Annotated in this window: 46 protein-coding genes (1 of these 46 running past the window's edge); 11 read left to right on the forward strand and 35 right to left on the reverse strand. The window is 45.7% G+C overall.

Going from position 1 to position 57,671, the window contains the following annotated elements:
* Positions 1 to 145 precede the first annotated feature (145 nt).
* From B3K91_RS05215 to B3K91_RS05225, 3 genes are all read right to left on the reverse strand, one after another.
* Positions 146 to 1,078, reverse strand: a complete 933-nt coding sequence (locus B3K91_RS05215) for an HAAS signaling domain-containing protein (RefSeq protein WP_292590757.1) — start codon at positions 1,076 to 1,078, stop codon at positions 146 to 148.
* 2 nt (positions 1,079 to 1,080) lie between these two features.
* The gene (locus tag B3K91_RS05220) at positions 1,081 to 1,404 is read right to left on the reverse strand and encodes a PadR family transcriptional regulator (RefSeq protein WP_102818751.1); all 324 of its coding nucleotides are present in this window, start codon (positions 1,402 to 1,404) and stop codon (positions 1,081 to 1,083) included.
* A gap of 873 nt (positions 1,405 to 2,277) precedes the next feature.
* Positions 2,278 to 3,330, reverse strand: coding sequence for a sialidase family protein (locus tag B3K91_RS05225; protein WP_292594203.1), 1,053 nt, complete (start codon positions 3,328 to 3,330; stop codon positions 2,278 to 2,280).
* A gap of 295 nt (positions 3,331 to 3,625) precedes the next feature.
* On the opposite strand from B3K91_RS05225, the gene B3K91_RS05230 reads away from it, so the two are divergent.
* Entirely contained in the window at positions 3,626 to 4,024 is a 399-nt protein-coding gene (locus B3K91_RS05230) for a hypothetical protein (protein WP_292594205.1), read from the forward strand.
* Between the two features lie 67 nt (positions 4,025 to 4,091).
* Here the strand turns inward: B3K91_RS05230 and B3K91_RS05235 are convergent, their stop codons facing one another.
* From B3K91_RS05235 to B3K91_RS05310, 16 genes are all read right to left on the reverse strand, one after another.
* On the reverse strand, positions 4,092 to 5,252 hold the full coding sequence (locus tag B3K91_RS05235; protein ID WP_292592826.1) for an MFS transporter: 1,161 nt from the start codon (positions 5,250 to 5,252) through the stop codon (positions 4,092 to 4,094).
* A complete protein-coding gene (locus B3K91_RS05240) occupies positions 5,245 to 6,225 on the reverse strand; it encodes an ADP-ribosylglycohydrolase family protein (RefSeq protein WP_214078321.1) in 981 nt (326 codons plus the stop codon). The genes B3K91_RS05235 and B3K91_RS05240 overlap by 8 nt, the downstream gene beginning before the upstream one ends.
* Complete coding sequence (locus tag B3K91_RS05245) at positions 6,222 to 7,193, reverse strand: diacylglycerol kinase family protein (RefSeq protein WP_292594207.1); 972 nt, start codon at positions 7,191 to 7,193, stop codon at positions 6,222 to 6,224. Before B3K91_RS05245 ends, B3K91_RS05240 begins: the two co-directional genes overlap by 4 nt.
* Position 7,194: 1 nt before the next feature.
* Positions 7,195 to 8,142, reverse strand: coding sequence for a sugar-binding transcriptional regulator (locus tag B3K91_RS05250; RefSeq protein ID WP_214060311.1), 948 nt, complete (start codon positions 8,140 to 8,142; stop codon positions 7,195 to 7,197).
* Positions 8,139 to 8,972: a PfkB family carbohydrate kinase gene (locus B3K91_RS05255; protein WP_214060310.1), complete on the reverse strand. Its 834-nt coding sequence runs from the start codon at positions 8,970 to 8,972 to the stop codon at positions 8,139 to 8,141. The genes B3K91_RS05250 and B3K91_RS05255 overlap by 4 nt, the downstream gene beginning before the upstream one ends.
* Positions 8,969 to 9,796 (reverse strand): carbohydrate ABC transporter permease, encoded by an 828-nt coding sequence (locus B3K91_RS05260; protein WP_099828459.1) that lies wholly within the window; start codon positions 9,794 to 9,796, stop codon positions 8,969 to 8,971. The genes B3K91_RS05255 and B3K91_RS05260 overlap by 4 nt, the downstream gene beginning before the upstream one ends.
* Positions 9,786 to 10,604 carry a carbohydrate ABC transporter permease gene (locus B3K91_RS05265; protein WP_112109463.1) on the reverse strand — a complete coding sequence of 273 codons (819 nt, stop codon included), beginning with the start codon at positions 10,602 to 10,604 and terminating at the stop codon, positions 9,786 to 9,788. Before B3K91_RS05265 ends, B3K91_RS05260 begins: the two co-directional genes overlap by 11 nt.
* Before the next feature lie 237 nt (positions 10,605 to 10,841).
* Complete coding sequence (locus tag B3K91_RS05270; RefSeq protein ID WP_292592818.1) at positions 10,842 to 12,095, reverse strand: ABC transporter substrate-binding protein; 1,254 nt, start codon at positions 12,093 to 12,095, stop codon at positions 10,842 to 10,844.
* Between the two features lie 11 nt (positions 12,096 to 12,106).
* Complete coding sequence (locus tag B3K91_RS05275; RefSeq protein WP_214059883.1) at positions 12,107 to 13,117, reverse strand: alcohol dehydrogenase catalytic domain-containing protein; 1,011 nt, start codon at positions 13,115 to 13,117, stop codon at positions 12,107 to 12,109.
* 55 nt (positions 13,118 to 13,172) lie between these two features.
* Positions 13,173 to 13,670, reverse strand: coding sequence for a molybdopterin-dependent oxidoreductase (locus B3K91_RS05280; protein WP_214059882.1), 498 nt, complete (start codon positions 13,668 to 13,670; stop codon positions 13,173 to 13,175).
* Between the two features lie 15 nt (positions 13,671 to 13,685).
* Positions 13,686 to 15,290: a metallophosphoesterase family protein gene (locus B3K91_RS05285; protein WP_214059881.1), complete on the reverse strand. Its 1,605-nt coding sequence runs from the start codon at positions 15,288 to 15,290 to the stop codon at positions 13,686 to 13,688.
* A 20-nt stretch (positions 15,291 to 15,310) separates the two neighbouring features.
* Positions 15,311 to 16,048 (reverse strand): class I fructose-bisphosphate aldolase, encoded by a 738-nt coding sequence (locus tag B3K91_RS05290; RefSeq protein ID WP_214059880.1) that lies wholly within the window; start codon positions 16,046 to 16,048, stop codon positions 15,311 to 15,313.
* Between the two features lie 279 nt (positions 16,049 to 16,327).
* The gene (locus tag B3K91_RS05295) at positions 16,328 to 17,146 is read right to left on the reverse strand and encodes a formylglycine-generating enzyme family protein (RefSeq protein ID WP_292594211.1); all 819 of its coding nucleotides are present in this window, start codon (positions 17,144 to 17,146) and stop codon (positions 16,328 to 16,330) included.
* 356 nt (positions 17,147 to 17,502) lie between these two features.
* Entirely contained in the window at positions 17,503 to 17,928 is a 426-nt protein-coding gene (locus B3K91_RS05300; protein WP_214059879.1) for a flavodoxin family protein, read from the reverse strand.
* A gap of 32 nt (positions 17,929 to 17,960) precedes the next feature.
* The gene (locus B3K91_RS05305) at positions 17,961 to 18,644 is read right to left on the reverse strand and encodes a histidine phosphatase family protein (protein WP_214059878.1); all 684 of its coding nucleotides are present in this window, start codon (positions 18,642 to 18,644) and stop codon (positions 17,961 to 17,963) included.
* A gap of 214 nt (positions 18,645 to 18,858) precedes the next feature.
* Positions 18,859 to 19,230, reverse strand: a complete 372-nt coding sequence (locus B3K91_RS05310; RefSeq protein ID WP_214059877.1) for a hypothetical protein — start codon at positions 19,228 to 19,230, stop codon at positions 18,859 to 18,861.
* 573 nt (positions 19,231 to 19,803) lie between these two features.
* Between B3K91_RS05310 and B3K91_RS05315 the strand changes: the two genes are divergently transcribed.
* From B3K91_RS05315 to B3K91_RS05325, 3 genes are read left to right on the forward strand one after another with little or no spacing between them, the layout of a single operon-like run.
* A complete protein-coding gene (locus tag B3K91_RS05315; protein WP_292594213.1) occupies positions 19,804 to 20,613 on the forward strand; it encodes an acetoacetate decarboxylase family protein in 810 nt (269 codons plus the stop codon).
* Positions 20,614 to 20,635: 22 nt separating this feature from the next.
* Positions 20,636 to 21,442 (forward strand): SDR family NAD(P)-dependent oxidoreductase, encoded by an 807-nt coding sequence (locus B3K91_RS05320; protein ID WP_102818731.1) that lies wholly within the window; start codon positions 20,636 to 20,638, stop codon positions 21,440 to 21,442.
* Between the two features lie 15 nt (positions 21,443 to 21,457).
* Positions 21,458 to 22,666, forward strand: coding sequence for a hypothetical protein (locus B3K91_RS05325; RefSeq protein ID WP_214059874.1), 1,209 nt, complete (start codon positions 21,458 to 21,460; stop codon positions 22,664 to 22,666).
* A 175-nt stretch (positions 22,667 to 22,841) separates the two neighbouring features.
* On the opposite strand, the gene B3K91_RS05330 is transcribed toward B3K91_RS05325, so the two are convergent.
* A complete protein-coding gene (locus B3K91_RS05330; RefSeq protein WP_292590743.1) occupies positions 22,842 to 27,059 on the reverse strand; it encodes an acyl-CoA dehydratase activase in 4,218 nt (1,405 codons plus the stop codon).
* Between the two features lie 156 nt (positions 27,060 to 27,215).
* Entirely contained in the window at positions 27,216 to 28,643 is a 1,428-nt protein-coding gene (locus B3K91_RS05335; RefSeq protein ID WP_292590742.1) for a DUF1254 domain-containing protein, read from the reverse strand.
* Between the two features lie 401 nt (positions 28,644 to 29,044).
* Here B3K91_RS05335 and B3K91_RS05340 point away from each other — a divergent pair, with 401 nt between their 5' ends.
* Together B3K91_RS05340 and pheA are read left to right on the forward strand one after the other, a co-directional pair.
* Positions 29,045 to 29,743, forward strand: a complete 699-nt coding sequence (locus B3K91_RS05340) for a MerR family transcriptional regulator (RefSeq protein WP_292590741.1) — start codon at positions 29,045 to 29,047, stop codon at positions 29,741 to 29,743.
* Between the two features lie 476 nt (positions 29,744 to 30,219).
* Complete coding sequence (gene pheA, locus B3K91_RS05345; protein ID WP_292593425.1) at positions 30,220 to 31,050, forward strand: prephenate dehydratase; 831 nt, start codon at positions 30,220 to 30,222, stop codon at positions 31,048 to 31,050.
* Positions 31,051 to 31,336: 286 nt separating this feature from the next.
* On the opposite strand, the gene B3K91_RS05350 is transcribed toward pheA, so the two are convergent.
* From B3K91_RS05350 to B3K91_RS05415, 14 genes are all read right to left on the reverse strand, one after another.
* Positions 31,337 to 32,455 (reverse strand): formylglycine-generating enzyme family protein, encoded by a 1,119-nt coding sequence (locus B3K91_RS05350; protein ID WP_292593424.1) that lies wholly within the window; start codon positions 32,453 to 32,455, stop codon positions 31,337 to 31,339.
* Positions 32,456 to 32,561: 106 nt separating this feature from the next.
* Entirely contained in the window at positions 32,562 to 33,695 is a 1,134-nt protein-coding gene (locus tag B3K91_RS05355; protein ID WP_292593423.1) for a formylglycine-generating enzyme family protein, read from the reverse strand.
* A 359-nt stretch (positions 33,696 to 34,054) separates the two neighbouring features.
* Entirely contained in the window at positions 34,055 to 37,156 is a 3,102-nt protein-coding gene (locus B3K91_RS05360) for an amylo-alpha-1,6-glucosidase (protein ID WP_292593422.1), read from the reverse strand.
* The gene (locus tag B3K91_RS05365) at positions 37,137 to 38,168 is read right to left on the reverse strand and encodes a glycoside hydrolase family 172 protein (RefSeq protein WP_214059724.1); all 1,032 of its coding nucleotides are present in this window, start codon (positions 38,166 to 38,168) and stop codon (positions 37,137 to 37,139) included. The genes B3K91_RS05360 and B3K91_RS05365 overlap by 20 nt, the downstream gene beginning before the upstream one ends.
* Positions 38,169 to 38,205: 37 nt before the next feature.
* Positions 38,206 to 39,042 carry a carbohydrate ABC transporter permease gene (locus B3K91_RS05370; protein ID WP_102818726.1) on the reverse strand — a complete coding sequence of 279 codons (837 nt, stop codon included), beginning with the start codon at positions 39,040 to 39,042 and terminating at the stop codon, positions 38,206 to 38,208.
* A 15-nt stretch (positions 39,043 to 39,057) separates the two neighbouring features.
* Positions 39,058 to 41,328, reverse strand: a complete 2,271-nt coding sequence (locus B3K91_RS05375) for a carbohydrate ABC transporter permease (RefSeq protein ID WP_214059723.1) — start codon at positions 41,326 to 41,328, stop codon at positions 39,058 to 39,060.
* A gap of 55 nt (positions 41,329 to 41,383) precedes the next feature.
* Positions 41,384 to 42,685 carry an ABC transporter substrate-binding protein gene (locus B3K91_RS05380; RefSeq protein WP_214059722.1) on the reverse strand — a complete coding sequence of 434 codons (1,302 nt, stop codon included), beginning with the start codon at positions 42,683 to 42,685 and terminating at the stop codon, positions 41,384 to 41,386.
* Between the two features lie 45 nt (positions 42,686 to 42,730).
* Positions 42,731 to 44,920: an MGH1-like glycoside hydrolase domain-containing protein gene (locus B3K91_RS05385; protein ID WP_214059721.1), complete on the reverse strand. Its 2,190-nt coding sequence runs from the start codon at positions 44,918 to 44,920 to the stop codon at positions 42,731 to 42,733.
* A complete protein-coding gene (locus B3K91_RS05390; RefSeq protein ID WP_181815882.1) occupies positions 44,910 to 45,647 on the reverse strand; it encodes a FadR/GntR family transcriptional regulator in 738 nt (245 codons plus the stop codon). Before B3K91_RS05390 ends, B3K91_RS05385 begins: the two co-directional genes overlap by 11 nt.
* A 721-nt stretch (positions 45,648 to 46,368) precedes the next feature.
* The gene (locus tag B3K91_RS05395; RefSeq protein ID WP_214059720.1) at positions 46,369 to 47,088 is read right to left on the reverse strand and encodes a hypothetical protein; all 720 of its coding nucleotides are present in this window, start codon (positions 47,086 to 47,088) and stop codon (positions 46,369 to 46,371) included.
* Positions 47,089 to 47,721: 633 nt separating this feature from the next.
* On the reverse strand, positions 47,722 to 49,116 hold the full coding sequence (locus B3K91_RS05400) for a DUF1254 domain-containing protein (RefSeq protein WP_292594216.1): 1,395 nt from the start codon (positions 49,114 to 49,116) through the stop codon (positions 47,722 to 47,724).
* Positions 49,117 to 49,253: 137 nt separating this feature from the next.
* Entirely contained in the window at positions 49,254 to 51,500 is a 2,247-nt protein-coding gene (locus B3K91_RS05405) for a hypothetical protein (protein ID WP_214059719.1), read from the reverse strand.
* Positions 51,501 to 51,510: 10 nt separating this feature from the next.
* Positions 51,511 to 51,819, reverse strand: a complete 309-nt coding sequence (locus B3K91_RS05410) for a hypothetical protein (RefSeq protein ID WP_214059718.1) — start codon at positions 51,817 to 51,819, stop codon at positions 51,511 to 51,513.
* Positions 51,816 to 51,944 (reverse strand): hypothetical protein, encoded by a 129-nt coding sequence (locus B3K91_RS05415; protein WP_292594218.1) that lies wholly within the window; start codon positions 51,942 to 51,944, stop codon positions 51,816 to 51,818. Before B3K91_RS05415 ends, B3K91_RS05410 begins: the two co-directional genes overlap by 4 nt.
* Before the next feature lie 453 nt (positions 51,945 to 52,397).
* Here B3K91_RS05415 and gnd point away from each other — a divergent pair, with 453 nt between their 5' ends.
* The 5 genes from gnd to B3K91_RS05440 form a co-directional block, all read left to right on the forward strand.
* Positions 52,398 to 53,333 carry a phosphogluconate dehydrogenase (NAD(+)-dependent, decarboxylating) gene (gene gnd, locus B3K91_RS05420; protein ID WP_102819415.1) on the forward strand — a complete coding sequence of 312 codons (936 nt, stop codon included), beginning with the start codon at positions 52,398 to 52,400 and terminating at the stop codon, positions 53,331 to 53,333.
* Positions 53,320 to 54,816, forward strand: a complete 1,497-nt coding sequence (gene zwf, locus B3K91_RS05425) for a glucose-6-phosphate dehydrogenase (protein WP_292593417.1) — start codon at positions 53,320 to 53,322, stop codon at positions 54,814 to 54,816. Before gnd ends, zwf begins: the two co-directional genes overlap by 14 nt.
* On the forward strand, positions 54,800 to 55,573 hold the full coding sequence (gene pgl, locus B3K91_RS05430) for a 6-phosphogluconolactonase (protein ID WP_292593416.1): 774 nt from the start codon (positions 54,800 to 54,802) through the stop codon (positions 55,571 to 55,573). Before zwf ends, pgl begins: the two co-directional genes overlap by 17 nt.
* Before the next feature lie 387 nt (positions 55,574 to 55,960).
* A complete protein-coding gene (dapA, locus tag B3K91_RS05435; RefSeq protein WP_214078350.1) occupies positions 55,961 to 56,878 on the forward strand; it encodes a 4-hydroxy-tetrahydrodipicolinate synthase in 918 nt (305 codons plus the stop codon).
* A 36-nt stretch (positions 56,879 to 56,914) separates the two neighbouring features.
* Positions 56,915 to 57,671, forward strand: the 5' portion of a protein-coding gene (locus tag B3K91_RS05440; RefSeq protein ID WP_102819412.1) for a DctP family TRAP transporter solute-binding subunit. The gene runs 245 nt beyond the window's last position; 757 of the gene's 1,002 nt are visible here — the first part of the coding sequence; the start codon lies at positions 56,915 to 56,917; its stop codon lies off the right edge, out of view.

Genomic DNA, 57,671 nt, shown 5'->3' on the forward strand with positions numbered 1-57,671 from the left:
ACGGAGCAAGCTAGTTACTGCAACAAACAGTTATTAAAAGAAAACCCAATTAATCTGAAGTTCTCAACTTTACTGTTTTGTTGAAGGTCTTCTCTGCAAAAAAGAAAAAAGGGGCAACGCCCCTCCGGATTTCCATCGGACAGTCTCAATTAGTTCTTACAATCCTGTTAGCCCAGAACTTTATGGTTTCGAACACCAGATCCACGATTAATACTATAGCCATTAAGAATAGTATTGCGACAAGCATGGGATGATCGACACTTGAAGGGTTCAGACTTAGGTAGGATGAGATATCTGATTTGTAATCGGGCGAGACTGCAAGAAAGAGAAAGACAAGGCCTAGAGTATTTGAGACGATTTTGCTGAACCTCGAGTAATTGAAAATGTTGATCAGATTTGATACTGAATCTATTATCAGCAATCCAAAAGCCAGGAAGAGACCGAATTTGAAGGAGTCAAGTGCAACAATCGCGATCTCTGTCAACTCACCGTTTCCAAGATAGAACGGTCCATATGTGAAGGCAAGGAAGGTAATCACGGCGCCAGCAGAGGTTCCTATAAGAGATCCGATCCTCTTGCCAATTGAAGGTGTCTTTTCTTCTCTGATGAAATATGTGAAATGGGGGAGCTTTGCAGTACCCTTTGCCTGCGTCACGAAGTAAAGAATCAAGCTCACAAGCCCGAAATCAAAGATAAAAGTTACCGGCAGCTGTGAGACAAGACTTATCAGATCTGTACCTCTGAAGTTAAAGATCGCTCCATTTTCACCAAAGACAAAGGCAATTAGATGCAGTCCGAGGTGAATCGCGAATAGGATTCCCGTGTACATGAAGAGATAGTTCTTAAGATGAGGGGCAATTATAGGACCGCCCTCGTAATACCTCGCCGCAACCTCTTCGGGTGAACCGTATTCCTTTATGGACATAGCGACCGTGGTGTCGTTGATTTCGCCGTGTTCCCGCTCTGCCCTTTCTAGAAGGTGGCTTTCGATTTCTCTTAGAATCTCATCTACCTTATCTGGATCAGTTCCAGGCAGAAAGGTTCTTACATCATCGAGATACTTCTTCAGTCTTACCATTTTCATACCTCCCCAACAAAGCTCTTTAGAAGTAGTTCCTGTTCCTTCCAGATTCTCAGTAATTCCTTTCTCACCTGTCTCCCAGTCTCCGATACGAAATAGTATTTCCTTGGTTTGTTCTGTTCGACCCTCCACTCGCTCGAAAGAATCTCTCTTTCTTCAAGTCTTCTCAAAAGAGGGTACAAAGTGTTTTCATCAATTGAGAAACTCTTCTCTCCCAGCGTCTTAACGATATCGTACCCGTACATAGGTTCATCCAGCATCACCATTATCAATAGTTGAATGAAGCCTCTGTTCATTTCCGTTGCCAGTTTCCCTATATCCATAACATCACCTCGGTACTATGTTGATATTATTGTACTGTATGATACCCAGTATTAGTATAACGATATAGTATGGTGTCGGTTAAGACTTCATGAATGCGGGCTTGTTCTTCAAGAAAATAAGAGAAGCCAGTCTGCTTACGCAGGCCAGTCGCACTTCGTGCGGCCAGTCTCGCTTTCGGCGAGGCCGGTTCCGCTTCGCGGGCTAAGAGCCACTAATCTCTGAACGCTGCTGAGTAGAACGTTGACCGGCACCGCTCCGCCGTCCTCCGGGACCGACAGAGACCCGTTCACCGATAGGATATGAAAGCTGCTCTGGCCAGAAGCACGCCAGATGACACGAATCAAGAAAAGACTGTCATCCCGATATGAAACTGATCGGGATCTAGTTCTTTGAAAAACGTTTCCGAAAACATGCTGAGCGCTGTGAAGAACCACTTCCGCTTTAAAGAGGCGTCCTTCGTTGGAATCAAACTCGAGAACTGCCTTCCTAGCTTATGCTCTAACAACATACAAATCGCAACTTGTCACTTGCAGCTGAGCTTTTACAAGCGATCAGCGAATTCCAAGAACGAAGAACAGATCCTCGCTCTGGAACGAAGAACAGGTTTTTTCGGAGAACGGAGAACCATTCAACGGCGAAATAGTCTCTTTTGCTCTCCAAGAGTTTTCATCCCCGCGAAGCGGGCCTTGCGTCCCCGTATGCTTCTCCGGGCATTGGACCTGGCGTGGTCTTCGCCAGCCTTGCGTCCACTGATGCTTTTCAGTGCAATGCGTCCCACCGAAGGTGGCATCACTTCCGCCGATGCATTCCGGCGCCTTGCGTCTTATTCTGCTCTTTCCAAACCCCAATCTACACAATCCCCGACCCCGGTTTCACATACTCTTCTCAGCTATCGAAACATGACTGAGGGTAACCGGACATTCCTCTGCACTAAGGACTACTTCCCAATTATTCCCTCCGTCTGTTGTGCGCAAGATTTTACCGAATTGCGGGTATCCGGCCGAAGAACCGATAACTAATGCGTTATTTCTGTCGAGCGCATCTATCCCTAACAAAAAGGAGTTGCTTGTTCCTGCTGACGGTTGCTCCTCCCAGCTTATTCCACTGTTCTCAGTAAGGATTATCGTATCAAAATCGCAGGCTGCCCAGTAAGTTGAACCGTCCATCATTACCAGAGAGTTCAGGTCTTTTGGAAAGAGCGGGCCTCCTGTAACCCATTGTTTCCCACCATTGGCAGTCACGGCATAGTGGCCTTGGCCACCGTAGATGACTATATGATTTTCATCCGTAGCCTTAACGCCAATCCACCCATTATCGTTGTAGTTGTTGGGGAGATTAATCTCGTCCCAGTTTTGGCCACCATTTTCACTTTTCAGTACTATTCCGGCTCTGGGTGTTGATTTGTTTCCAACCGCATAGATCACATTCTGGTTTATTGCGTGGATTCCCTGAATCAAGTAATCTGCTCCGTTTTCAGGAAGGTCGCAAACCGTCCAGCTATCGCCATTGTCCTCAGAGAAGATGACAAGTCCGCTGTCGCCGCTGACCCAAATTCTGTCTTCAAAAATCGAAAGGAAAGCAAAAAAGGAATCAGTGGCAACTTCCGAAACTTCAACTATTTTCCAGTCGGAGCCACCATTGTCCGTTCTCATTAAGAGCCCGTCTGAACCGCAAGCCCAGACTCTATTCTGATCTACGGAAAGAACATCCTCCAAACTCTTACCTTCAGGCAGGATGTCCATGGCCTGGCGCGTCCAGGTTTCACCGGAATCGTCCGAGAAGTAAAGCATTGCGATTCCGTTTGTGTCTGTCTGCCCCACTACCCATGCGCGGTAGGTTTTCACTTTCGGAAAGGGTATACAGCTGGTGATGGCAAACACGACTAAAAGAAGACTTGTAGTCCAAATCAGACTTCTCTTCATCATTTTTTCCTCCTTTATACTAGGTTTATGAGAACTTCGTTCCATTCTTTGAAGATAATCATCGGCACTTTTCTGGCCTTAGCCCTTTGCGGTCTCTGGGACTAAATCAAGGCCCGCCTGTTCATAATGTTTGGCAAGACTAAGTGGGGAAAGCCCTTCAACAGTGAAATAATAGCACTTGCGTTCTTCATAATGTATGGTTGGTTAGTCTACGAGAAGTGGATCGTTCACTCAGACGTCTATTGATTCGATGTGCATTTGAGAATCTGTAGTCAAGGTTCTTGGAGGAGCGAAGTAGATGTCAGAAAGATTCAAAGTCCGAATTGAGTATCTCCAGCTAAGCCAGCTATATATATCAAAGGACAAACTCAGAGCGATTCGGAATAAGGAGGCTCTCAAGAGCGTTCCGGTTCCGGTAATCGATTTTGACGGTAAGCTCGTAATGGCCGATGGGCATACACGAGCCGTAGCAGCGATTATCGAAGATCGTGATTCGATCTTCATCGAGATAACAGACGAGAAGCTAGACCTAGAGGCGTATGAGGAATGTGTGAAGTGGTGTGTAGAGGAAGGAGTTTTCACTCCGTATGACCTTGTTGGCAGAATAATCAACCACGAAGATTACAGAGTACTCTGGTACGAAAGATGCGAACGTCTTCACGAAGAGCTCAAATCTAAACGAAGATGCCTTGATTGAATGTCTTCCTTTTCATTCGATTTGTTTTTCAGTTGATATGCACTTTCTATGTTTTGCTCGTCTCATGTTATGAGACGGTTTTTCGACAACATAGCGTACTCATGACGAAAAACACGATTGCTACCGCGAACCCTGCTGCGACGAAAACGAAGGCAAGGTTGTAACCACTCAACGATATCAGAGAGCCGATAAGACTCAGAGCGAGCGATTGAGATAGGACCATAACTATGTTATTGAGACCGAAGATTTTCCCCTGATTTGCAAGGGAGACTGTATCTGAAACGATCGTCACGTTGAGGGCGAGAACTATTCCTAAAGCAAAGCTAAAGAGAATCAACACGATAAGCATCAGAAATGGGTCAAGACCCAGGAATCCAGAGTAGAAGATACTAACTGACAAGAAAACGCCGGCCAGGATAGAAAGCGCTGTAATGTGCAGCCTTTTCTGCCCAAGCGTTTTGCTCAGAGTACCAGTCATGAGAGAAGTCACGCCACTCACTAGAGTTGAAACTCCCATTATCGATGATGCAGTGCCAAGAGACACACCAATATCACTGCTTATGAAAGATGTCAGGTAGGGAAGTATCCCGCCCATTGAAAACCACAGGCCAAACTGTGAGATCATCACAAATACTATCTTCCTGTCAACTCTGAACCTCAAATCTTCTTCTTTGATGCCCACAGCAGAATCAACTATGTGGGACTCTGACCGATAGAAGAAAAGCGGAACAACGAGAACTGCAGCGGCTATTGAGAAAACCACAAATGCTGTCTCACCGCTTCTTGAAAGGGTGACTCCTATAAAGAGAGAGGAGAGAAAGGTGGCGATGTTCATAACACCCATCATGAATCCATAGTTTCTATCCTTTCTGCCGGGCTTACTTACGTTGCTGACTAGGGCAGAGTAAGGTGTAAGCAAACTGAAAATCGACATGGTGAAAACTACAGCCGCAATACCCAACAGGATCTCGTTGTTAGTGCTGAGTATGAACATACTGATAATCGCAATGATGAAGAGTCCTTTAATGAAGGCAAGATACTTTTTGCTTCGGTCACCAAGATAGCCGATAAGCATCCCTGTGAAGATCGTTATGATCATTCCGGCCGAAACGAGATTACCAGCCAGAGCGGTTGAGTGAAACTTGCCGTTGAGATAGGGTATGAGAACGAAATTGAAGATTCCGTAGATAATTCCAACGGAGGCGCTTCCGGAGAGGAGTTTAATCATCTATATCACTCATCTTTTCGATGTATCTCGCATGCTTCTCAAGATCAAGATCTTCATTTGCCTTCAGAACTCTCTGGGTTATGAAGTGAGGGATGTTGTTTGCATCGCCCTGAAGAGAAGACAGTGCTCCAGCTATTGCGGCTATAGTATCGGTATCACCACCTATCGAAGCGCCCATTCTTATTGCCAGCCAGACATCATCTCTGCAGAAAAGGCCTATGGCAATCGCTGCCACGGCGACATCCACGGCCTCCATAGTTGTTCCGAATACATAGTAAAGCCTGTCCAAGAAATCGTCAGGATGTTGCCCACCGATGAGACCTTTGATAGCAGCAAGTCTTTCGCCGGCCGAAGGTCCTACAAATTCTGCACAGGTGAGTTTTTCGCATACTTTTGAGCCTCGTATTGCTGCCTCGGCAATCCCGTCGGCATTCAACCCCCTCGCAGCGTAGTAATAGGCAAATCCGACTGCCAGAGAAGCTTCAAGAGCAAGATTCGTGTTGTGAGTAGGGACAGTACAGTTTCTTATTGCTTCGACAAGATGTTTCTCGCTTTTGTCTAGATTACATAACACTGGAGCTAGCACTCTCATTGGTGCCCCGCTGGTTGTACCAAGGCTTTCGAAGTCCTGCCTATTTTTGAAGGCTTCGATAGCTCTCTTAGTGCTCGGTCCTATGTAGCCTTTCGCGACAGGGTCGCACTCGTCCTCCCACCTGCAAAGAGCTTCTTTGACCGTCTCCTGTGAGAAGTTTCTTTTCTCATTGTAGAGCTTTATCAAGTAAAGCACCTGCTCTGTGTCATCAGTTATCTGACCTTTTGTTAGATTTTTGTGGATAGGCGAGTGTTCTGGTTCTAGCAAATCACTTACGAAGTCGAACCTGGTAGAGATTTGCCGGCGGGTCATGAATTCCGTTACCATTCCCATCGCATCGCCAACTGCAAATGCTTCAAGTGCCCGGAGAATCCTGCTCACTTTCCATCACTTCTTTGTACACAGAGTCCTGCTCTGGCATTTGTTACCACTTCAATCCCGACACTCACTGAAAGATCCACTCTTGGATTGCCATCTATTACGCAGAAGGCATTGAAGCCTGATAGCCGCACTGTATCAGTGCTGGCAAGGATAAACTGCTTGAGGTCCGCGGAAACGGTCTCGCCCGGTTCCACCATAGTTATTATCGGCCTCGAAGAGACAATCATTGCCGAGTTGCATAGTGAATACGGCAGCCAGCAAAGGAGCCCATTAACTGCCCTGTATGCATATAGAGACTTCATGTCTTCAGAGAATGGAGAGATGATTATCTGAGAGGGTTGAAACTGCGGCGTGATCTCTTCGCCATTGATCTCCAATCTGCTTGCGGTTGAAGCAATTGATGTAGGTTCTCGAGGTGTTCTCTTGTTTTTGTAGAAGAAATCCGAAGCATCGATAGTGCAGGTCTCTCCCTCAACTGTCGAAATTAGTGTCTGGGAAATGACGATATCGTTGAATGCCGAACCCACGTACCTTTCTTCAAAGACATCCAGTCCCGTTACCCATATGGGCTCAATATTCAGGAAGTCGAATTCATGTATATCGCTGACCGATCTCAGAACTATGAAGGGTCCGCAATTTGACGTTCCTAGAGCTACGCCTACAACAGGCACAAGCCTTCCGATCTTGCGCATACCCGCAACGATATCGGATGCAGTTCCGTCTCCCCCGATTGAGATCACTAGATCTGTCTCTGAAAGGACTTTGCCGGCGTTTACGGTGTCCCTGTAGTCGCTGAGTATTGGCTCCGATCCTATTACTTCCAGATCGAAATACTCTTTCAGGTGGAAATGAGTTGATCCGGTGCAGCAGAGATGCGTGCCCTGAAGCTTTGAGGCGAGAGCCTTCATGAGACCTCGATCATTCTCTCGCTTACCGGAGTTTGGATTGTAAACTAATCCGATTCTCATATTACCTCTCCATCCGGAGTATCTGGAGAGCGGTACTCCGATCCGTGACGATTGAATTGATGTATCCGGCCTTAATTGCCGCGTGAATCGCCAGAGCCTTTTCCTTTCCACCGGCAATTCCAATTACCTCGGGAACTTCCTTCAGCTGCTCAAGAGAAATCCCCAGAATGTTTTCGTTTCCGGAAACACAAGGTATTCCGCTGGCATCAAAGAACCTCGCTGCTATGTCGCCAACCGCTGCGTGTTTCATAAGATTAGCAAGGAACTCCTTGTCGTAGATGTTCTTGAAGGCGTTGGATAAAGATATGGGTTCACCTATCCCTACAATTGCCAGATCCAGCCTCTTCCACATCTCCGACATGAATCTTATTGAGCCGTCTTCGAGCATCATATTCAGAGTCTTCGAGTTCTCTATGAAGGCCGGAGCGAAAAGGTAGTAACGATTACTGTGAAAGGAATTTGCGATCTTCTCAACTATTGAATTCATTTGATACTCATGGCGCAACTGGCCAACGCCGCCGATTAAGGGTATGAATGTTGTGTTTGGAAGCTCCCCGTTGAACACGACTCTTTCAACTGTCTCGTACAGAGTTCGACCCCAGGAGATCCCCACAAGCTGTCCATTCTTCACGTAATCGGGAAGAAATTTAGCTGCAGATATAGCGATCGAGGTTATTGTTCCTACCTCCGTTCCTTCATCCGCAACGATAACGTTCTTCAGGCCGAATCTCTCTTTCATCTCCAATGAGATCTCTTCAGAATTTCCCAGGCTTCCCGAATCGATTTCGATCCTCACGATCCCCTCGTTCTTGGCTTTTGTGAGTAACCTGCTCACTTGAGGCCTGGATATTCCGACCAGTTTTGCTATTTCACTCTGTGTCAGGTCTTCAAGATAATAGAGTTTGCACACCTTTATCATTGTGTCTCTATCGGCCATCAGTCCTTTCATCGTAGGTCTTTCCTCCCTTCCACGAGGTTTGGCCCAATTACCGAGATCACTTCCGCAGCCTTCCTGTGAGCATGGTAGATGCTTTGGACCGGATCCCCGCACTTCATGAACTTCTCTATAAATCCTGCGGCAAAAGCGTCGCCGGCACCTGTAGTGTCCGCGAGCTTTCCTCCAGTGTTCTCGACTTCAAATGAACGACGGCTCTTGTTTCCGTCTATCCAGATCGTCTCGGATGATCCTCTGGTTATGATTACGTTTGAGGTTATCTCACTTATCCTGTCTTGAATGGTCTGCGCTTCACCCTCCGAGAGTATAGTGAAATCCGACAGACAGGATACCTCAATAACGTCATCTACGCCGAAATACAGACCACAACCACCAGGCACATAGACCTTCAGAGATTCAGAGGACTTTCGGAAAGCATCGACAGCTACTTCCTTGAAACTGTCGGCTACGCAAATCGCATCGTATCTCTTTTCATCGATTACGCCGCTAAAGAGAGCGTGGCCTCCAAGCGATATGATTCTTCTCTCTCCGTGAGAATCCAACATCACTATCGTCTCAGCACCAGGTCCATCCTCGATTTTGTAGCTTAGGTTCAGTTTCGAAGAAGAAAGCCTCTTGAGAATCCACTCCGAAGTTAAATCATTTCCCGTACCAAAGTAGAAGTCCGTCTCAACATATTTCGAGAGATTCAGCGCGATATTTGCTCCCGATCCCCCGATGAAATTGTGTGTGCCTTTTGCAAATACCATGGAATCTCTTTCAGGATATGAATCGAGAATCAAGTATCTGTCGATTGAGGCCGCACCAATAACCGCAGCTCTCATTTGACAGCACCTCTCGTTAAGCCTCCGATCAAATACTTCTGCGAGAGAAGAAATAGAAGGATAGGAGGAAGAGCAGTGATGAGAGCTCCGGCCGAAAGCGCACCCCACTCAACGGCGCCTCCAGTTCCAACAAACCTTGAGAGAAATACTGGAAGGGTGTAATTCGCATTCTCTCTCATGATTACAAGTGCGAAAAAGAACTCATTCCACGAGAGAAGAAAGGCAAACGTTCCGACAGCAACAATCCCCGGAACGGCCATCGGTACGATTATCTTCCTCATTGCCTGAAAGCGAGTACAGCCGTCTATCATTGCAGCTTCCTCAAGTGCCTGAGGAATCTCATCGAAGTACCCCTTAAGAAGCCAGCTGCAGAAAGGGATAGTAAAGGTAGTGTACAGAATAATCAAACCTATGGGATTGTTCTGAAGAGAATATCGGTTCAAAAGAGAAAAGAGGCCAATAATCATAAGAATTCCCGGAAAAGCCTGGGAAGCTAGCAACCAAAGTATCAAGGGATTCTTTCCCTTGAACTTGAATCTAGACATGGCGTAACCTGCCAGCGTTGTTATGACTATGCAAAGCAGAACGGTGACGAGGGTAACTGTCATGCTGTTCGCAAAGTTCCTGCGAAAACTGGTGTCCTGGAAGATCTTTGAGTAATTTCCAGTATATAACTTCTCGGGAAGCTTTAGGGGATTCTGATAAATATCCATAGTCTCTCTGAAAGAGTTTAGTACTAGCATCAAGAGAGGAGAGAGGATTAGGAGAACTACTACAAAGGCAACGATGTTCATTGTAATTACTACGCTTCTCTTAGGCCTCATTTCTTACCTCCCTAATGTAAAAGGTTACTGGTAGAAGGAGAATAAGCAGACAGATTACGCCGATTGCAGAAGCATAACCCTGCTGAAAGTAGGCGAAAGCGTTCTGATAGGAGTACAGCGACAGCAACATTGAAGAGTTTCCAGGTCCACCATTTGTCATTGAGTAGACGATATCGAACATGTTGAAAGTCCAGATAGTGTTCAAGGTAACAAGGATCAGAATCAAGCTCTTCATTAGAGGCAGAGTGAGATGAAAGAACCTCTTCAATACACCGGCACCATCTATTTCAGCGGCCTCGTATACATCAGACGGAAGGGACTGCAGTCCCGCCAGAAGAGTCACAATAACGAATGGGAGGCCTATCCAGATGTTTGCGACTATACAGGCGAAGAGAGAATAGCCGGGGGTTACCAACCAGTTGGGAGGATTTGCAAATCCCACAGCATTCAGAAAGGAATTCAGCGGTCCCATTACCCCAAAGATGTATCTCCAGATCAACGCCGCGACAACGGGAGTTGTTGCCCAGGGAAGAAGGATGAGTGCTCTGTATAGCCCTCTGAGCTTTATGTACGGAAGATTGAGCAACAGCGCTATCAGCATACCTATTGCAAGCTCAAATCCCACACATGCGGCCGACCATATAAAGTTGTTCTTCAGTCCGGTCCAGAAGAGGCTGTCAGACATCAGGTCTCTAAAATTCTCAAGGCCTGAAAAGTACTTTCCACCTCCGAAGACAGCATCGGAAAAGAAACTGTTGTATATCCCGTTAACAAATGGGTATACACTTATGAGCGCTACTACGATCAATACCGGTAGAATATACGGCAGCGCCTTGGCCGTTTCGCTCTTTCTGATTTATCATCACTCCCGACAGTTACCGAGTTAATCGGTAGCATGTTTTTCACAGATTGCCAGTATCACCTTATACTGGCGAATACAAGCTCTTAATAAGGAAATAATGAAAGGAGTCTCTCAAAAGAGCTTAGATCAAACAGTACACACAACCTCTGCAGAGTCCTTTCACTCTCCTCAAGCTATAACTGATTATTGAAGCCCGAGTTTCTTCAGCATCTTGTTTCCTTCAGTGACAGTATCCTTAAGGGCGGCATCGAGGCTCACGCTTCCGAGGATGACTTTTTCGAGATTCGGAACAAACAGCTTCCATTCGAAGGAGTAGAATCCGGGCATCCCCGGCTTCACGTTGTCCGAGTATTGCAGCCAGGCTTTTGCGATGTTCCATTCGTTTTCCGGAGAGCTGAATCTCGGATCCTCGAGAGATGACTCTCTGACAGGGAAGAGATAGTCGCTGTAGCTTATCTCGGCTGAGTTTTCAGTATTTGTCATGAATTCTATAAAGGCAAAGGCCTCATCCTTGTGCTTGGACAGCTTTGAGATACCGAAAGCCTGGGGGTCGGACGCATTGATCTTGTTGTCACCGTTCTTGACAAGAAGCATACCCCAGTTGAAGTTCTTGTTCTGAAGCAAGAACCGTCTGTTCCAGCAGCCGAAGGTAACCATTGCGTACTTTCCGTTTATGAATCCCTGCATTAGAGAGGTGTAGTCTATGCTTATAACATCTCTCGGCATCACCCTGTGCTCCGTTATTAGCGAAAGGTAGAATTCAATAGCTTCTTTTGCCCCCTCATTGATCTCGACCTTCCATTTATGATTGCTGTCCTTCGTAAGTATCGTTCCGTCTTTCTGAGCGATCAACGTCCAGTGAAACCTCTCCATTAGCGGAGCGAGGATTCCCCAGGTTATTACATTCCCGTTTTCATCTTTCTTTGTAACGCTTTGAGCAATATCGAGGAGCTGTTCCCACGAAATCATTCTGTCGAGAGGTAATCTGATTCCGCTTTCTTCGAATATGTCTTTGTTGTAGAAGATCACCTGCGTTTCCTGACACCACGGAATACCATATAGATTGCCAGTGAAATCGTAGCAATCTTCGAATATGTGGGCGGGAATGTCAGCAATCATGTCGTCTGTGACGTAGCTGTTCAGCGGTGCAGCGTATCCCATCATCCCATACTCTCGGAACTTCTCTGCATCAGTATGAAAGACGTCCGGTGCATTTCCGCCCTGAAAACTCGTCAACAGGTACTGATCTGAAGACTCCCATGTACCCCAGATGATATTTACCTGAATGTCCGGATTCTCCATGTTCCAGATATCGACCAGATCGTATATTTTGTCGACCGCTGCAGGTTGCCAGGCAAGACAGTAGAAATCGAGGGTAACAGCGAATACAACCGTGCTGACTATGAGAAGTAACGAAAAGAGAAATACCTTCTTCACTTAAATCCCTCCTAGTGGGAGACCTTAACGACAATCTTGATTTTGGTCTTGTCAATAGCATCTTTAAAGGCTTCGTCAATATTCTCCAGATCCCAAACTCTGGAAATCAATCTCGAGAAAGAATCTGGATCGCTAGCGATGAAGCCGAAAGCCTTCTTGAAATCCTTCTCGGAGAAACCAAAAGTGCCGACGAGATCTACCTCTTTATAGTGAATAAAGTAAGGATCTATCTCCAGGATCGTGTCTCTCGACATTCCACCAAACAGTTCAAATGTTCCGCCCGGACAAACAAAAGGTAGAAGCTGATTGACAAGTTCCTTTTTATCATTTGCAAGGATAATTGAATCGAAACGAGATTGACTCTTCTTGAAGCTTTCGAAACTCGAATCACTGAAGTCTATAGTTTTGAGACCGCAGTTTGCTGCCATGGACAGCCTGTTCTTATCAACATCGGAAATGTATGTCTCGCATCTCATGTTCTTCAGAGCGTTTCCAAGAAGCAGCCCCATTGGCCCGCTTCCAACAACCAGGACCCTGTCTTCAGGTTTTATTCTTGCCTTATCAATGCCATGAATCGCACAGGCAAGCGGTTCTGTAAGGGTCGCGGTACTTTCAGGAACATCATCGGGTATTTTCAGAGTCGCCCTTTCCAGGATCTCCGACGGCACTTTCACATACTCGGTAAAGGCCCCTTCGACCCAGAATTTCTTTGAGCAGAGCTCGGGAACTCCCTTTTGACACATCTCACATTTACCGCACTCTATGTAGGGGGCAATAACATATCTAGAATCACCGAAATCGCGATCTACCGATGCGCCTCTTTCTACAATTCTTCCCGTGAATTCATGCCCTAGAATGCAAGGCGGTTTGAACATGTGATGACCTTTGTTGAATGTCTTGATATCTGTGCCGCAAACACCGACCATCCCTATCTTGACAAGGCCTTCGTTTACCTGAATTGTGGGAGTATCAATATCTTCGATTTCGATCTTCCCAATGCCCTTGTAAATTGCTGCTTTCAAATCAGCCACCTCTTCTAACAGATAATGGGGGAGTTGGCCTCCCCCATTACGAAAATCACATCTCAACCCTGACTTCGACAACGTACCATGCCCAGTTATCTGATGGATACTTGTCGGTGATTTCAGGGAAGTCGTTGATCGGATATGCAAGCTTTATAGGACCGCCCTGGCTTGCTGGAAGAGCCCTCAAGCTTTCGCCCGATCTGGTTGAGTGAGTCAGCATTATCGGATACTTCAAAGCATCTTCATAAGCTACTGCGAATTCTTTCTCATCGGAGCAGACCATCACGACTTTTTTCGCGCCCGAAGGAACTCCTACGAACTTCAGCAGATCGGCGAGAGTTACTCCCACATATGTTTTGTCACCCATCCAGGGATCGGTGACAAAGAACTCGGTTTGGGGCAGTTCTTTGAACTCGTCAAGTGTGAGTTGCCAGACGCCTTCCTCGTTTCTCAACGCGATCACACCACTGATCTTTAGTACGGGATTCGCGATTACCGCAGCAGAAAACAGAAGCATTGCCGCAAGAACAACCACTAAGGTTTTCTTCATACTTATTTCCCCTCCTTATTCTTCCTGAGCAATTCCCTCGGCCACTAACAGTTTCAGAGGATCGACTACTCTCTCGTTGTTTCTAAAGATTCCGTAGAGAGAGTACTTCTCATCTTTGGAAATGGCAAATGGAATGTCCAGATTGGTTATTTGAACCATGAAAGTATCGCTACCATCGTTAAATGTGTAGGTTGTACCCCACTGACCGGTATTGGAACAATTCGAGACGAGCACAAGAGATCCCTCAAAGTATTCTGGGTTTGCTTTCATAGATTTGATATCTACCGGAGCGCTTCTGACGAAGAGCTTCTTTCTGAATTCTTTATCTCCGACGCGTACAACTATTTCGTTTAGGCCATCTGGAAAGGAAGAGAGATTAACGTTGAAATAGTACTCGCACCAAAACCTCATCTCTCTCTTCAAGACATCGCATTCGAAGACACGATCATTGAGAAGTACTTCAATATCGTCCGATACTGAAGGAAACGTGCAGAATCGGACATACTCCACTCCGGAATAGGGAGTCTCTCTGCTCATGTCGAACCACCCGGAATAATCTTCTGTAAGAGTAACAAAACAATAGTTGAGATCATTTCTCTTCATTTCGAAAAGCGTGAATCCATATTCGTCACCCGTTGGGGAAGGGCCTTCCCACCACGCTCCCGATATGGCGCCGCAGGTTAGCTCAACAAACGGGGCATCGAAGTACTCTATCATAGTATGTCTATGGCCGCTGATGTGATATGAGCACTCGTCTGCAAAGATCTGCATCATCTCATAATAATTGTCGGTCTTTGCCAGATTGAATATCGGTTCATGAGAGAAAACAATTATTCTGGCATTGAGAGCGACAGATTCTATATCTCTTTTTAGCCATTCGAGCTGTACGGAGTCGATCTCGTAGATGAAACTGCCATCTACAACATTGTGGGTATTGAGCACAATGTAGTGCGTTCCGCAGCTGTTGAAAGAGTAATACTCGGGTCCGTATGCGTTGTGAAAAATGTCGTACGGATCTTCCTTCTTTTTGTTTGTCTCATGATTTCCGACTGAGTAGTAAACTGGGATGTCTCCGACTGTGAGATAGTCTCTCACCTTAGTAGCCCATCTGGTTGCAATCTCGTCGTCGATGTCCTTGATGCTTGCTCCCATGTCGCCGTTGCAGACAATGAAATCGGGACTAATTGTCTCAAGAATCGAAACTAGTTTAGTCATGTATTCATCTGGGTTGTCGATCATCTCTCTGTCGCCCAGGGACTCATAGAAGAGATCAGGATCATCGGCATAGTGAATGTCGTTGACAACCGCGAAGACGCCGTTCTCCACAATCGGCGTCAGCAAGAAGTCGTGATTCTCGACTCCTCTAGCATACCACTCGCTGCATACATAACCATCTGGTTTGATCAGGAATACGAAGCCATTTGAATCAGAGATGTTGTAGAACCCGCCACTGTCTGAAGATACTATCTCAATTCCATTTGAAATAAGACAACCCTGAACAACCTGATCCTCTGCGTCGAGTATTCCGTTTGAATTAAGGTCAACAAAGACATACCCTTCAATTCCGATCACCAAGCTAACAACAAGCAATACGAAAACCAACAAGAGTGTTTTTTTCATAAACGCCACCTCATTTCGGACTAGCCGTGGACCGTTTTCAGCAGCTTTCTTACGTATTCGGTCTGGTCGTCGGCCTGGAATACATTTCTTCCATAAGCAACTCCCATCGCGCCAAGTTCAAGAGCCTCTCTCGCCATTTCAAAGGCATCCTTTCCCTTCGGCCCGCCGGCAATCACAACCGGCACAGGGACCGATTCCAGAACCTTTGAAAAAGATTCAAAGCCAGTGTAATACACCTTTATCAGATCGGCGCCAAGTTCATATGCGACCCTGGCTCCGAGAGCAATATATTCGGGGTCAGTGAAGTGATCCATGGCTTGCGGAAGCATTTCAGCAATCAGTGGCATTCCCAGTCTGCTGCATTGCTCAGCCACCCTGCCAATAATCTCCAGTGACGCATTTTCGCCATCGCCTCCTATGAATCCCATAACAACGACTCCGTCTGCTCCTATTGATAGCGCATGTTCGACGGAAGTAGTAATTCTGTGGTAGTCAAACATAGTGGAGTAGTTAGTAGATGCACCGGTTATTCTGCATAGAATCGAAACTTTTCCTCCAAGCAAATCTCCGTTCTTTTCGATAACGCCCGGATTAAGGATTATTGCATCGGGCCGGCCGACAATTATGTTACTCAGAGTCTCCCTGACATTCCTGATGCCGTTTATCGGACCCTGAAACTGTCCGTGATCCATCGCTACGATTACCGTCTTTCCGTCTTCTTTAAGTATCCGGTTCATTCTAATCGATTTTCCCGTCATAACATCTCTCCTATCATTTGTTCAGAACATATGTACCTAGATTATAGTACATTCTTTCCGAAAAACAAAACTGAAGCAAATGATTTGGCAGTTTGATTTTTGGGTGAGCAATTAGGAATAGGAGTGAAAATCGGTTTCGGCGATTGGGCCAATAAAGTTGTTCTACTGTTAATTTCCGTTGCTTTCTACTGCAGGAGATGATTAAGTTCTGGGTTAGCTTTGACACCAGATGATTCCAGACACGGTTCTATGATGGAATTAAGATTATTGCAGAAGCCTTTACTTTGCTGATCTACAGATTCTGAAGCCGAGATTTGTAATGGTATGACCTGGCAAACCTTTCGATCTCACATCGATACTTACACCAACGGGACAGTCTATCCAGCTGCCACCTCTCTTAACTCTGTAAGCTGAGAAAACATCAACATAGGGATTCGTTTCTTCTAACGAAGAGTAGTTGATGTGATAGTCGCTTACCCATTCCCAGACGTTTCCAGACATATCGTATATTCCCAGTTCGTTCGGTGCTTTAGTTCCCACAGGATGGGTCATGTTTTCGGAGTTCGACTTATACCAGGCTATTGAGTCAACCGAGTTTCCACCTGATCTTGTATAGCCCTTGCTCAAGTTACCGCCCCTCGCTGCAAATTCCCACTCTGCGTCTGTCGGAAGCCGGTAACCTTCAACTTCTGAGGGGTCTGTGGTTTTGTTGCCCAATGCGTCAAGCAGATTGCCTTCAATGTCGTAGGCAAGGGGCAACCCTTCTTTAAGGCTAAGCCAGTTGCAGTAATCAATTGCGTCCCACCAGCTCACGTTGATTACAGGTCTAGACCCTCTTCCCCAACTCGCATCGTCTGGAAGACTCCTTCCAGTCTCCGCAGTGAAAAAACCGTACTCGTCGAAGGTAACTTCGTACTTTCCGATGTAGTAATCGTAATTCAGATGGATCCGTCGAACCGCTTCATTATCCACGCCTTCCTCTCTCCAGGTGGTTCCCATAAGAAAAGTCCCGCTTTTGACGAGAATCTCTTCCGGTGTTGAAGCAAAGAGTGAAGAAACTAGAAGAACTATTGCAGTCATTGAAAGCAATTTGCGCATTGAAAAGTCCTCCTTTGATGATAGTCTCTAAAAACAAATCACTGTCGAGATCAGCGATGATTTCGCTTTCGCAACAAGTATATCAGTCGAGAAGACGCGAAGAGCTTTCCGAAAGGCCCGAGCTCTTAGCACTGTCGGGTATCGTACGTGGAAATTGATGCGTTTTCGGCAGACTTTGTCCCGGTTTAGCGGGAGATTATCATTTTCTCAAAACCAATGCCTTCTGCCTCTGCAACAAGGAATATCTTCAAAAAGCGGCCTGTAGAAATCTGGTTGAACTCATTAGTGAATGATATGAAGGTGAATTTGGCCGGCAGTTGTAATTCTGATTTGCACACACGGACTGTAATCATCCGTCACTTGAAACAAGAAGCGAGATCATCTACCAACCTCTCTATCTTTCTCTCTCGTCCAAAACTCCACCATCCAACGCTGGCCTCCCCGCAGATCTCTGCCCCTTTCTCTCTACAGATCTTCTTCATGTAGGCAAGCGTCTGTCTCCTTCCCAAAGCGGCTGGAAAGAGACCCGTAGCCATAAGGGCAACCTTCTTGCCTTCAAGGGACTTCATTTTGGCAAGGTAGCTCTTCATAGTATCGGCGGGTGCTCCGCCATTCACCGGAGAGCAGAAGACCAGTCCCTCATATCTTTCGAGATCGGGAGTCTCCGATCTCAGCCTTACCACAGATGCTTCTTTTCCCGCGGAGATCAACTCATCTCTCAGTTTTTCGGCAACGTACAGTGTATTTCCGGTCTTCGAATAGGCGATTATTCCAATCTTCACGACTGTTGCCTCCTTCCTAAATCATCTTTCCATCAATCTTCTGAGTTCCAGATAGTCTCTACTGGTTCCTTTTCGAAATCCAGTTCCATATGCGAAGTATTCGCCCAGTCCACAAGCTCGAGCGAAAAAGAGTCGTTTCTTCTGTAGGCTTTCACGGTGGTTATAGCGCAGTTGTTTATCGAAATGCCTGATCTCGAGAAGAATCTCTTCGGGTCGATTCCGTTGCAAACGAAGGGAAGGGTCATTGACAGAAAGCCTCCGTGACTTACCATAAGGGCTTCTCCTTCGGGACATTCACTAACAACTGTATTCATAGCCTTCCAAAATCGATCGATAACTTCTCTGTGACTCTCTCCGTTGGGGATTCTCTTATCTATCTTGCCATCAATCCAACTTCTTACAAGTTCAAGAAACGCTCTTTCTGCTTCTCCTTCAATGAGCTGGCCCTCAAGTTCGCCAACGTGAAATTCACGGATCTCATCAAGTAGTTGAGGTTCGATTTCAAGATCAGATGAGACTATGCGTGAGGTCTCCCTTGCTCTCAGAATCGGTGAGGTGTAGATCTTGCGAATGTTCCTAAGCTTCAAATAGCGCGCGGCCATTTTCGCCTGTATCCTTCCCTCATCGGTTAGGGGAAAACCATTATCGCCATTTGCAAATATCCCCTCTACATTTGCCTGACTCTGTCCATGCCGCATTAGATATATTGTTGTCATTCCGCCCTCCAAAAACCTGCTTTCAAGAGATAGTGTTTGATGAATCCGATGATCTATTGTAATCTGATCCTTTGCGCCTGTGGAGAATATCTATTCTGTCTTACCTGAATGAACACAATCTTCTACAGCCTATGCAAGGGATCTAGATCCCAACTCTCAGCAAGTTACAACTGATAAATCTGAAAGATTCACGGATTATCGGAGAGGTCACGAACTAACGTTTCGTCGCCTCCCAGGTTCCTTCGTCCAGATCGAAAATCGTGAACGTTCCCGACATCGTGTCCTTGGTTACCGATCCAGCGAAATCTATTCTTCTTTCAGAAGTCCAGGTGTTTATATGTACTTCGCGATCGTTTGAGATCATTCCGAAAAGTTCTCTGCAAGATGAATCAAGACAGAAACTTCCCCTGTAGTTGTATACTATGTGTTGCTCGATATGAAAAGTTGCGGTTTCAGAAGCCCCGCCGGAATAAATCATGATGACATCCCAGCTGCCATTTAAGTTGGGTAGTCCAAAAAAGAGGCATCCGGATGCAAGAAAAACAATCGAGATTGTCAAGAGTACAATTAGAAAGCGTTTAGCCATTCTCTATCCACTCCGCGTCAAGAGCATCATGCCTTTTGGCAAGTCGGTTACGGAATCTCCTCAGAAGCGAGAATTTATTCCAATTATACAGGGATTGGATGCTTTTGAACAGCGCCTTTCGACAGTTTCTGAATAGTAAGAGCTCCAGGATAACATAAACCAAGCCGTACCGATAAGAGAATTGCAGGCCAGGTCAATTCAGAAGAATAGAACTTGGAAGAGATCATCTCTAGAATCAAGCCCAGCGTTGAGTATGGCGACAGAGTTTACGGAAATACTGCGCAGAAATGAAGCTTATTCCTTCTGTTCTTGCTGATTCATTTTTACTTGGAAGTTCATGAGGGTTTGTGTTCTAATAATCTTGAAGTAGAGGCCGGGTTTCTCGTACAGTCTTCATTCATCCTGACTTCTTCAAGAGACTTACCGACTTTTTTGGATAATTATAGATTCATTCAAACATCAATAAGGAAGCAGAGTTGCAAGAATCATACACGAAGTTTTACGAGTCTGGAGGATTTGGCGTTAATCAAAATCCCCAATTGAATCATCATGATGCAGAGAGGAGGAAATGAAGTGTCTGGGAAAAAAGGGAAATTCGTTTTCAACCATGACTTTATCTACAAGATGCCTGTGCACTTTGGTGGCGATCCTTTCTACCCGGTAAGGGTTGTCTACGGAGACAATACCGTTATTACGGTGGAGTATGAGACGGACGAAGAAGCTCTACTGAACCACATCCCTGAAGATTTCGAGCTCAAAGAACCTATCGTTACCGTTCAGTACACCAATTGCCGGGATGTAGACTGGATGATTGGGGGAGAGTACAGGCTCATCCAGGTGACGACACCTGTGAAGTATGTGGGAAACTCAGATGGTCTCGAAGGAGTCTATGCGCTTGTCGTATGGGAGAACAAGACCTGCCCGATAATCGGGGGCCGTGAAGAGGACGGAGTACCGAAGGTGTTCGCAGATATCTCGTCTGAGCGCCATCTGGAAAATCATTGGTTTGTGGCGGCCAGCTACGAGCAGTTTACATTCCTGAAAATAGACCTCCAGAGAGGCGATGAGGTAAGTGAAGAAGATTTGGCGGAGTTGAACAAGAATCCTAAGATCAATCTCTTTGGGTGGAGGTATTTGCCTAATCTCGGAAAGGGCGGAGCTACCTTGAGTCATGCAACTCTCTATCCTCAGGAGGCCGTTTTCAAACAGATGTGGAATGGTACCGGCACGGTCGAATGGATCGGCCTAACATATGAGCAGCACCCATTGCAGTCAAGAATCATAAGGTCACTGAAGGCTTTGCCGATCAAAAAGATTACATCCGCGGCAATGGCAAAAGGAATAATTAAGTTGAATGTTGGCGATTCCAGGATACTTCCATAGGATATGAGAGGAGGAGGAGGAAATGAACGGATACTTTGAGAAGAAAGTGGCTGTAGTTACCGGAGCGGCTTCAGGAATAGGGCTTGGTATGACCGAAGAGATGCTTTCCAGGGGGGCAACGACTGTTTTTATGGCCGACGTTAATCAGGACAATCTCGATAGAGAAGCTAAGAGATTGAATTCGAAATACGCCGGTGAAGCTGTACCTTTTCTTACTGACGTCACAAAGGAAGATCAGGTTGAGAAGCTAATCATGTCTGCCAAGAAGAATGCAGGACATCTTGACTTCGTCTTCAACAACGCAGGGATCGGAATGACAATCCCGACCGAGATGGTGACTTTCGAAATCTGGAAAAAGGTTGTGGATATCAATCTCTGGGGAGTGATCTACGGGACCTACCATGCCATACCGATCATGAGAGAGCAAAAATCCGGCCATATTGTAAACACAGCTTCTATAGCAGGGTTGGTTCCGCTTCCATATCAAGCACTGTATGCAAGTACAAAGAGCGCAGTGAAAACCATGACGGAAAGCCTTTATTACGAGCTCTCTTACGAGGGTCTTAAATTCAGTGTTGTATGCCCGGGAAATGTGCGTACGGCTATATTTGGCGAGCTGACTCCCCCGCCGGATTCAGTGTCCGTTGAAGATGCGGTGAACTACATATTTGAGAAGATGGAAGAGGGAGATTTGCTGATTGTCTTCCCGCAGAGCATCCGAGATGCCGAACTGGCCTACAGAACAGACCGAGAGAAGTTCGACAAGCTCGCGTTTGATATGGCCGCAGAACGCCTTGAGAACTACAGAACCAAAGGAACCTACTATTGATCGGAATGAATGCCCATGAAACTGACAAAAGTATTTAGCGAATCGGAGCTTTCTCTGGAAGTTGTAATATTGATGATAGCCGGGCTCATTCTTCTCATTACTGGCATGCTGCTCTTCCCTGTTGCTACAGGCGGCCTACCCTACTATGAGAATGGTCTTTACGGTCTTCTGTTGGTGATGTTCTCGCTGCAGATAATTTCAATGGGGAAAACGCCCTTTGGTGACTTGAAACGATCAAAGCTCGTCGTGGCTGCAGGAATTATCATTGGTGGAATTGGAACGATAACTTGTTTCATTCCAGATGCCTTCAACGATATCCCCAGGCTTCTGCTATTCCTTTTCTTTGGCCCCGGAGGAGCTTTTCTGCTTGTTCAGATGGTTCTGTCAAAGGATAAGCTCAGAGCATGGTCCGAATATGGGGGGATCTTCCGACATTTGATAGCTGGATGTACGGTGGCATACGTTTCATCGATTCTCATATCGATACTCCTGTGGAACCAGAGTCTTCTAAGTGTTCAGATGACGGCGATCTTGGTTCTGATCTATGGAGCCGCCATTGTATATCTTTCTTTTGTTCTGAGAAAGATATACAGCACTTACCCACAAGAACAGAAAAGGAAAGACAAAGAAGTAGAACTACCTATGGACAGGGCGATGATTCTATTCACAAGTGTCTTCATGATAATTCTTGGTGTGCTGTTGATTCCGGTAAATCTCGGGCTTCTGCCTTTTTCGGGAAGTGCCCAGCTTGGTTTGCTGATGATGATTTTCGCTATCCAGATGATTGCCTCGGGAAGCACCCCGATAGGAGTCTTTCCAAGATCGCTGCCTGTGATCTTGATCGGGTTTTTATTTGCATCCCTTGGAACTGTATCGTGCATTATCCCGGAGATCTTGGTCTATCCGCTCACCCTGCTTGTCGGTGTCCTGAATATTTTGGGAGGGGCGATTTCAATAGGCAAGTTCCTTGGTCGGCAGGCGAGCGGAACGGGTGGAGGAGGCAGTAAGATACCCGGTATACTTGTTAAGCTGACCGTCGCCCAGCTCACTCTTAATGTTCTTGCAATCACATTTGGATTATCAATGCTGATTTCTCATCTCTTGCCGGGATTGGTTATTGGCGTGGTCTTGGCGGCTAATGGAGCTGTGCTTCTGTACTTACTTCACGTTCTGTTCGTTATAGATAGAATACAAAAGGAGGTGGAACTCGGAAAATCGACATAGTTTGGATCAAATCCACAGATAAACGCTGAGAAACGCCACCTATTTACCATGACTGTTTCTGAAAACAAGTCTTCACTGAGAGCTACCCTGATCTTTGAAAGGATTTTGGGAGCCGGATTCTGTGTACTTCACAGGTCTTCGTTTATCGCAGTTGCTTGCTCCAAGAATCCTCTGTCTAATCTGGGGCTAAGGCTTTTTCTTCCCTCAGTCGAAGCAATAACGATTTCACCCTCTTCACTTGAACCACGAAGGATTCAAGTCTGCTTTCGACGGTCGGAGTGAATGGGTTTCCGTCAGACTCAAAGAAGAGTGTCGGGATATTGCCGGCAAGATCAAAGACCTCTCTTTTGAGCTTGTTCGAGTTTCTCCTTTGGTGATCTAGTCCTCTTTCTGCAATGGCTTCTGCAATCCTGGTCGGCATACATCCAAATGGGCCTATAGAAATGACTCCGTCATATCTGTCTATCGATTCGAACAAGACGGCTCCTAGAGTGAGGACTGCTTCTCCTGTAAGCTTGGGGTTCAGAAAGTCCTTTGAGACATCTACCATACCTTCAATATCAACTAAGTGCGCTCTGTAAAGCCCACTTTTTTCGAGGACTTTTTTGACTCGCTTTTCTATAGATCGCTTTACAACAATTTCAACATGTTTCAACCCTCTCTTCAACGGTCCAAGCTCTGTTGGTACATATTTCTTCAGCAATATGTAGTCCAGATAGTAGATCCACTCTTCAATTGGTGAAGCATGCATAATTATTCCATTATCTGCAAAGAACAACTCGAGTGATTTTCTGGAGAACTCGTCGTTTCTAACGTATATCTCCCCTGAAAGCAGAACTTTTGGTGTCGTTTCGAAATCGCTCTTTAGAGGGATCCTTGAGATCTTCTCGCAGATTGTCTCCAATTTTCTGATTACTTCACCATATGAATCGCGTCTCAAGCTCTCACGAAGAATCTCGCGAGCTTCTCTGGATGCTTCGATAGCCTCGTCTCTATTTGAGGCTAGCGTAAGAAGGGCATTTTCAACATTACAGAACTCGTCAGCCATGATCATGCTTGTCCATATTCTCAGTTTAGTTTGAAGGCCCATGCCCGCATAACCGTTCTCAGAATTGAGGGAGAACAGTAGAACATTGCTTGCATTGTTCTTGTCCAGCCAAAGATCTATGTAAGTACTGTACTGACCAAATCGGCAGGGGCCGCGAGTATCAGGCATGAAGTACATTATTACGCTTTTGTCGTCCTTGTTTTCCTCAAGGTAGCGAATAAGGCTTCCTAGAGTCAGGTGAAAAGGCAAACATTCCTTGGATAATGAGTTGGATTTTCCCAGCTGAAACTCTAATTCTGTCGGTCTCGGGAGAACGTGAGTGTTGATGCCGACCTTTTCGAAGGCAGCAGCCATGAGCTGAGCTGCAAACTCGCCCATGGTAGGGACGATTACTTTGACCGAAGGATCTGTAATGGGAATGTGTCTTCCGTCCTGCAGCTCTATGCTGAATGTCCCGTTATTCGTTATCAGTTTCGGTCTCTTCGCCCGTTTGCTTTCTACTGGCTCCGCGTTCCTTTCTATGGAGCTTCTAACTACATCGGCGAAGGCTTCGATCCTGGTCTCCACTCCGGCATCCGATGTATGACTATCCAGTTCCAGAATCAGGGATGGCTTTTTCCCCATAATGTCTCTAAAGAAGGAGATCAAAAATGAGTCAGGTCCGCAGCTGAAGTTGGTTATGTAGAGTGCGAAGAGCTTTGGATTATTTTTTACATATCTGGCCGCCTTTAGGTTCATCTCACCCCATGCCCAGTACATTTTCTCATGTGACCTTTCGTTTTCATAAGGGAGAGCGTCAAAAGTCACTACAGGAATTCCGCGTGAAGCAAGTTTTTCCGGGATTCCCATGTTGGCGTCACTGGAAAAGGCATTGTATGATCGGCCGAAGATCACGACACCGAAATCCGATCTCGCGACGTTTTCAAGAAACCTGTTCCCAATCTCCTTTATCCTTATAACGCTATCTTCGTAGGATTCTACTCCATTGGAAAAAGCGTTCAAAGCTTCTTCGCGGTTCCTTCCCAGTGACTTCGCAAGTAAGACGAACTTCTCTTTCTCTTTTTCGAAGCCCTGCGAAAAATCGAAGAAATCTGTCAAAATCCTTTTCGACCCGAGCTCCTCAAAACTCCCCATTAGCCAGTCCGGTTCGCTCTGCACAAATGGGCAGAACACCGAGTTTTCAACGGAGTTCGCAACCTCTAAACCCTTGACTGCTGGAATGAAGAAATAGTCGGGATTCATCTCCAAAAGATCATACATATAACCATGTGACAGTTCGACTGGAAAACAGAATTCCGATTTCTTTCTATCCCAGCCTCTGGGGTCGGACTTTTCCGGTACGACGATTTTAAACCCTAGACTTCTGAAGAAATTTGAGAAGAGAGGGAAGAGAGTATTCATAGAGAGAGACTTGCTGATTCCTATAGTCTCGATGCCCTTTTCGTCTGACCGTTCAAAGACTATCTTCTCTCTATCGGTAGTATATATGTATTCGTTTCTGTTTATGGGAAGGTTAAGACGAACATTTTCATACTTGTTGCAAGCACCGCCGAAGGGAAACTTCTTCCCTCCAACTTCAATTATGCGGATCGGACACTTTCTGTCGCATTTCTCTGCTCCACCGTCACAAATGAAGGTATTGAGATAGCGCACTTCTTTTGAGATCAAGTCAACCAGCTCAAAGCGTTCTTCTTCCAATTGGCCTTGTTCAAGCTTTTCCTTAACCATGAGTGATACACCAAATGCGCCCATGAGTCCGGGATGAGGTGGGACGATTATCTCCTTCCCAGTAACTGCCGCCATTGCCACGGGGACAGCACGATTGAGACATACGCCTCCCTGCATAAAGACCTTTTTCCCAACCGGTCTCATAGCTTTCACTCTGTTTGTGTAGTTCAGACAGATAGAGTAAACCAGGCCGGCGCAGATATCTTCTCTGGAGATGCCTTCGTTAATCGCAGTCTTAATATCGCTGCTGATAAAGGCCGCACACTGATCGCTGAAGTTTGGTGGAGATTGCCCTTTAAGCGCATAGTCTCCAATCTCTCTGTAATCTATGTTCAGAGATTCCTTTGCAGATTCTTCGAGAAATGACCCCGTACCCGCAGAACAGGCTTCGTTCATTGCATAATCCAGGGCAACCCCATTGGATAAGAAAGTGTATTTGGCATCCTGACCGCCAATCTCAAATATCGTGTCGACTTCTCTATCAAAGAATGAGGCAGCCCTTGCGTGAGCCATGATCTCATTGTAAACGGCACTCGTCTCGCAGAAAAGGCCAACTATCTTTCTTCCAGAACCTGTAACCCCGAGACCAATTATTTCGACAGGAACATCGAGCGAAGCACGAATCTCTTCAAGACACTGGCGTGTAGCGTTTATTGGATCTCCCATAGTCCTGAGATATGAACTAGCAAGAATGGTATTGTCCTTGGTTCTCATAACAACCGCCTTGGTTGTAGTTGAGCCAACGTCTATACCGAGAATGCAAGAATCACCGTCTTCAGCTGTCTCGAAAGGCATCTCCTTGAAATCGACCATGTCTACAAACTTTGAAAGGGGCTCATTCTTGGGGAAAGTCATTATACCTTCCTTGAAGACAGTCTCTTTATCTATCTCGATTTCTTCGAGAGCACTGGCATGTAGATAAGCGCCGAAGGCCTCAAAGAAGAGAGCCTCATCAGGTATGGTAATTTCCGCGATTTCTTTCAAGTGATTCAGCACAAGCCGGTTTTTTGTTACTCCACCAACTAGAAGTATCTTCTTTACACCAGCCCTGTGCATGAGCTCACCGATCTTGTCGGACATGACCTTTCCAAGACCATTGAGAACCGATTCTTTAGGTGTTCCCTTGTTAAGAGCATGAGTACAATCGCTCTTGCAAAACACGGTACACCTGGAAGAAAGCTCGTAAATCTCGTTTGTTTCCACTGCGTTTGCTGTATCCAGTTCGACATCCATTCGCTTTAGTTGCTGGAGAAAGAACTCTCCAGTTCCTGAAGCGCATTTGCTTCCTGTGAAGACGGCTGTGATGTTTCCCTTATCGTTTAGCTTATACAGCGTGAAATTCTCTCCGCCCACGCTCACAATTGCCTCATGATCTCCGTACTTGCTTTTCAGTTCTTTGTAGGCAAATTCAGTGGCTTCAACTTCGGGGATTTGGGGAAGATTCAACAGCCTTCTTCCTTTCTTTCCAGTTACTACGACTACTCCTCTTTCAAGGATTTCCGGAAGAAAGCTTTTGAGTACTCTTAGTGGATTTCCTTCATGCAAAAGCCTTCTGGGAGTTTGACCATCATACCAGGAAATAGTGCTTGAGCCTATGCAAAGTCCAGCTCTATCCAATTGACTCGCCCCGGGGCTTTGAAAACGCTACATAAGATGTTAGAAGCATACTGATTAATGATAGCACGTATAATTCTATTTAGTTTAACGCTCCGAAAAATCATTACTGCGTTTGTACGGTCTCAACTCAGAGATTGGCTCACTTAATAGCAAAAGCTAATTATGATAGTCGGGCTGGCATTCATTCCTATATTCTGACTTTATTACTCCAGGAGGACAGTATAGAGGATCAAGGGCTCTTGGTGAAGGCAGATACATTCTCAAGGACAAAGAAAAAGGTCCATTGGGCGCGGGGAGCCAGTTGCTTTCGAGATCAGGGCCTGGCGAATCATGCTGGATATAGATGTCGAGAGACCCGTCATCGTTGTATGACAATCTTGACCGATCACCTATTGAGTATCTGTTAATTGGATTAGGCACCATGAACTGGTCTTCATCGTAGATTGTGATGGACCAGAATCCACCCGGTCCAACGGGTGGAATTTCGTTGCTTTCAAAATGGATCAGGTAATTGTACCTTGAGCCATCATAAGATTCTCCATCGGCATCTGCATAACTTATTGGATAGTAGGTTTCCTCAAGATCGCTCCCATAGAGACCCATGTAAGCGGCCGAAGCTCGAATCTCATACTTACCCTGCATCTGGTTTCGATTACCGAAGACTCGCTTTGTGAGACTCCAGCCATTCTTAGTAGTTCCCAGCAGTTCACCCGGTCTGAGAATAACTTCCATGGCATCTTCAATCCCTTGCTCAATTGCAGCCCGTATTTCGGAATTAAGATCTGCTTCGTCAAACGGAAGATTCGGTCCGATTCCAATAAGGCTGAATCTTTCGATCAAGGCTTTCTCAGATGGATGAATTTCTAGCTGACCTAGAAGGAAGTTCAGATAGTAGATAAAACCGGCCGACTCGGCTCGTTCCTGTCTGAAGACCGGAAAAGTGTCTGTTCTTACAGATTTAGGGGCTTCATAACCAAGAAAGGAACTCAGGGGCTGGATTAGAAAGCTTTTTTGAATTTTGCGTATCGCATCAATCTCACCGGATATCTCTGGGTTTATTGAAATCCTTGCTAGACACAAGACAAAGTTTCCTTCGCTGGTGAATACTTCATCAATGCTCTCGGGAACTTCTACTAATGACTTCGGACCGGTGATCAAGAAAGTCCTTGCCCCGCAACCGGTGGTTCTCGTTCCTGCATATGCGAAGTTATGAGTATACATGTCGACAAACTGTAAGGAGTAGTATCTTTCGCAAATAGCAGGTATCTGAATTATGATTGGTTCAGCTCTCAAATCAAGCCATGCAGCCGAGAACACTGTATCGTTGTTCGGGCGGACAATCTCTCTGAATTCAGGCCCAAGCAAACCTTTGCTATGCTTGAACCGGTTGAACGCATCTGGTATCACGGCCTGCAGAGTCATTGTTCGGAAATTCTCAAGCATTGGATAAGCGAAAATATACGCCTGTCGTGCGATTTCCCTTGCTTCGTCGCAGTTGTTCGTTGCCGGAGTCGATCCTGCGCCTAAGAAAGCGAACAAGAACACAACCACAGACAGCAGGGTAATTAACTTCTTAAGATCCATCTTCGAATCCCCCATGTGAACTACCTGGTGTTGCAAATGGAAGTGGTCATACCAAGTACGATTATGAGCTCTATGAATGGTCTGTTTTCACATCACTTTATGCTAATCACATTATACCTGTATAAGATACAGAAAACGGGACATAGATTCTCCCGCTTATCTGACTGTATATTGGGCGAAATTGTTTGGGCAAGTAACAGATCGGAGTAATCAACTGTTAATTGCTTTGGCTTTACCTCCTGAAAGTGATACAAGTGATGCCCATAACTGTGCGGTTTGACTCGAATGAGATAGGGGAAGCATTCGCCCTGGCTGAGCTAACATCGTTCTACACTGATCAGAAGATGCGTCCTTGACTGTAACGCATCGTAGTAATATTTGATGAATGTTGGAAGGATCACATGAATGTGAAGGGAGTTGCAGAGCTCACCGGTCTCTCCGTTCGGGCGCTTCAGCACTATGACAAGATAGGACTTCTAAGTCCCAAGCGCAATTTGGCAAATGGATACAGGGAGTATTCCGAAGGAGATCTAGATAAACTTCAGCAGATTCTCTTTTTCAAACAGTGTAGCTTTTCTCTGGAGAGGATCGAGAAGCTTCTAAGCAATCCAAGGTTCGATAGAGAGAAGGCCTTAGAACTTCAGAAGAAGAACTTGATTCTTGAGAAAGAGAGAATTGAAGCTATGCTCAACACTCTTGAAAAGACGCTCAAAACTATGAGAGGGGAAGATTCGATGAGTCAAAGAGAAAAGTTCAAAGGATTTGATTTCTCTTACAACCCATATGAAGAAGAAGCTAGACAACTTTCTGGTGACGAGACAGTCGAAAAAAGCAACGATTTTATCGCATCGAAGAGCGATCGGGAGAGGAATGACATGGAGAAGACACTAGATGAGCTATTTAGAGGGCTAGCGGAGATTAGGGACGAAGTTCCCGATTTAGCCCGCGCCCAGGAAGCAATCGAGAAGATGTATAATACGTTCAACGAAAGCTTTGAACATTACAACACCATTGAGTCGTTTGCCGCCTTGGTACAGATGTACGTGATAGATGAGCGGTTCAAAGTGAACATAGATGAGTTCGGTGAGGGCCTTTCATAGTTTCTTTCCAGGGCAATGCAGAGATTCGTCGATCGGCGCCTTGAAAGTGGTCGAGAGCAATAGAAACTCAGACTAGATGACTTTGAGGCCGAAGACTATTGGAGTAACCCCAGGTTCCAAACAGACATCGCGCGATTTCCTAGAACAGGTCCTGAAATTGGGACTCGCAGTTTTTTCCAAATAGTCCAGAGTTATTTCTTGTGCTCATTTTCGCGTTTAGACGCATTGAGTTGCAGATATTCTCTCCAAGACTCAGGTCAACTGAATTGGCACTTCCTGATCTGTCGTGAAAGACCCTGATTTTCGGAACGGTCGTTATCGGCATCATTGTGGTAAGCTATAATTCAGATGAATAGCTAATTATACGGTTGTCTCTTGTAAGCGGCACATTATTAGGGCCAGAGTCGAGATAAGATCTGACGAAAGGACTGACCGCTATCGATGAAACCAGTTTCTTAAAGGGTGGGGGAGATTGTTTGAACGGGAAAGTTGTTACCTTTCAAGGTGAACACGGTGCTTATTCAGAACAGGCTATAAGAAAGCTTCTAAGAGAATCCCCTGTCACTATTCCGTGTAGATCGTTCCAGGAGATGCTGAATCTTGTTCAGGATGAAAAAGCAGACTACGCAATTCTCCCCGTGGAAAACTCGCTGGCCGGTACAGTGATTCCTGCCTACGATGCTTTGGTGGCTAGTGATCTTCTTGTCCAGGCAGAGGTTATGCTTCGAATTGAGCATTGCCTTATGGCTCCAAAGGGTAAAACGATTTGTGACATAAAATACGTGATTTCTCACCATCAGGCGTTGGCACAGTGCTCGGAACACCTGGAAAAAGAGGGCCTTATGGCGAGAGAATACTATGACACTGCCGGCGCAGCGAAGGACCTGGCGGTTTGCGAGATGGAGTCGACAGCTGCAATTGCCAGCGAACTCGCGGCCAAAACTTATGGGCTTGATATCTTAAGGAGGAATTTCGAAGATCTCGATACAAATACAACCAGATTCTTCTTAATGGGTAGAAAGTCCGTGCCATGTATTGGAAAATGCAAGACATCTATTGTATTCACGACGGAACATAAGCCAGGTGCCTTGTTCAGTGTCCTCCGAGAGTTGTCAGATCGCAATCTGAATCTGACGAAAATCGAATCAAGGCCTTTCAAGAGAGAGATGTGGCACTATATATTCTTTGTAGATTTTGAAGGAACGGTAGCTGACAAACAAGTGAAAGAGGGAATCAAGGCAATCAGTGACCGTTGCAGCTACTTCAAGTTCGTGGGTTCATATCGCTCTGCCAACCACGAGATGTGAATTCATCAACTGATGTTCCAAGTCCCCCAGGTCAAGAAGCTGACGTTCTTGAGAAATAACCAATAAGAAATAAGAGTCATGAATTTCCCCTGAAGCCTTCCCGACTTCTGTTGAGACTAAAGACCCAATGTTGTTTCACAATAATTCTATCTTCTTCAAGAGTATGCTCATGAAGCTGGAAATTATAGCTACCGACCATTTCTAAATCTCATGGTAAGCGAGCGCCTTTGGCTGATTTGTAATTCGGATGCCTTGTGTTGAGAATAGATCGCAGAGGGTTTCTTTGTCACTTGTCGGTTCTTACGATCCTGAAACCAACAACATATATTCCAATTTCCCCACTTACTTCCTCTCGATAAGGAACCCTTAGAAGTCTTGCGATATTGAAGTAGCTGCCTCCTCTAATCATGAAGTCCGTGCTGCCATCTATTGGGACGTAGGGATTTGTAGTTGAGTCAGCAGTGTATTCCTGGAAGGGTTCAGTACACCATTCGAACACATTGCCACTCATGTCGTGTATTCCCAACCCGTTGGGCTCCTTCTCTCCGACGGGCCATGTTGAGATACTATCTACAATGTCATTGTGAGCATTCTCTCGGTACCATGCGACTTCATCCGGATCATTGCTTCCTGAGTACTTAAACAATGACTCTGAATCTCCGCCTCTTGCGGCGAATTCCCACTCAGCTTCCGTGGGCAAGCGGAATCCAATTACCTCAGACGGGTCATCTGTAATGCCCCCCGCTTGGTCAAGTAGATTACCGAATTCGTCATACGCTCTTGCCAGTCCGGCTTTGTCGCTCAACCAGTTGCAGTATTCAGTTACCTCATACCAGGAAACGGAAATAACTGGTCTCCTTTGCCTTCCCCAGGAGAAATCTTTAGGTTTAGTTATGTCCATATCATCACAGAAAGCATCGAACTCATCAAAGGTGACCTCATACTTTCCGATGAAGTAGTCGTAATCTATAGTTACTTCGTGCAGAGGTAATTCATTCTCGTATCCGTCTCCCCAGTTGTCCCCCATTGTGAACTTTCCGCCTTCAACTAATATCATCTCTTCAATGGCAACGAAATTCCAGGAGATGATATTTGAGAATGTACCTTCGTTGTCTTCGGCCTTCACCTCAAATGAATGAACCCCTGTTCCGTAATCATTCCAGACGTATTCTGTTTCAAGTCCATAGTCATTCCAACCTGCTTCATCGACCATGACGTAGTACTTCGCAATCGTGCCGTCTGGATCCGATGCACTCCACTCGAGAACGTTCGCTGAACAATCTATTACTCCTTCAGACCCACCGATCTTCTGGAGAACTGGCGGCTGGTTTTCCCTGGGCTTCTTACACCCTGCAAGCATCACTGCAAACACAACTATCAGCAGTAGTATCAAGAGTCTCTTCATTTCTTCTTAACCCCCTTTTCTTTCGGTAATCGATTGAGAACATATTATACTCATCATATTGTTTCTCCTTACTCTATCATCTTCTAATGCGAGTTCAGAAGTATCGCTACTGAGCGATTCTACCGATTCTGAACCCGGCTAAGCTTGCGAAATCCGTGGGAAGGGCAGCAAACCTATAAGATACACGGATATTTTCTTCGGGAAAGGCCCAGCAACCGCCTCGACAAATCCGGTGAGTTCCGCTGGAAACGTACGGATTTGTTTTTTGAGAAGCGGTATATTCAGAGTAGAAGTCTGTGCACCACTCGAGTACGTTACCGCTCATGTCATAAATACCAAGAGCGTTTGGTTCCAGCTGGCCAACCGATTGGGTCTTCTCGTTGGAGTTGTAATCGTACCAGGCTACCAGTGAAGGGTTGTCGCTTCCAGACCACTTGTATTCGGAATCATGTTTTCCTCCTCGTGAGGCATATTCCCATTCGGCTTCCGTCAACAATCTGTATCCCAGTACTTCTGTAATGTCCGTCGTTACCTTTCCCTCTGAATCGAGCAACTGACCTTCGTTGACTTCGCAACGAGTTATGTAGGCAGGAGGCAGGCCATCCTTTTCACTCAACCAGTTGCAGTATTCTATTGCCATCCACCATGGCACATTGATTACGCGCCTGCTGCCCATTCCCCAGCCTTCATCGGAGGGAATTACGGCTCCCTTATCTACACAGAACTCGTTGTACTCGTTGAAAGTGACTGGGTACTTCCCCACAAAGAAATCGTAGGCGAGTTCAGCCGGATGGGTTGGTTTCTCAATATTTAAGCCGTCGCCCCAGGTGTCTCCCATGGTGAAAGAACCCCCGCTCACAAAGTCGAAGTCTCCCAAATAGGGTTCAAATAAGAGGAAAGTGAAAGTCCAGATTATCGGTTCAGAAGCGAGTCCTTTGTCATCTTTCACCCTGACCTCAAAAGTATGATCTCCTTCTTTATAACCGCACCAGGTATAACTGGTCTTTGTACCGTGATCAACCCATTCTCCGCTGTCTGTCCTATACTGATACAAAGAGACGTAGCCATCGTCGTCATAACCGATCCACTCAAATGTATTGCAGACATCAAGAGTGTCGCCAGAAGGTCCGGAGGATTCTTTCTCGATCAAAGGTGGTTGATTACTCCTGAATATGCATGAGGGCGTCAAGAACAGTACAATTGATAGGAAAAGGGCAAAGAAAAACAGTTTGAGTTTCATTGTGTTTCCACCTCCATGAAGCGCTGGTGCTGAGATAGGCCGAAATTGCAGAAGGAGGCAGGTGCCAACTCATGAAGTGCCCCTCTTCACTTCACAGGCCAAATGCTGAGCACAACAACGCCAAATAAGTGAGTTCATCTATTCGAGAACGTCTTGTCGGGTAGATCTCAGAACCAATGATCAAACAAATTGCATCTGGCTATGCGCCAAAAGAGAATCTAGTGGGGAATTCAATGAAGTGAAAATACTGCAGACTTCAACAAATAGTCGATTTCTCGTCGACGCCACAACTACATACTATCAGACTTCTCTTTCTCAGCAGAGGTGAATCTACAGTTGTCGCCTTTTCGCGATACTGTCTAAGCATTTCGTGAATGAGCCTTAAGAAGAACAGTCACCGTTTTGTATGAATTGCTCTTATTACCCTTCACGATGAGTTCGTTGCCCACAATATCGGCGTTCTCGGCTTCGATTTTCCTGGATGCCATAATAGGAATGGAAGTAATCTTTCCCGGCGATCTAACAATCAGCTGCCAGTAGTCAGATTCCGATATTCTCCTAATTGCTATTATCCTTGGTTGTGAACTCTTCTTGCCTTTGGCGAGCTGTGGTTCGATTGGAAGGACCAAGAACGGAGCTGTATAAGTAATCGAAATGTCCAGCTTCTTTCCCGATATACTTGTGTCAAGTTCAACTCTCTTTGATGTGATTCCGTCGAGGGTTCTTACGTGAAGGGGTTCGTTGTTGACAGAAATCCCAACATCACTTGATTGTTTGGGTATCCACGGTGTGAAACGTACAGGGATTTCCTTCTCCATATGTATTCTAAAGTGCTGTGTCACTTCTATCCAGTCACTAATCAGTGTCGTACATTCATATGACAACGCCAGACAGTTGCTCCCCAACGCTAGACAGGGAGCTTCCACTCTCCTGAGGTTCAACGGTATTGAGGGCTGAAAGTCAATGATACCCTCGATCATGTTCGGAGCGAAGCCAAGCACACCTTCGTAGAAGGGTTGAAATCCCATCGTTTCAGACCACGCCTGATGAGGACATATCCCGGACAGTGAGTAGGTATTTCCGTGTAGAACTTCCGGGATATACCCTGATGAGAAGTCCTTATTTGTGTATAGATTGGCAAGCATGTGATTGTGAGCGTCAAGATCCGCCCCAAGTCTGAACTGAGCCAAAGCAGCCCAACCGGTAAATAGAGGCCAGACGCTTCCCTCATGATAGCCTTCGGGATTGAATATCCCTGAGCTCTTCCCAATTATTCTTACCCCCCAGTCAGTGGAAAAGTCATCACAAGCCAGATCTTCGATCTGGGCGGAGATTCTTTCGTGAGGCACACAGTTGAAGATCAAACCCATTGAAGACATAATCGTTCTGAATTTCATTTGCTTTCCCGCTTCATCTATTCCTAGAGCAAAACCCGTCTCAGGATCGTATAGTTTTTCGAGGCCAATCAAGCATCGTTCTTGTAGATCTGACAACTGAGACTTAACCTTTTCCTCTCCAAGATGACTGGAAAGCGTTCCTATGCCCCTGAGAGCTGCAATCCATATGCAGTTCAAATAGAATGAGGCCTTTGCGCCGTACAGTTTTCCCCCTTCGACCCAGCCGTGGCCAGCAATAGTGTTTTCAATAAGACCGTCACCATCTGAATCGGTTTCTGAGCAGTAGTCTAGAGCTTTCTCTATTCTGCCCCAGTTTTTCCTTGCAAATTCTATGTCGCCGCTCTGCATGCAGTACCTATACATCGCGTAAAGATAGAGGGGAGTGGAGTCGGCGGCGTCATAGTGAACAACGTTGCTGGTAGTGAGTTCATGATAGATCTTTCCATCGATTCTCTGGAATTTCATTAGAAGTTCTAGGTTCTCTTTGACGGTGGTGAAGTCCCCAATGTCGAGAAATGCCAGTGAGCACCAGAGGCTGTCTCGGCCGAAGTACCAGGCGTAGCCGGGCCTCGCACTGAACCAGCCCGGTCTACTTGAAGCATATCCTGCTACAATGCCTGTTCCAAGATTCGGTACGGTCACTCTGAACTTGATTGCTCCTATTCTTGCCATGTCAAGAGCCTCATTGAGTCTTGAGTCATCTGTTATGATCCGCCCCTTCTCGAGGTACTTCAGGTAGAATTCGTTGGCCTTGAGTATCTCATCTTGCATATCGATTTGCTTCGGGAGCTCTTCGTCTTCGATACATGAGATCACCGAGAGCACGGCCGTTCCTGTCACTTTGCTACCAATCGTCACTGAGATCTCTTTGTCAATCCTATCCAGAGATAGTGATGATGGACTCGAGAAGATGAACAGGCTCTTGATCTGGCCGTCCTCGGTCTTAAGAATGAACCCGTTATCAAGTTTGGTGAACCGTTTTTCTCCGTTGAAAGCATCATCCATTGGCCACATTATCCTGAGATCAGATTCGATACGAATATCAATGCTGTGTTCTATGTAGTCGTAGAAATCGAACTGCAAGAACAGATAGGGGTTCTCTAGACTACAGAAGACGGTTATCTCTCCGCGGCAAAGCTTATATACGACTCTTTCGGGTGTGTAGAGAACCCTATTGAGCGCTTCTGACAAGTGTTCTCCATCTATAGAGAACTCCATGGATCTAAAGATTCGGAAGGGATGCACCCACACTTCTTCAATTCTATGGACAGAGAGATTTGCAAGAATACGTCGGCCTGTGGAATTGATGTAACCTCTTGCGTTTTCGATTTCGATAGACGGAACTGGCCAGTTAGTCACTGACAAGACTGATGGAAGTCTTTGATCTGAAGTCTCTGAAGTCTGAACAAATACCGAGTCCGATTCTATCCAGTATTTGCCTTGTCTGTTAGGAGAAAGCATCCAGAGGATGCTGTTCTCGATGAACCTTCGTGCTTCGGCATTATACGGATTATCGGGTTCCTCAAATGAAAAATAGCCTCCTATAGAGAGAACTGGAAAGCCTCCAATATCATGAAGCCAAATCAGTTTTCTCTCCCTAATATAGCTTATATATCTTTTCTCAACGGCCACTACCTTTGCTCTACTGCCAAGATAGTAGAAGACATTCGGTATCTTTTCAAGGCCGTTGAGATGGGTACTGTAGAAGCCTCCAAACAATCCTTCAAATAGAGGGTGGTTCTTATAGCATTGAAATCCCCTTTTGTCCCACGGAGAGCTGTCCATAAACACTCTTCGCTCTTCAATAGTGCCGGCATCCTCTACCCCAATCGTTTCAATAATTCTGACGGCCTTTCCTATCAGAATTATGGGTTTGGTGCCTATTGAGGGCGATAGAGATTTCAGATCCGGTACGATGTTGTTCAGTATTGTCAGTTCATTCTTATCGCAATCAACTCTCGCACTGGTTTGGTATCCAGCTTTCTGAATAATCTCAGCGAGGTGGTTCCCTTTCTCTTCAATGACACAGATCATCTGCAGTTTCTTACCTCGACCACAGTTCATCCTGAGAATATCTCTTTGAAAAGTCCAAGTGAGGCTCCCTTTGATACCAGTAAGCTACTGTGGCAATATCGTCCGTCAAGGGCTGGAATGTCCCGTCGGGATACCAGCCAAGCGCTTGCACTGTTACTTTGATTGAGTTGCTGAACCGTATGGGATCAGGAATATGCCAGCGATAGAGGCCGTGCCTGGGAACCTGTCCCTCATCTCTTTTCCATAGGGGGTAACCGCAGAAAGGAGCGGAGAAGGACTCACCAAAACACCATGCACCTCCAAAGTAATCTTCGGTTCCCGTTGTACAGATACTTGGGTCTTCTTCACCGTCAATGAAGAACTTGACTTCTCCCTCTCCCCACCAGCCATTTGAGAACTGAGTCCAGGAGGCAACCGTGCCCACATAATGACCGATGCCGCTAACACAGTCCAGGATTACGTGTTCCGGACACTCTCGAGTGGTCATCGATCTTCTCCATTCTGCATGGAAGTATGCGGCTGATTCAGGTATACTCCCCAGTGAGTAGTCAATCTGATAGAAGAAGTTTTGAAAAGGCTTTGGAGAGAGGTTCTCGACTTCAATTCTCGCGCAGTTTTCGAAAGGCATCGGCCAGTAGCAGTTGAATCCGCCCGATGGATTTACCGCCACAGGAAGCGAGTTAATATTGTATCTCAATCCGTGAGTGCAACCAAAGAAGTCTCCTAGCGGAGCTTCAACTGAAGGAGATTGTTCCCCATCCCAGTAGAACCTTATCAGGCAGCTTCTGTATGCGTTACTGTCAACGGTTATCCAGATGTGCCTTATAGTACCGGGTCCCTCAATTCTTGCCAGTTCGATTCTTCCCGTTGCTGGAAGCTCGATACAAGGTCTGACTTTCCACCCCTGTCCAAGCTTTCTTGCAGACCCCTTCCCTTCAGGACGTTCAAGAGCTCCTCCGGAAACACTTCCGTCGGGATTCTCCGCAGAAATCGATCGTGAGCATTCGTTTTTGATCTCACATATGTCACCAAAGAATGACAAGTTGATCACCCCTTTCTTCTGTTCTGCCAGCGACTGGCTACTTGTCGTAGCCCGATGTAAGTCTTATTCCCTGAACGATCCATTTCTGGGCGAAAATATAGACCAATATCATCGGAATAGACGAAAGAGCTGCAGCGGCCATCTGTGCAGGGTAGTTTGTTACGTATTGAGAGGAGAACATCGCTACGCCGACTTCAATAACTCGCATCTCTTTGCTTCTCGTAACTATCAATGGCCAGAAGAAAGATCTCCACTGTGAAAGAAAAGTGAAGGTCCCAACTGTTGCAATCACCGGTTTGCAAAGAGGCATGATTACTTTCCAGAATATCTGCCAGGAAGACGCTCCATCTATTCTCGCGGCATCTTCTATGCTGCTTGGAAGGCTAAGCATATACTGTCTCATGAGGAACATTCCCCAGATATTTCCAAGCGCTGGAACTATCATCGCCCAATAGGTATCAACCCAGTTCATCGAGTGCAGGATGATGAATCCCGGAATGAGAGTAACGACTCCAGGGAGAAGCATGAAAGTAATGAATAGTTTAAACATGAAATCTCGACCCGGGAAGTGTAAGCGAGAGAGAGCGTAACCGCCCATCGCTACCAGGATTATCTGGCCAATAAGCACTGCAATTGTTATGAATAAAGTGTTGAAGATATATCTTCCCCATGGTTGCGATTGCCACATTTCCACGTAGTTCTCCCAACGAAGAACATCCGGGATCAGCTTTGGTGGAAGTCTGTACATTTCAAACTCTGCCATGAATGAGAAAGAGATCATGAGAATATAAGGAAGTAGTGTGGATAGTCCGAGAAGAATTAGCAAAGCCATAATTACTACTTTGACGAAAATCGAGAAGAATCTGTTATTCATCTCATCATCTCCTCTCTAGAAGTAAGCCTGCCAGCTCTCTTTGCCAAAGAGCTTGAACTCCACCAGAGTCAGCGCGGCCAGCAACAGGAACAAGATCCAGGATTGTGCTGCGGCGTACCCCATTCTCATATCCACCCAGGCAGACTGCCAGATATGATAGAAGACGACATCTGTTGACCTAAGAGGTCCTCCCTGGGTCAAGACATAAATTGGAGTGAAGACCTGGAATGACCCAATGACGCTGGTGACAAGAACGAAGAGACTCGTCGGTTTGAGCAGTGGGAGCGTTATCTTCCAAAAAATTCTTGGTTTGCTCGCTCCATCAACTGCAGCCGCGTCATAGAAGTCCTTTGGAATGCCCTGGAGCCCAGCCAGGAATATGAGTAGTTGACTGCCAATAGCAGACCAAATACCGATTATCATCATTGATATCAGTGCGAACTGAGGTGATTCAAGCCAGGCTATTGGCTTTATTCCGACAAGGCCAAGAATGAAATTCAGGACCCCGAAGTCTCGATTGAAAATCCAGCGCCACACGATTGTAGTTGCGACCCCTGCAGTTACAACGGGAAGATAGTAGAGAACTCTCAAGACAATAGATAGCTTCCCCAGCTTGTTTACGGCAATTGCCAGGAGGAGAGAAATGAACATCCCTATTGGAACGTAAATTGAATAAACTGCCGTATTCTTCATTGCATTCCAGAACTTCAGATCTCCGAAGAGCTCAATGAAGTTCTCGAGTCCAACAAACGGCTTAGCTGCATCAACGATACTCCATCTTCTGAACGCGAGGAACAGCGCAAAACCCATAGGACCGACCGCCCACCAGACAAGGTGGACAAGAGCCGGCAGTAGAAAACCATAACCTATGAAAGTTCGTCTTATCAGTTTGTGAGACTCAATGTTTGTCACTATAAAGACGCTTACTATTACCATTACCAAAAGTACTAGAATTGCTCCTATGGAGAAGAATTGAATAGACAAGATAGAGTTTTCTCTAAGAGTCTCCTCGAACAACACAGTGAAATCGTATCCGCCAATACTCCGGCTTGCATATGTGTGAATCACATCATTGACTTTTGCAGAACCGGTTTCTATTCCATTTACTTGAGAAGATGTGACTGTCTCGAGATTCGAGATTCTTCTGGCAGTCAGATTAGAGGCGACCACTTCGCCTTCGTGCTGGACAATGAAGTTCGCTCCCGTACTTCGTCTCGATGTGTCAACGAAATCAACGAAGAATCCTTGGTCCCCCTTCAATACTAAATGATCAGCATCATTGAACCAGGCGTTTGCTCTCTTCAACCCAACGCCTTCGCTAATCCCTCCAAGAGCTTCACCAAAGACAAAGAAGGCGAATGAAGCGATCAGTACGATCGCAGGCAGATATGCTGTCAGCCCAAATATCATACGAGTACGCTTATTCAGAGCGGCGTGGGATGCTGCCTTCTTGTAGAATGAGAGCAAGACGAGAACGGCAAAAGCGAATGAAGCAAGAGCAGAGATCCACAGAAAAAGCGACAAAGAGGTGTATTTGTCTGCCCAATCCGCATCGGTTGTGAGAGTTGAGAAGAATCCAATTACATCCCAGTTGTCGGAATCATAGATCGCAATTGCGTTTATCAACGCTTTGCTTCCTTCAAATGAGATCTCCGCAGATTCTGGTCTTTGGCTGTTTATCGTTTTTCTGAAGAGACTACGAATCAAGTCGTCTTCTATTCTGGGCGAATCTCTGGGAACAGCAAAATCATTTTCGTCACCGAAGTAAACGACGAAATCTCTTTCATACGTTTCACTTGCTTTGTCGAGAAGATCGTCAAATCTGTCGAGAACAACCAGAAGGATATTGTCGTCAAGTAGGCGTATCCCAGTCTGAATGTATGTTTCATCACCATAAACGACGAGCTCAGTCTTCGGATATCCAATCGAAAAGGTGAGATTTTCGAAAAACAGAGAGGAAGATAGACTATCCGGCGCAAAATAACCAAAGTCATCAATCAGGTTGCCTGAGTAATCGAACAAGCCAGCAAAGACAACGTCATCTGAAAAACTCTCGAGTACGGCAGTGACTAATTCTGGCCTCTCAATCAAAGGATCCATCTCCAGGTCGATGTAGGCCGTCAGGTTTTGGTAGTTGAGTTTGAAGCTTCTTAGCAAAGAAGCCTCACTCTCAACCAAGAAGTCATTGAGGCCATTTCTGGCATAGAAACCCAAAATGGCAAATGCCGATATCATCAGAAGGCCAACAAACACCAGTAACCCGACAATGATCTTGTAGTGCCTCAAAGCCATCCCTCCCGGAAAACGAGGGGCAGTGCAGACTGCCCCTCAGATGAAGAAATCAGTTTTCACCCTTTTCGATATACGTGTCCATTGTTGCTGCAGCCCAATCCATTGCCTGCTTGACGGTCTCTCCACCTACGTTAATCCTGTCAAATGCCTCTGCCCATGTGTCTTCGAACTGCGGTCTATAGTATTTCGTCTGAGAACCAACCGGGACTCTTGCAAAATCAAGCATCTTGATGAAAGCTGCGTCGAGTTCGTCCTGAGCTGCCTGTAGCTCTGCGATGTCCTTTATTGCAGATATTGCTAGTCCGCCTTCTAAACAACGTTTGGTTTGAGCAAATTCGCTTGAGAGAAATGCAGCAAGCTTTGTCGCGCCTGCTTTGTCGGGAGCGTTGACAGGGACCGCCCAACCGGAAGCGTAGGTTACAGTTGCTCTGCTTTCAGGACTTGCGTAAGGTATTGGTGCAGCTCCAACAACCAGGTCAGCCCCCTTCGCAATCTGACCTCTGATTGACACGTTGAACCATCTACCTGTGATAACCATCCCCACTTTCCCTGTATAGAAGAGTGCAGAAGTTCCGCCCAAAGAGCTAGCCTCTTGAGGAGAAGGTGCATATCCCTTTGAGAGGAGGTCGATGAAGAAGCCGTAATTATTCACGTTCAGATCGCTGTTGAGATAACCAGATGTCTGAGTGAAGTCCGGGCTGAAGACCTCTCCGCCGCCTGCCCAAAGGAGTGGTACAACAACACCGACCCATGACGGGAAAGCAAAGCCCCAAACGTCGTTCTTTCCATCACCAGTAGTGTCCTTGCTCAAGAGACGAGCGGTCTCTGCAAATTCTTCCATTGTCCAGCCATCTTGAGGAGGATAAGGCACGCCAAGTTCATCAAAGACCTTCTTGTTGTAGAATATACCAATTGGGCTCGTGTCCTTTGGAAGGGCGTACAGACTCCTACCCGATCTGAAGATGTCGACAAGTACTGGGAAATACTCGTCCAAGTTGGTGCCGCTTGCACCTTCTCTGCTCAGCCTGCTGATGAAAGGATTGATGTCTGTCAAGTAGTTGCCTTCGACAAATGCAGGAATCATCTCGGCATCAAGCAGAATGACATCGGGTGGAGTTCCCGCTCCGATGTCGGTCAGGATTTTCTGGTAATAGTCGCCTGGAACCGGTTCGTAGACTACCTCATACTCCGGATTCAGCCTCATGAATTCGGCAATGATTGTTTCGTCAAGAGCTGCTTCTTCAGCGCCTGCCCAGGTCGTGACTCTGAGCTTGGTTGCTCCCAGTACAAGTGAAGAAAGCAAAATCAGAGCAATCACAAGAGAACCCTTCAGATATCTTGCCTTTTGCATACTCCCACCTCCATTTTGATTACCTGTCCGCTAGAATGCGGGTGATTAATTGATTACAGTTGTTTCCCCACCAAGCTGAATTTCAACTGCGCCACTATTCGAAACAACTCTGACTTGCCTTCCTGCAACCTCCAGATTATCGATCTCGAAATCAAGGTCGAAGGGAAATGGATCAAATTCGATTCCATTCTCAGAAATATCAATGCCTACAACGTATCTGATCAGAAGATCGATTATCCATGAATGCTGGTAATCATCGACACCTCTGTAGATACTCGGCCTTCCGTTGAAAGGGTTATAGTGTTCAAAGCAATTCGGTCTTCTTGGATCACCGTCAAAGAACATCATTTTGATGAACTTCTCGATAATCTCAACAGTCTTTTCGCGAAGGAGTGGGTCTTTGAATCTTCTTGCACATATTCCTAGAACGTCTACGATATGGCTGTTTGTCATTGGCCATACTCTTCCGTTCCAGGGGCAGTTGTGTCTTTTGCCTTTCCATTCGGCCCATTGACTGAAGGAGTGATCATCTAGACTTGTTGCTGGTACTGGGAACTCGGTCCAGAACTCTGCTGGATTGAGCAGATGCTTCTTGAGACCTGGAATGTGAGACTCATCTACGATATCCGTTAGATAGGGATAGAAGCATACTGCTGCCTTCACTCCCGTTCTCTTGAAATTGGCTGGATTGACATCTGAGAAGATTTCGTAATCCGGATCCCACATTGTTTCAAGAACGGCCTTCTTCGTCTTCTCGGCGCTCAATTTGAAACGGCTGCTTTCTTCATCAAGACCGAGAATTCCCGCCATCCAGGAGAGCGCTTTCTTGAGGTTGTATACATAGACTGTTGCATCTACGCCTTTAAGCCTTATATTATTTGTCCAGCCGTACCTATCAGACATTGGATCAACGGCAGTGTATCTGCTCATAAACTCCTGTCCTGTCTCGAACTGATCGACTACATCATAGAGTCCGGAGTTCTCCTGATCTCTAGATGAATCGAAGTAGGCTAGATACTTCTTTAGTGGTTCATAAATCCTGCTTATGAAATCAATATCTGGGTGAACACGATGTAGATCCCGAATCGCCCTCCCCCAGTCGGCGTGGTAGAAACCGTTCTCCTGAATCTGGTTAACATAGATATGACCTACGAACGCCCCATCTTCTTTCTGATTCTCCAAGAAGTTCAGCAGACTCCCTTGACCAATACTCGGACTGTTGGACCAGCGAGTTTCCAGGATATGGCATTGTGCGCTGTAAGTGATCAGTGCTCTGAAGTAGTCGAGGCCTTCGGCAATTGCCGGATGCTTCATAAATGACTCGCTAACCTCGCTTGTGAACAGTTTTAGTCCATACCACCTGTAGTAGTAATATGTCTGCATGAATGGATCACTAACGCGAAACTGAGGCAACGATGCAAAATACCGTTCCCAGGTTTCCGTGCTCTTTTTAACAGGATCTATACTGAGCAGCCTTTCTCCTCTCTCAATAACCTCTTCTCCACTTTGCGCGGCACCAAGACCACAGACAAATACAGACTCGTCCATCGGATCGATAGTGATTCTTCTGTGAACGCCCATGTAGAGTAGTCCGTTTCTGTTAATGCCATTATTGACGATTCCGGCCAAGAGCCCTTTCTTGCTAAGTTTCTCGTAGAATGGAGTCAATCTGAAATTCGGGATGTTGGCCGTTCTCTCTGAAAAGGTAATGTTGTAGTTCTCCATGGCTTCAAGTGCTAACATCACCTCTGACTCGATTGGTCTTCTGTTTGGTTTGATGAGTTTCTTTCCGAAGAGAATTCCGTTTTTCGCAGGTTCTGCATGCGTTATATCTGTCTCTAGATCACTCTCAGAGCACTGCTGGGCTGTCCAAACCACAACATCCAACTCGATCGGTTCCTCGCCCATGTTCTTGAGCGTTACTTTTGAGAGAAGAAAGTCCTCTTCTAGCAAAGCTTTCTCTTCGATCAACTCAATATTCTCAGCCGAAAACCTGCTCTTAAGAACCGCCGGGTTCCATGTCCTGTCTACGCACTTGAAATCGATTGGGATTCCATTCTTCATTGTGCTGATCGCATAACCTGGATCAATTCTCATGTCAAAGTAACTCAGAAAATCCCATGCTCCCGGACTATCGAGAAACACCGGAAATGGAGGAGCCCATAGGAGCCTGTTCCCCCCTCCTAAGTACCATTTGTCATCTCTTTCAAGAATCTTCAGTACATCAATCTTCATATGAGTCACTCCTATCAACTCCCTGGCAGTTATGAAGCAGTTCCCGACCATAACCAGTTAGGTCAACTATGTCCTTCTTGTCAATCTCGATGATCTGATCGTAGACTCTCAGTGCGCCCTTAACATCTCTGGATGCTATTGCCTCATAGAGGTCCTCATGAAGAGGCAGTCCGGCATCTCCGAAAGTATCCAATCCAAGTGGCGACTTCCACAAGATCTCAAGTCCATCAAAGACCACGTCGAAAACTTCCTTGAGGAATCGATTGTGAGAGATCTCAAATATCTTCTTGTGGAAGGCAGCGTCTGTATTTGCGAGGTCATGCTTGTCTCTTATAGCCTCTAGAAGTTTTTCCATACAGCGAGAAAACTCTTCAATATCACTCTGACTTGAATTGGATATTGCGAGAGCTATCGCAGATTTCTCTAAAGTGCTTCGGACTTCTATCAAGTCAAATATATCTCTTGCGCTGTCTGTCTCAATCTCAAAATTGACATTGAACTGAATTCTTAACTTCGTTCTCTTTAGAACAAAAGTTCCGCTTCCGTGAACGGTTCTGGTTATGCCTTCATATTCGAGAACCCTGAGTGCTTCACGCACAACGGTTCGACTTACGCCCAATCGTTCAGTAAGTTCGAGTTCCCCTGGAAGTCTCTCTAGATCCTCGAGGACTATCATTTTCTTGAGCTTGTTTACTACATCTGTCGCGGTTCGTCTTCTTGCTTTCATAGCCAATTGACCTACCTCAACTTGATTTGTTGTCTACTCACCAGACAAGTTATTAATCATATTTTATTACCTCAACCATTGAATACTTCAGATGTACTATAGCTGCCTGCGTTTCGTTAGGTTTATCTGCAGGGGATTATCTAAGAAAACGAATTCCATCTTTACCGAGAAAAATGTTGTTGTCAACAACTATGTCTTGAGTATTCTGGAGCAAGAAAAGACTTTCGCGAAGAGACAAGGTGAAATTTATCGCAATCAGTTGACCAGCTCTTATGGTCGGACGAATAACAGAACCGAAATCAGATGGTTCGCCTACTTCCTAAATAAAAGACAAAACAGTACAATTGATGCATTTCAGGAACAGAGGGATCATTACCGGAAGACTCATTAGCTTTACATTATTGAACTGCAATGATAGTCCAAGCCGAAGAATATCTTTTGCTTGAGGTCGATACCTTTTCTTCGTTCACTCTTAACAGACAGAAGGGCTTCGCATACTTGACGAGCGCTATGGTGTTTACAAAGAGCCGGTAGTCTCACTACAAATATGTTCGCCTCCGACAACTAGTAATCACTACGCCGGCCTTAATCGCAATGAACCCGACTACTGTAAGTGTTACTGGCAGCCAAACTACTGTTATCCTTCTCATTCATTTGCAAGAAAGCAAGAAGCCGGAGTCAAGTTCACTCTCCGGCTTAAGTAAGCGGTTTTCGAAGACAACTACTTGGCTAACATCTTCTCCATTACTTCAAGTGCCTCGTCAGATAGTAGAATCATGGCCAATCTTTGAGGTGTGATTCTGTTCTGCAAATTATTCTGCAGTGTCTCAGGTCTCCTGTCGGTAATTCTTTCAGAAACTTGCTCTTTGACAACTTTCATTCTTTCCTGAACATCAAGATTCTTCAATCGCTTCTGAGCTTCGGGCGGGAGATTCTCCAGACGATGTCTCATCTGTTCCGCTATATCGGGAAGCTTCTCCTCAATTCTTTCTCTCATTTCATTTACTCTGCTTGTGCCTACGCGGTTCGAAGCTACCCGTTGCTGCAAGTACTCGGCAAGATTTTCACCCTGCTTGATAGAGATTATTGATTTTAAACCTGTTAGGTAATTCTCCATTATGGATTGCATTCTAGTCGCAAAAGCTTCTCTTTCTGGAAGAGGAGCAATTTCACCTGAAATTGCCTCCTCGAGAGTGCTCTCAAGAGTATTAGTAATCCTCTCTTTGAGGCCTTCGAGTTCCTCGCGAGTGGATTTCGCAAGATCGTAAATCTCCTGAAGCTGCTCAGGAGAAAGTTCAACTGCGTTTAGCACATTTGCAATCTGAATCTGGCGCTGCAGTTTCAGAATATCTTTATCTACTCTGTTTCCGAAATTTGGAGCTGCAGTAGCGACGACCCCGAAGATCAACACCAATACCGAAACAACCAGTATCTTTTTCATTCTTGTCACCTCCATATGAAACTAAAACAATTATAGAAATCAATAGGTGGAAGGAATGTGAAATCAATCGATGAAGCCAACTATCGATATGAGAAAGAGCTCATCATTGCCCACCAATCTTCTTTATTGTTCGATCATCTCGTTCCTTTGTTCTTGAATTGCCATCACTTAAGCTGGATTATGAACTCCTACACTCCTGATTTTAGCTCACCGCTTGAGCGGTGGGGGACCGCTTGCTTCTGAAAGATCCGCTTATCAAGAAACGCTGCAAGCTGAGCACTGTGAAAAGCCAAGAAGCAAAAACAGACCGATTACCGTAGTCTATACCATTCTTCTCCCCATTTGCTCTGTCATCTGCAGTGATATTATGAGGATCTGCTTTCTCTCCCTACTCTCAGTAGTCTCGAATATGGCTTTTCTCGAAGAGGAGCTCTCGGCATTGTTCTCTATCAAACTTGCACTCCTTCCTTCAGAGACACCCTCCGCCACTGCGTGACCCTTAAGGGAGGACTTAAGATCAGATTCATCAAGAACTAAACACGGCATTCACGCAATAGAGAATAGTCAACGTATGAGTGCCGTTGAACTCGCTGACTTACAGGTAATGATGAAGAGAAAGAGGGAACTCTAGCTCTAGTCTGTAAGTCGAGACTTCTTCACTGCGGGTGGACAGTATAGAGGATCGAGTCCCGCAACTGCAGGGATGTAGATCCTCATAGTTATTGTGAACAGTCCATCTGGTGCTGGTAACCAGTTCGCCTCCTTGTCCGTCCCGGGTGATTCGTGCTGCAGGTAGAGTACTAGCGATCCATCTTCTTCATAGATCAACTCAGATCTGTCTCCGATTGAAAACCTGTTCAGAGAATTTGAAACCATCATCTGATCCATGTCATACATGGTTATTGACCAGAATCCCCTGGGATCAACCGGAGGCATCTCTTCCTTTGAAAATGAAAGCGTGTAATTGAATCTCGAAGCATCCAGAAGATCTCCGTCGCTGTCAACCCTGCAACTAGGGTAATAGGCCTCTTCGAGATCATTTCCGAAAAGTCCTATGTGAGCAGCGGCAGCCCTAACAAGATACATTCCCTGCATTCTCTCTCTATCGCCGAAGATTCGTTCGGACATCGTCCATCCATTTCTGATCGTTCCCAAAACAGAACCTGGATTGTATATAGAGTCACGAGCTTCGGCGATTCCTGAATCAATTGCTTCTCTTACCGGTTCGGTCAGGCTGGACGGATCGAACGGATAATCCGGACCAATTCCTATTCTCGAGAAGTCATAGATTAGGTCTCTCTCTGAAGGATGAATCTCTAGTTGCCCAAGCAGGAAATTGAAGTATGCAATGAATCCGATAGAATCAGCAGCTTCTTGGTCAAAAGGAAGAAGAAAATCGTCTAGAAGAGGAGGTGAGACATCGCCAGCAAAATCACTCAAAGGTCTCAGAACATAATTCTCCTGTATCTTCAATACTTCTTCAAGATCTCCCGGTAGCTCGCTATTTACGGCTGTCCTAACTAAACAGTAGACAAAGTTCCCCTCGCTAACGAACACTTTCTCAACATCTGAAGGTACTTCTCCTTCCCAGTTGGGTCCCGCAATCATTATTGTCAATGGATCTGAGCCGGTGACCCTAGTACCTGCGTAAGCAAAGTTATGAGTGTACATGTCTATGAACTGGAATGAAAAGTAGCGATCGGGTACTGGCGGAATCTCCACTACAACGGGCTCACTTCTTAGATCAAGCCACGCAGACGAATAAAGTGTGTCGTTGTTTGAGCGCACTATGAGTCTGCTATGGGGACCGAACAGGCTCTTAACGTGATTGAGTGAGTTGAATCCACCTCTTTCCGTTACCTGAACATACATCGTTCGGTAGTTTTCTAGCATAGGATATGCAAAAACATAGGCCTCGTTCGCCAATTCCTTCGCTTCGTCAGGATCAAATGTCAGGCTCTGCTGCAATGCAAAGGCTGATAAGACGAGCATCAAAATCATTGACCACGAAAGTAATACTTTCCTCACAAGATACAACCCCCTATCTCCAAAAGCGACTAGGCCAACAATTGCCTAACCGGAGCGTTTAAAATAATCCTGAACAGAATCTCCTGTGAATCAGAATTCTCATTCCAAAATACTATCATTTTGATTCTTGTCGGACACTATCTATAGATCACCCACCAATTGTTGATTTGATATTTATCGGTATCGTTCACAGTGCCACAGTTGTAGGAAGAGGTGGAACTGGTATAAACCTGATGATACGAAACGTACTTGCCACTGGAAGCATGCCTAAGCCTTACTATCTCTCCGTAGTACAGTTTGTCTGTGCCGAACAGAGTTCCCAGAACATTGATCCCTGCAGGCTCGAAGAATAGGTCCCACTGAGCAGTATCATGATTCAGATACAGACAGTAAGTCGTACTTGGGTATTTGTACTTGTCGTCTTTTGTATCAATTGTGTAGTACTTAGAAAGGTTATACGGAGCGAGACACATGTCACTTAGCTGCGTTGTGGCCCGCAACCATACCGCGTGATCTTTTGTGACTGGTCCCGTCGACCACCCCCAGGAATCCCCAGTTCCTTTGTCACCTTTGTTTGTTAATGTCAACCACGAACTATATCTCCCCGAGGTTGTTCTGTTTGTGCTGTTGACCTTCACAAGATCGACTCCAAAACTATCCCATGTAGGAATGAAGAGAATCCAGGTTTTTTGCCAGTACGCCTCGTCATCGATTTTCATATATCTGTTGAGCGCGACATTCAGGACTCCTATATGATCCGGGTCAGTAGGGTCAGTGCTTCTTCCGTATATGATCTCCCTCTGCAGATTGTTGACTCTCAATGAGGGAGCGTAGGCCGATATTGCTAGAGATTGGACATATGAGGTCTCCGGGCCTATGTTCAAAGCATACTTCGTTTCATCTAGGTATTCCTCTGCGATAAACAGATTATTGCAGATATTCTTATGAGTATTCTCAAGAAGGGTTATTGCGTAAGGCGTCTGAACCACATTGTTGTTGGTGCTCCTGGAAATCGTGTATTTGCCTTCTGAAAGGTTTTCAAAGACATATCTTCTCAACACTACCCCTGGCTCGACTGTCTGCTCTGTATCTTGATATGTATATCCTAAGAGACGATATGTGCCGAGTGGATCACTCGCTTCTAATGCTTCGTCAATAGCGGTGAGCTGAATATCCTGTTTGTCCAGAGTGAGTTTGATGCCGGAAGCGGAATTCCTGAACACGTTGAATGCCGGGAGCAAAATCCCTAGAGTTTTCTGGAAGCTGGGCAGTGTTGTAGGTAACGACATGGGTTCGGTATTCCAGAAAACTCTCACGACTATCCCGGAATCCAATCCCATAGCCTTCAGGGCTGCGTTGTCTGCTTCGTTGTAGAACCAGGCTTTGTCAGCATCATAAGCAGGGTTCAACATAAGGCCTTCGCCACCGACAATGTATGTTACGAATGTCTCCAGCCAATGCCAGAAGACTTCAACTTCCTCTGCGGTGTACGAGTTGTAGTTCTGCAAGTGCAGCTGCGAAAGGCTACTCCCCTGCTTGTGCTCATATTCAACCAGAAGGTTCAGAGCGAGGAGTTGACGGGTTGTGAGAGCTTTGAAAAGACCTATGTAAGCTTGAACGTACTCTATAAACACAGGCGAATCGGCAGGACATCTCTGTGAGAATCCAAAACCGGTATCTGTAGTTCCATCGATCAGCTTGGCCGATCTAATGGCATTCATTGCGTTGGTAATGAAAATCTCTAACAGAGACATATAACTCGTGTCAGCAGTTCCTCCAACGATAACTTTCTTGATGTTAAGCATTACCTGATCCAATTTGCTGATCTGAATATCGTACATCAGTTCCTGGATGGCGATATCTGTGGTAGTCGTTGCATCGAGAGTTGTAATGAACATATACTTGTTGGTGCAGGTTTCGATCGGAGTGAAGTAGTTCTGATCTACCATTCTCACATACGAATCGTAATACTGCTTGTCAAGCTTCGTGAGAATGCTCTGTATTTCGGCATCAATAGTATCAAGCTTTGCAGACATCACGTCCAGCTTGTCGTTTATCTCCTGAACCTGGTTGAGAATCTCGCTTATCATTTCTGCGCTTTGATCACCGAGTCCAAACAGGCTTTTCATAACCCACGATATCGCACTTACGGCACCCTTTGATACTATACCGGTTGTTATTCCTTTCAAAAGGTCCTTGGCTATGCTTGAGATGTCAATATCCAGAGTTACACCAACGCCGAAATTGTACTTGGCGCCGACAATTGCCTCGACAATTACCTCTATGAAGTCCCTATAAACTCCGCCGAAGTTTTCATGGACGAAGTCCGAGAGCCTTTTCATAGAGAAATACGAGGTCTCGAATTTAGGGTGAAGCTGGCTCAAAACATTCACCTCAGGGGGGGACGTTTAGGGCTTCTCTGACCTGACTAATGGCCTCTGCATAGCTGGTTTCCATTCTGAACATGTAGGCCGTAAAAACTGATGTGACTGGATTTACGAGTATTTGCTCCGAATAGAACGACTCTTCGACAACCGAGGCAGGGGCATCAGTCCTTTCCTGTTCTTCGGGAATATCGAAGGACGCCAGAATTATTACCGGAAACTTCAGCCCCGTGGGTATGGGTATCGAGAACCTCCCATAATTGTCGGTTTCAAACTCGCCTTCAATGACCTGATTTCCGTCTAGGTCAAAGACCTTCACGATGCGTTTTCAATATATTCGTCTGCAAAAACTGTGCCCTTAATTGCATTTGTTCGAAGAAGACCAACGCAACCCGTGACAAAGATTAGCAATACCAGAAGAAATAAGAGAGAATACTTCTTCATTTACAACGCCCCAAATATCTCGATTGGTAAATCAGCTTATTGGCAAAAGCGCGTCTATGTGGAGAGTTCAGGGCTCGGAAGAAAGTTGATTTATCGAATTATATATGAGATTTATGGAAAATCAGTCATTTGTTCACACTGTGAAAGTCAAATCTCTGGTAGCGGGAATGAAACATTTTTTGTGGTCTAGGAACCTCAGGAATTCTGAGCTGCAAAAATCCTTATCGAGTATCTACAAAAAACGGATTAGGCTTGAAAACCGTCTGAAGAGTTTACGAAGAAAGAAAAGAACCCACTATTGGTAAAATGGGAGTGTAGGAGGTCTGCTTTCAGGACCACAGAAGGGCGAAATCTGATAGTGACAAAGCATAACCTGGAGTGATACATCTCTGAAGCTGGAAGCTTTGGAGCATCAAACCGAGAATCGGAATTCTTTAGAAAGAGGTGCCTCATATGGAGATAGGGATAGTAGGACTTGGCAAAATGGGAGGCAATATCGCCAGAAAACTCGTCGCCGGCGGACATACTGTCATCGGCTATAATCTGAATTCGGAGATCACAAAGGCTCTGGCTGAAGAGATAGGACTTTACCCGGCCTTTTCTCTGGAAGAGCTTGTGGGAAAGTTGACGCCGGTTCGGATTCTTTGGTTGATGATTCCAGCAGGCGTTCCAACTGAAACGACCGTAAATGCTCTTAAAGACTTGCTAGATTCTGGAGATATCGTCATTGACGGAGGCAACAGTAATTATAAAGACTCAGTTAGGCGATCGGAGAGACTTTCAGAAAGAGGAATCAAGTTCGTAGATGTAGGCACTAGCGGGGGAACTTGGGGATTGACAGAAGGTTACAGCATGATGATTGGAGGGGAAAGAGAGATCATAGAGAACCTCACGCCATTATTCACAACGCTTTCGCCTGAGCAAGACAAAGGGTGGGGAAGAGTCGGACAAGCGGGAGCCGGCCATTTCGCAAAGATGATCCACAACGGAATAGAGTATGGGTTGATGCAGGCCTATGCGGAAGGATTCGAGATTCTTAGAGCGAAGAAGGAATTTGACTTCGATTTGAAGGAAGTGACCGATATATGGCTTCACGGAAGCGTGATCAGGTCATGGCTTCTTGAGTTGATTAGCGATATACTAGCCGGTGATCAGGATCTCCGTAACATAGAACCATGGGTTGCAGATTCTGGAGAAGGACGTTGGGCAGTTGTTGAGGCAATGGATCTCGACGTCCCCGCCCCGGTAATTACATTGTCTCTACAGAAGCGAATTGAGAGCCGCGTTGAAGAGGATTATTCGGCAAAACTCCTTGCAGCCATCAGAAACAGGTTTGGCGGCCACGAAATAAAACAAACAAGACTGGAGAGTAGAGATGGCGAAGACTGAGAATTCAATAATGATTGTATTCGGAGCTTCCGGTGATCTTACACAACGAAAACTGATTCCGGCTGTTCACTCCCTCGGTTGTGAAGGACTGCTGCCTGAAAAATTCGACGTTATCGGCGTTTCTAGGAGCAAGATATCGGATAAAGGCTTTAGAGATAGGTTATTCTCTGGGGTTCAGGATTACTCCAGATCTGATCCAAAGATCTGTAATCTCTGGAAGGGATTTGAAACTAAGATCGAGTACTTGCAGGGCGAGTATGATCAAGAAGAGACATACGGTGAACTGAAAAAAAGGATAGACAAATTGGAGAAGAACGAGCAGGCTAGATCAAATCTTCTTTTTTACCTCTCTATTCCTCCCGAAATGCATTCGATCATACTGAGACACTTGGGCAAATTGGGTCTCAGTGGATCTGAGGGAAGAGAAGTCCGCGTCGTGATCGAGAAGCCTTTTGGAAGAGATCTTGAAAGCGCAAGAAAGTTGAATTCGATCGTTCACGAGTCTTTTAGGGAAGACCAGATTTTCAGGATAGACCACTTTCTCGGAAAAGAGACCGTTCAGAATATACTTGCTTTCCGTTTTGCCAATTCGATATTTGAACCATTATGGAATCGTCAATACATTGATCATGTTCAGATAACTGTTGCTGAGGATATTGGAGTAGAACACAGGGCAGGATATTACGATACCGCTGGGGTTTTGAGAGATATGTTTCAAAATCACATGCTTCAGCTTCTGACTTTAGTGGCTTTGGAACCGCCAGCAGTTTTCGAGGCGGATGCTCTAAGGGATGAGAAGGTCAAAGTTCTGAGATCAATGAACAAGTGTTCAGACGTCGTTCTGGGTCAGCATGATGGCTATCTTGAAGAAGAAGGAGTTGCCAAGGATTCAAAAATGCCTACATATGCTGCACTTAGGATGTATGTGGATAATTGGAGATGGAAGGGAGTCCCATTCTATCTTCGATCTGGCAAGAAAATGAAGAGAAAGGTTTCGGAAATCTCCGTCCATTTCAAGAGCGTTCCTCATATGCTTTTTGGACAATCCGGAAATGGCGAAGATGTCAGTCCGAACATTCTATCTCTTTGTATTCAACCTGACGAAGGAATGAAGCTGTATTTCGAGGCAAAGATTCCTGGTGGTCCGATGAAGACCAGAACAGCCAAAATGGATTTCAGTTTTTCCAGCGGATTCGGTAATGACACCCTCCCTGATCCATACGAGAGACTCCTTTTAGATGTAATGCAGGGTGATGCATCATTGTTCGCCAGATCTGATGAAATCGAGTTAGCTTGGGGAATAATCGACCCTATAATAAGAAGACAAGAGAATGGAGAAATCAAGTTGTGCACTTATGCAACCGGTAGTTGGGGTCCCGAAGAAAGCAGTTTTCTCGTTTCGAGGGAAGGCCGGGAGTGGTTTGTTTGCTGTTGTGGTGAGGATGGAGAACTACCAGAGGAGCAAGATGGCGGCGGCAAATAGGCAGTTGAGCATCTTCGAAGACTTTGAGCAGCTATCACATGCGGCCGCCGAAACTTTGGCAAAACTAATCGAGAACAGAACAACCGTTCATGAGAGATTTTCAGTAGCTCTTTCGGGAGGTTCTACGCCCGAAAGACTTTATGAAATTCTTGCCGAAGAACCTTACAAACAAGGTATTCCCTGGCGAAAAGTCGACCTTTTCTGGGTAGACGAGAGGTGCGTTGCTCCCGATGACGATGAAAGCAATTACGGACTCGTGAAGGAGCTTCTACTTAGAAGGATCGAGATTCCCCAGGAGAACATTCACAGAATCAAAGGTGAATTATCCCCTGAGATTGCCGCGGCTCAATACGAAACAGAACTGATTAACTATTTTGGAAAACATTCCACAGATTTCGATCTTGTAATATTGGGATTTGGAGAAGACGGCCACACGGGGTCTCTCTTTCCCGGTTCGATTGAAATTATCGACCGTGATTCTCTCGTACTTACCAGTGAAGTGAGCTACGATGGAAGGCCATCCAAAAGGGTTACTCTTGGTCTGCGGGCTCTAAATCAGGCCAGACACATTTTCGTTCTGGCCTCCGGAAAGGCGAAGGCAGAGATCGCTAGGTTGGTTCTGGTCCAAAATGATTGTGATCTACCAATAAGTCTTGTATCTCCTGAATATGGGAAACTCTTCTGGATGATCGACAAAGAAACGGCTCAACTTCTGCCTAAAACTTTTCTTGATGAGCTTCAGAAATCCAATTCTTGACTTTGTTTTGACTAGAAGATCTCAATTGAATCAGAGATAACCGACTTCGTAATCTATTAGAATCCGTTAAGAGAGCAAAAGCAAGAGATTCTTCGATGATGGAAATCGACTGAGTAGAGATTTCTTTTCATGAATTCCATGATATTCGTTGGCTATATAGATAATTCCTCGGAGTTCCCCGATCAATAGCTATTGATTGGGGCTAAGCTCACATTCTAAAGAACGCCCTTTCCGAAGAATTTCGAACATCATAACTGTTAATTCCGTGTTTTTGCCTCCATTTGGTTCAGGTCGAATCTCATTGACTTCCGATTAACGACTGGCAAGTAGTATAATTTCAATGAAAGAAATGACGTTTCAATAGATGAAATATGGGGAGGCATATTAATGGACGTTGTTGGCAAGTTTGGGAGGATACTCATACCAATGAGTACCGCGTTTGCAGCTGATTATTCGATCGACTATTCGATGACAAGGAGGATAGCCAGCTATTTGATTGGAAAGAAGTACTGTGATTCTCTTGTTATAGCCGGAACAAACGGCGAGTTCTACTCAATGAGCTTCGAGGAGAAGGTAAGACTCTTTGCAGAAGTTAAAGAAGAAGTTGGCGACAGGGTACCATTGATAGCCGGAACAGGTACGGCTAACACTTGCGAGACAATAGAACTTACGAAAGAAGCGGCGAGATTAGGATACGATGCTTCTATGGTAGTTGTTCCCTATTACTGTCACCCGACTCAGGAAGGAATCTACTATCACTTCTCTCAGATATGTAAGAAGACCGATCTTCCGATTATGGTCTATAACATTCCGCTCTTCACGGCTTCGAATATTGATCCGGCGACTCTGGCCAAGCTAACTGAGTTTGAGAATATCGTTGCCGTCAAAGATGAGGCCGGAATTAATCCGTTGCAGACCTCTGCCTTCCTGAAGGCAACAAAGGGGAAGATAGTGGTTTATTCGGGAGACGACCTAATGGTTCTCTCGGTCATGAGTCAGGGTGGAATAGGCGTTATAAGCGGAGGTTCGCACGTAATTGGGGACATGATGAGGAACTTGATAGACGAGTTCCTCTCTGGTGATGCCACCAAAGCGACAAGTAGCTTCAAGGAGCTTTACGAGCTTTTTAGCGCTTTCTTTGGTAGAAATAGGCGGCTTACAAACCCGTTGCCGGCAGTAAAAAAGGCCTTCGCGCTCCACTCGGGACTGGATGTCGCGAGAGTAAGACCGCCACTCATGGAAATTGAAGAAGACGAAGTGGCAGTGCTGAAAGATACTCTCAGAAAGTTCGGGAAAATTTCTTGAGCTTCAAGAACCAAAAAACCGAAAGGGGGTTTAGCGATGAAAAAGGGATTAATCGTGGGTCTTGTTCTGCTGTTAGTTAGCATTTGTTTTGCCGTTGAGGAGACTTATACTATACGGTTCAACACGGTAGCCTCGCCAACTCAGCCTCAAGTTCTGGCCATGAACAAATTTGCAGAGATCGTAGGAGACTTGAGTGGAGGCAAGATAGACGTGAAAGTCTTCCATTCAGGACAACTTGGTGACCAGCAGACATCGTTGCTTGCTGTGATGAGGGGTGATCTTGAGATGGCAGGCGATGGAGCTCCATCATGGTTTGCGGATCTCGGAAACATGCCTAAGATGGGGGTTCTGAATGCCGCCTATATCTTCAAGGACCTCGATCACATGTATTCGGTTATGAACAGTCCTCTGGTTAAAGGTTGGTTTGATGAGTTGGCTTCGAAGACCGGCATGAGGGTTTTGGATACATGGTATCTCGGTATGAGGCAGCTCAACACAACCGAAAAGGCAGGTCCCGTTTACAAGCCGGAAGATCTCAAAGGTATGAAGATCAGGATGCCCAACAACGAAGCATTCATGGACATGGGACGTGCAATCGGGAGCAATCCAACTCCAATGGGTTTTGGAGAAGTTTATCTTGCGCTCAAGCTGGGCACTATCGACGGCCAAGACAATCCTCTTCCAACTGATCTTTCGGCCATGTTCGTTGAGGTCACTAAGTACATAATTCTTACGGATCACTCAATTGGAATGATAAATCCAGTAATCAATGAAAAGTTCTGGCAATCTCTGC

Origin of the sequence: Mesotoga sp. UBA5847 (assembly GCF_002432735.1) — a bacterium.
GTDB lineage: Bacteria > Thermotogota > Thermotogae > Petrotogales > Kosmotogaceae > Mesotoga.

Coding starts and splice junctions, on each gene's coding strand:
- B3K91_RS05215 (WP_292590757.1), bottom strand. CDS start 1,078: ATGGTAAGACTGAAGAAGTATCTCGATGATGTAAGAACCTTTCTGCCT.
- B3K91_RS05220 (WP_102818751.1), bottom strand. CDS start 1,404: ATGGATATAGGGAAACTGGCAACGGAAATGAACAGAGGCTTCATTCAA.
- B3K91_RS05225 (WP_292594203.1), bottom strand. CDS start 3,330: ATGATGAAGAGAAGTCTGATTTGGACTACAAGTCTTCTTTTAGTCGTG.
- B3K91_RS05230 (WP_292594205.1), top strand. CDS start 3,626: ATGTCAGAAAGATTCAAAGTCCGAATTGAGTATCTCCAGCTAAGCCAG.
- B3K91_RS05235 (WP_292592826.1), bottom strand. CDS start 5,252: ATGATTAAACTCCTCTCCGGAAGCGCCTCCGTTGGAATTATCTACGGA.
- B3K91_RS05245 (WP_292594207.1), bottom strand. CDS start 7,193: ATGAGAATCGGATTAGTTTACAATCCAAACTCCGGTAAGCGAGAGAAT.
- B3K91_RS05250 (WP_214060311.1), bottom strand. CDS start 8,142: ATGAAAGGACTGATGGCCGATAGAGACACAATGATAAAGGTGTGCAAA.
- B3K91_RS05255 (WP_214060310.1), bottom strand. CDS start 8,972: ATGAGAGCTGCGGTTATTGGTGCGGCCTCAATCGACAGATACTTGATT.
- B3K91_RS05260 (WP_099828459.1), bottom strand. CDS start 9,796: ATGAGGCCTAAGAGAAGCGTAGTAATTACAATGAACATCGTTGCCTTT.
- B3K91_RS05280 (WP_214059882.1), bottom strand. CDS start 13,670: ATGAAGAAAACCTTAGTGGTTGTTCTTGCGGCAATGCTTCTGTTTTCT.
- B3K91_RS05285 (WP_214059881.1), bottom strand. CDS start 15,290: ATGAAAAAAACACTCTTGTTGGTTTTCGTATTGCTTGTTGTTAGCTTG.
- B3K91_RS05290 (WP_214059880.1), bottom strand. CDS start 16,048: ATGACGGGAAAATCGATTAGAATGAACCGGATACTTAAAGAAGACGGA.
- B3K91_RS05295 (WP_292594211.1), bottom strand. CDS start 17,146: ATGCGCAAATTGCTTTCAATGACTGCAATAGTTCTTCTAGTTTCTTCA.
- B3K91_RS05305 (WP_214059878.1), bottom strand. CDS start 18,644: ATGACAACAATATATCTAATGCGGCATGGACAGAGTCAGGCAAATGTA.
- B3K91_RS05310 (WP_214059877.1), bottom strand. CDS start 19,230: ATGGCTAAACGCTTTCTAATTGTACTCTTGACAATCTCGATTGTTTTT.
- B3K91_RS05320 (WP_102818731.1), top strand. CDS start 20,636: ATGAACGGATACTTTGAGAAGAAAGTGGCTGTAGTTACCGGAGCGGCT.
- B3K91_RS05325 (WP_214059874.1), top strand. CDS start 21,458: ATGAAACTGACAAAAGTATTTAGCGAATCGGAGCTTTCTCTGGAAGTT.
- B3K91_RS05335 (WP_292590742.1), bottom strand. CDS start 28,643: ATGGATCTTAAGAAGTTAATTACCCTGCTGTCTGTGGTTGTGTTCTTG.
- B3K91_RS05340 (WP_292590741.1), top strand. CDS start 29,045: ATGAATGTGAAGGGAGTTGCAGAGCTCACCGGTCTCTCCGTTCGGGCG.
- B3K91_RS05350 (WP_292593424.1), bottom strand. CDS start 32,455: ATGAAGAGACTCTTGATACTACTGCTGATAGTTGTGTTTGCAGTGATG.
- B3K91_RS05355 (WP_292593423.1), bottom strand. CDS start 33,695: ATGAAACTCAAACTGTTTTTCTTTGCCCTTTTCCTATCAATTGTACTG.
- B3K91_RS05360 (WP_292593422.1), bottom strand. CDS start 37,156: ATGAACTGTGGTCGAGGTAAGAAACTGCAGATGATCTGTGTCATTGAA.
- B3K91_RS05370 (WP_102818726.1), bottom strand. CDS start 39,042: ATGAATAACAGATTCTTCTCGATTTTCGTCAAAGTAGTAATTATGGCT.
- B3K91_RS05380 (WP_214059722.1), bottom strand. CDS start 42,685: ATGCAAAAGGCAAGATATCTGAAGGGTTCTCTTGTGATTGCTCTGATT.
- B3K91_RS05385 (WP_214059721.1), bottom strand. CDS start 44,920: ATGAAGATTGATGTACTGAAGATTCTTGAAAGAGATGACAAATGGTAC.
- B3K91_RS05390 (WP_181815882.1), bottom strand. CDS start 45,647: ATGAAAGCAAGAAGACGAACCGCGACAGATGTAGTAAACAAGCTCAAG.
- B3K91_RS05395 (WP_214059720.1), bottom strand. CDS start 47,088: ATGAAAAAGATACTGGTTGTTTCGGTATTGGTGTTGATCTTCGGGGTC.
- B3K91_RS05415 (WP_292594218.1), bottom strand. CDS start 51,944: ATGAAGAAGTATTCTCTCTTATTTCTTCTGGTATTGCTAATCTTTGTC.
- gnd (WP_102819415.1), top strand. CDS start 52,398: ATGGAGATAGGGATAGTAGGACTTGGCAAAATGGGAGGCAATATCGCC.
- zwf (WP_292593417.1), top strand. CDS start 53,320: ATGGCGAAGACTGAGAATTCAATAATGATTGTATTCGGAGCTTCCGGT.
- pgl (WP_292593416.1), top strand. CDS start 54,800: ATGGCGGCGGCAAATAGGCAGTTGAGCATCTTCGAAGACTTTGAGCAG.
- dapA (WP_214078350.1), top strand. CDS start 55,961: ATGGACGTTGTTGGCAAGTTTGGGAGGATACTCATACCAATGAGTACC.